The following is a 51,558-nucleotide window of genomic DNA, read 5'->3' on the forward strand; positions in this document are numbered from 1 at the left end:
TGTGTCCACAACGCACAGACGATCACGCGGTGGCCGTGCTCTGTCCAGCCCCGTCAACCAGCAACATCCCGAACGGCGGCTGCCGTACTAGCCGAAAGCCCAATTCCAGACGCCGCTGATGACAGCGCCAAGTCCCCACAAAAAAAGCACAGCGCCCAACACGCGTTCAAGAAGAATCATGCTGGACTGCCGACGAGCCAGTCGGCCCTCAGAAAGACCACGCCTAAGTGGACTGAACGGCGCCACGAATCGCGACGACATTGCGATGTGCTTTGTTACCAGCCCTTTATAGTTTGTTGCCAAAACAAGGCCAACGATTGCCAAGAGCAGTCCCACTAATATAAGCATTACGGGCATCCCTTCGAGTATCTTAGAAGTCGGACGGGGGGGGTATATGTAAAAGTGGCTAGATCAAAGGTGCCAAGCCCGAATGTCATTCCTGCCCAGAGGGTGACCCCAACGCCAACTGTCACACCATGGTACGTGTCCGAGTGCCCGCCCGCACCCTCACCAGTCTTGCCTTTAATACCACCCACATAACAGGCACCAGGCCCGTCACCCATGCACACCGCCCAGCCAGCCGTATTTTGTTCAGCAGGCGTAGCGCTGACAAGGCCAGCGGTCCCAGCGAACCCCATGCCGATTCCCAGTCCAAGAAATGGAGTCACCTTGCCATTCTGATAATTCGCGCCCAAACATACGAAGAAGCAGGCCGAACCTGAAGCGATGGTGTACTTGTCCAGATTAATGGCAGCGTTGCACAGGACCGCTGGCATACCCATGCAGCCGTCAGGGACCGGGCCTGGACCGTAGTAGAGGCAGCCGACAGAGTCACAGCCTGAGGTCGATCCGCCCGAGCCGGCAAGGGCCGCGGTCTTCATGACGTGGGTTTGCTGGTTGCGCGCGCGGAACTCGGCCTCTCTGTCCTCGTACAACTTGCAGCCCGCAGCCGTCATGCCGGCGCAGTTCTGTTCATGGACGGTCTTGCCGGGTGTCGACTTGCGCGGTTTGCCGCGATAGCAACTGCCGTTTCCGCCGCAGACCTTTTTGTTCTTGGCGGAACTCTTCTTGGTCGATCCGTTACCCCAGGCGGAGTTGCCGTGGCTCAAGTCGCTGCCGCAGTCTTCGACGCCGCTATAGGTTCGCAGGCCGGTTGGGTCGCTGTCGGTGACGGGGTTCGCGGCGGCGTATACGTAGCCGTTGATCTGTAGTGGGCACCGCGTAATGGATCAACGCGGTGACGGACAGGATGACCACCTGACGCAGGGTCAGGTTGAACACGATCCGGTCAGCCCGCTCGACGTCGGCGGGGACTCGCGCCCGCAGCGGCTCATCAGGGGGACGACGGGGCATCGGTGCTCACTCCCCTCGGGGACGGCGACGGACGGGACGGGGCGGGACGCTCGGCGCCGCCGGGGACGGGACCGCCGGACGAACCGGCGGGGACGGGCGGGGCGGTGGGGACGGCCGATCCGGCGGGGACGGCCGGGCGGTCGGGGACGGACCGGTCACCGGAACCGACCCGGGGCCGGGACGGGACGGGGCGCCGGGGACGGGACGGCCGGACGATCCGGCGGGGACGGGCGGAGCGCCGGGGTCGGTGCCCGGGTGGCAGCGGTCGGCCGGGGCGCCTGTGGGGGCGTTGTCGGGGCTCGCTTCGCCACTGTCGGACGCGGCCGAGACGGCGGTGCCGTGGCCGTGGAGAACGTCGGCGTGACCGGTCCCGGAGGCCGCTTCGGCGCGGTCTGGGCCTTCGGCGCCGCCGAGAACGCCACCGCCGGCGCCCTGGTGGAGGGCGGTGCGGAGCGGGTCGTCGCGGTGCTCGACGCCGAGGTGCTCGGCGCGTGACTGAACGGCGTCACGCTCGCCGGCGGCGCAGCCGACGATGCCGTGTCCGGTGTCGCGCCGGGTGCCGCCGAGAACGCGGCGGGCGGGACCGCGCCCGCCGGAGAGGAGTTCGGCGTAGCGGGCGGCGTGGCGTTGCTCAACGCCGGGGCGGCCGTGGTCCCGGCGGGCTGCGCCAAGGGCGTATGCGTCACCGGCGCGTTGCTGAACGCGGCCGGTCCGGCGGGAGCCGGGGACGGCCGGGACGGTCCCGGGCGGGACGGCCGGGGCGGGCGAGGCGGTCCGGGACGGGGCGCCCGCCCGGGACCGGGACGGCCGGGACCGCCGGGACGGGGCGCCGCCCCGGCTCCTCGCCGGGCGGCCGTCCCCGCGAGACCGCCTGCCGCCTTCGCCCCGCCCAGGATGCCGGCCGCCGCCCCGAGGGTCTTGATGGTCAGGACGGTGGTGATGAGCTGGCCGAGCAGACCCTTGCCCTTGGACTGGCCGAGCGGCCCGAGGATGAACATCTTCATCCAGCCCGGCAGTTTGATCTGGACCCACAGCATCGTGAGGCAGACCAGGATGCCGAGGAGCCCGTCTTCGCCGACCGGCAGGCCGAGGACCGCGCCGCTGGACGGGGTGAGGAACACCCGGATCGTGGCCAGCATGATCACGGCCTGGGCGAGCTGCATGCCGAGGCACACGCCGAACGCCCGCCACCACGTGTAGGCGAGGCCCTCGGTCTGCGGCGTGCTGTGGCAGATCAGCGCGAGCGGCGCGGAGCCGACCAGCAGGATCAGGCAAGCGACTCGCACGATGAAGGTGAACAGCACAAAGATCGCCATCACCAGTACGGCGAGGACCATCAACAGGAACAGGAAGCCGTGACCCATGATCGCGCCGGTGAGTGCCTGGGTGATCGCGCTCGCCGCCGCGTGGCCGTCGACGCCTTGACCGGCGATCGCGGCGGTCAGGCCATTGACGGCGTTGAGGATCTCGCGGATCAGGACGAGCGACATGTTCGCGCCGACCCCGCCGATGATCAGGCGCGGCAGGATCTCCTTGAGGCCGTGACGGGTCTGCAGAGTCTCCCGTGACGTGACGATGAACCCGCCGAAGACCACGAACAGCACGAAGACGGCGTTGGCGATGACGAGGCACGTCGTCCAGATCGCCTTGACCTGCGGGTTGTTCGTCAGGTCCGGGGTCGACAGGACAGTCGTGCCGAGCGTGTTCATGATCGGGGTAAGGCTGGCCTCGATCATCCAGGCGAAGAAGTCGTTGATCGCCTTGCGGATCTGGCCGGGGATGTCGTACCAGGCTGGATCGTCATCAGACGTGGCGGACAGCGTCGTCGGGTTGCCGCCGGGCGTCGGGTTCGGTTGGGGCGTCTCGGTCGGGTTCGGGTTGCCGGTCGGCGGTGGCCCGATCGGTGACGGCGTCGGGTTCGGGTTGGGGTTGGGGTTGGTTGTTGGGTTGTGGCCGGGCATGAGCACGGTCCCACTCGGGCTCGGACGGCTGCCCGTGTCCGGGATGCCGGGCGGTGGGGAGGTGGTCTGCCCAGGTCCGGGCATCGGTGACGGGTCGGCCATCGCCGGGGCGGTCAACGCCACCGCGATGCCAGCGACCAGACCAGCGCTGAGTAGCAGCGCGAGGGCCAGCCGGGCGAGGCGGCCGAGGCCCCGCCCGGCGTGCGTTGGGGTCGATGCCATGGCTAGGCCACCCACTGCCCGACGATGGTGACGAACAACGGCGCCAGCAGCGCGAGGGCGTACCCGAGGGCTGCGGACTTCATGGCGAGCTTGCCCTTTTCGTTCTCGCCCGGGTCGCCGTTGGCGGCCAGATACCGCAGGCCGCCGATGGTGAGGAACAGCGTGGCGACGGCCACGAGGATCCCGACGAGCCAGACCCGGATGTTGTTGACGACCGCCTGGATCGAGTCGGCCGCCAGCGGCACCGGCGCCCCCGCATCGGCGGCGGCAACGGCCGTGTCGCCGAGCACCGCCGCGAAGGCCAGCACACCGGCCAGGACGATGCCGATCGGGACGAGGCGGGTCGCCTGGTAGAGCACCCAGTTCGAGGGGTGCATCCGTGGCCGGCGCAACCGCCGGGAGGGCTTGCGTCGCGGCGGGCGCACTCGGTTGGGCTTGGCGTTCATGGGATTGGGCACCTCCGGGCGCAGGCCGCGACCGGCCCCGGGCATGGCGGGGCACGTACGCGGCGCGTGGGTGGCAGAGGCGGGAGCAGAGAATCCGCACGTGGTGGCCTGGGATTCCGACCGGCGCGGGGGCCGTCCTCCTCACAGAGGTCAGGTGGGCCGGGCGAACGGAGTGTCAGCGCCGTCAGCGGGGCCGGTCGGGGTCACCTACGCGGGAAGTCCCGCACTAAGGGAATACAAATCCGCGGGTCGTTTTGGAAAATCGCAGCTCAGCGGCGGTGTCTCAGCGGCGGCGGCGGCCGGGCGTCAGCTCGGGGGCGGTGCGCAGGGTGGCCTCGGCGATGACGTCGGTGGTCGGGTCGCTGAGCGCACCGGCCCGGATCGCCGCGACGAGCCGCTCGACGGCGGCGGTGCGCCGCTTGTAGACACCCCAGCGCGGCAGGCCGGTCCGTTCGGCGTAGTCCGCGACGCTGACGTCCTCCAGGTACGTGCCGCCGATCAGGTCGGCCTCCGCGACGGTGAGCACACCCAGGCGCACCGCGCGGGCGAGGACCAGGTCGGGGTGACCGTACGGGGCGGGTGGCAGCGCCGAGCCGGGCGCGAAGTGCGCCTCCCCGGTCGCGGCCGGTTCCTGCTCGCGCAGCCCGGCGCGAGCACCGGAGAACGCGGCGTTGAGCAGGGCGTTCACGACGCCAGGCTGGTCGATGTCGACCTTGTTCAACGCCTTCAGGAACGCCTCCACCAGGGCCGCGTGCAGGTCCCCGGCCGACAGCTTCGACAGCAGGTGCGCGCGGTGCCGCAGCCCCGGCAACGCGACACCGACCGCGCCGACGACCCACCGGTCCGCGCCGGTGCGGGCCTGGGTGACGAGGAACCTCCAGGCGGCGTCCTGGGCCGCGGCACTGCAGGAGGGGTGCATGAGGATCGCGGACAGCTCCGGCAGCGCGATCCGGCGGCGCGGCAGGCCGTGACCGAGCTGGCGGCCGTCGACCGCCTGCGGCTGCGGGCCCTCCGCCGCCAGCCGGAACCGGTACTCGATCGCGTCCAACAGCACGGCACCGGGCCGGGCGCCCGGGTGCTCGGCCAGGTGGCCGGCGACCAGGCGAGTGTTCGTAGACATGGATGTTCTCCCTGATGGTGAGTCGGGATGCCGAACCGGCGGACAAGGGCCGTCCGGCGGTGCAGCCCCCACGCCACCAGGGCGGTTGGACACATCGTGAACACTGATGATCTTGTTTCAGGTTGAACGCAGCATGCCCGGCCGAGGCGACGAGGACAGCCTTGGATGCACACCTCGGCGCAGTGTGGGGCCGGTGCTTGGGGTCTGTGTAACGGCGCGGCCGCCCGTTCAACCCGCCGCCAACGGGCGGCCCACCCACCTCGACGCGCCGGGAACGCGCCCGGGAGGGCAGACGCAAAAAGGCACGCGCCAAGTGGCGCGGGCCAGGTGTGTTCATGGTCGACGGCGGCGGGCATACCGATGGCTGATCTTGTTCAACCCATTACACCCGTAGAAACGATCTTGTTCACGGTGGAGGGTCGATCTTGTTCATGGTGGCGTCGGCCGCCTGCCGTAAGGTGGTGGAACGCCCGCGAGGCGGCACCCGGCTGAAGGTCATCTTCGTCGACGTGTTGCCGGTGGCTCCGCAGCGGTGTTCAACGTCTGACCTGCGTGTTCAACCTCGGTGAGAATCTTGTTCATGGGGTTAAACACGGCCGCGCCCGAGACTTCATGGCCAGATGGTCAGCCGCCCGGATTCCAAATCGAGGCCGGAATTTGTATTCCCTTAGTGTCAGCGCTTATCAGCGGACGTGGCCACACCACCCATGCCGCAGACGCCTCAGCACACTCCCGATCCCGGCCCTGAACGCCCGCGCGTCGGGCTGCTCCTCGTCCCGGCGCACCAGCGCCGCGCGCCGTTGGCAGGCGCCGAATCCTGGTACGGGCTCGACCCGCACCGCCTCGCCTGGCTGATCCGGCACTACACCCGCGCCGGTGACGTCGTGCTCGACCTCGACGCGCACCCGACCGTCGCCCGCGCCGCCCGGTACCTGCACCGCCGCCCGGCCGCCCTCGTCACCGACGGCGACACCAGCCAGGTCCGGCTCACCGGCATCCGTGCCCGGCCCGCCCGCATCCGAAGCCTCACCGACAATGGCGTCTCTCTGCTGCTGGCCGGACTGCCGCGACCCGGCGGCGACCGCCTCAGCCTGCGGACATTGACCGAGGCCATGGACCAGTGGCGGCGGCTGCTGCGCCCCGGCGGGTTCGTGCTCACAGTGCTGCCCGCCCAGACCCCGGAGCCGGGCCGGATCTCCCGGCGCAGCACCGTCATCACCGCCGCCCGCGCCGCCGGACTGCGCTACCACCAGCACCTCCCGACGCTGCTGGTCCCCCTCCCGGACACCGAGCCACGCACCGACCCGGCCACCGCCGCCAGCACCCGGCCCGCGCTGCTCAACGGTCGGCACGCCCCCATGCACCTGGACGTCCTCGCCTTCGGCACGACCAGAACCGATCAGGAGGCTGCAGATGCGTGAACCCATCCCGTCCACCGACGCGTTCGCGGTCGGCATCGACCCGGCAGACGGCACAGGCCCTGACGTCGCCCGACTGTTCGAACTCATCGCCGCCGGCGTCCAAGGCTCGGTCCTGCTCACCGGGCAGACCCTCTCCCGGGACATGCGACGCGACCGGTACACGCCCGCCTCGATGGAACACCCGGGCAAGATGCTGCCCACCATCCCCCGCTACCTCATCGCCACCTACACCGAGCAAGGCGACCAGGTCGCCGACCCGATGGCCGGCATCGGCACCACCATCGTCGAGGCGATGCACCTCGGCCGCCACGGCATCGGCGTCGAATACGAGGCTCGGTGGGCGCAGCACGCCGGCGACAACATCCGCCTCGCCACCAGCCAGGGCGCCACCGGCACCGGCGAGATCTACACCGGCGACGCCCGCCGCCTGCCCGCCCTGCTCCCACCCGAGGTCCACGGACGGATCTCGCTGGTCATCACCTCACCGCCGTACGGGCCATCCACCCACGGTCACGCCCGCACGCCGGGCGCTCGCCGGGGCAAGGTCCGGAAGATCCATCACCGGTACGGCACCGACGCCGGGAACCTCGCCTACACCGACCATGCCGAGCTGGCCGAAGGGTTCGCGCAGATCCTCACCGGCTGCGCGGCTGTGCTGCGGCCCGGCGGCTATGTCGCGGTCACCGCACGGCCGTACCGGCGACGCGGCGAACTCATCGACATCCCCGGTATGGTCGCCGCCGCCGGGCTCGCCGCCGGACTGACCCTGGTCGAGGAACTCGTCGCGCTCATCACCGGAGTCCGCGACGGCATCCTGGTGCCGCGGGCCTCGTTCTTTCAGCAGAAGAACGTGCGGGAGGCCGTCGCCGCCGGAGACCCGCAATGGCTGATCCAGCACGAGGATCTGCTCATCTTTCAGGCGGGCGCGCACACCCGTCCCACGTCGGCGCCCGCCAGGAGCGATGCCCCTCGCAGGCACACCGCCAACGCGGCGCGGTCCCTGAATGACGAGTCCACCCGTGAGCATCACCAGCCCGGCCCAGCTCGTCAGACGCTCACTGCTGCTGCTGATCGCAGCCTTGACGCCTTCGCCCCCGGCGGCATGGATCGATGTTCGCAACCGGAACGGCCCGCAATCGCATCAGCACCGGGCCGCGTCCGCCGTCCCCGGCAGTCACACGGCCGGACACCCGATAGGACACCTGATTCATGCCCACCCCATCCCCAACCGGTCCACGGGGCGCCACGCGCCCACGCGGCCACTGCCCCCGGCCCCAGCGACACCCGGTCGGTTCCGGGCACCGATTCGACCGCAGCGGACCAGCCATGACCACGCCGGATGTCACCGTCTGGCGACCCGACCCGCTACTCAGCATCACCGACGTCGCCACCTGGTTGGGCAAGCCCAAGAACACCCTCTATGCATGGCACAGCAGGGGCAAAGGGCCACGCGCGATCCGCGTCGGCAACACCCTCCGGTACCGCCGCAGCGAGGTCGAGCGCTGGCTCGACGCCAACACAGACTCGGAGCGGTGAGCTGTGGCCAGACCTGAACTACCCGTCGGCACATGGGGAAAGATCCGCACGCAACAGCTCGGCCCGAACCGATTCCGTGCCCGAGCCCGCTTCCGCGACTACGACGGAAAGACTCGGGATGTCGAGGCCAGCGGCGACACCGACCCCGCTGCCATTCGAGCCCTGAAAGTCAAACTCCGCGACCGGACCACACCGAACGACGATGAGATCACCCGGGACACCCACATCGACACCCTCGCCGACTTGTGGCTTGACGAGATCACGGCCGAGGAGCGTGTGACGGAGCAGTCCATTGAGACCTACACCTCGATCCTGCGCACCAGGGTTCGGCCGGCACTCGGCAAGCTGCGGATCCGGGAGGCCACCGTTGGCCGTCTCGACCGGTTCCTACGCGACATCGCGAAAGACTTCCCGTCAGCAGCGAAGGGTGCCAAAGTCGTCCTCGGCCAGATGTTCGCGCTCGCCGTACGGCATGGCGCAATTTCAAACAACCCGGTCCGGGACACCGCACGACTGCGTACCTCCCGCCGCAAGGTGATCGCGCTGACGGACGAGCATCTGCAGGCGGTTCGCGCGGCGATCCGGCAGTGGCAGCAGCCCACGCCAGGCAAGCCGGGTCCGCGGCACACCGGCGACTTGGCGGACATCGTCGACCTCATGCTCGCGACCGGCGCCCGCATCGGCGAGACGCTCGCATTGCGGTGGGAAGACCTAGACCTCGCCGTCGAACGTCCTACCCTGACGATCTGTGGCACCTTGATCTACGTCAAGGGCAAGGGCGTCGTGCGCCAGAACTGGACCAAGACCGACGCGGGCTACAGGATGCTCGTGCTGCCGAACTTCGCGGTCGGCATGCTGCTGGCCCGCAAGTTCGGCGCTTCGGACAACCCCAACGATGCGATCTTCGCGTCCCGACGTAGCACCTGGCTGTCGCCGAACAACGTCCGTCGCCAGTGGCGCCAGGCCCGCGCCGAGGCCAACCTGGAATGGGTCATCCCCCATACCTTCCGCAAAACCGTCGCCACCCTCATCGACAAGGAGGCCAACACCAAGAGCGCGGCAGCCCAGCTCGGGCATGCCAGTGAGGGGACTACAAACCAGCACTACATCGAAAAGCCCGCGCTCGCCCCTGACGTCTCCGACATCCTCGAACGGCTCGGCGCCAGCGGCGGACCCGCCGACGAGTCCGGCTGGCAACGCGACGCTGACCGGGCCGCCTGACAGCGACCAGCGCCAGGCTTGGGGCGGGTGCCGAACCTGATCGCCCGAACTGGTTAACGGGGAGTTTCTGGGGGCAGGTTCAAATCGCAATCGACAACACTAAATGCCCTGACCAGGTTACGCCTGGTCAGGGCATTTACATTGAGCCGACGGCGGGACTTGAACCCGCAACCTTCCGATTACAAGTCGGGTGCGCTACCAATTGCGCCACGTCGGCCAGCAGATCGATCCTACCGGGCCGCCCGGCGGGTCCGCCTCCGACATACGTGTCGGCCATGTCGGCGTAAAGCGGGGCAAAAAGGTGTAGCGACCTTGGCAGTTGGGGGAAGGCCGCCTACTGTTACGGGAACTCCGGGGCTGCACCGCCGCGCCCGGGAGCTTCTACTCGGATCGTCCGGCACGTTCCTGCCGGTGGAAGGTGGCACCCTGTCATGGCTACGGTCACGTACGCGAAAGCGTCCCGGATCTACCCGGGCACCCCGCGCCCCGCGGTCGACCAGCTGAACCTTGAGATCGGGGACGGCGAGTTCCTGGTTCTCGTCGGGCCCTCCGGCTGCGGCAAGTCGACCTCGCTGCGCATGCTTGCCGGGCTCGAGGACGTCGACGCCGGCGACATTCTGATCAACGACCGGAACGTCACGCACCTGCCGCCGAAGGCGCGGGACATTGCGATGGTGTTCCAGAACTACGCGCTGTACCCGCACATGACGGTGTACGAGAACATGGCGTTCGCGCTGAAGCTGCGCAAGACGCCGAAGCACGAGATCGACCGGCGGGTCAAGGAAGCCGCTGCCATGCTGCAGCTGGAGGACTACCTCGGCCGGAAGCCGAAGGCGCTGTCCGGTGGTCAGCGGCAGCGTGTCGCCATGGGTCGCGCCATCGTGCGTGAGCCGCAGGTCTTCCTCATGGATGAGCCGCTGTCGAACCTCGACGCGAAGCTGCGTGTGCAGACGCGTTCGCAGATCGCGACGCTGCAGGCGAAGCTCGGCATCACCACGGTGTACGTCACGCACGACCAGGTCGAGGCCATGACCATGGGTCACCGCGTCGCCGTGCTGCTGGATGGTGTGCTGCAGCAGGTCGACAGCCCGCGCGCGCTGTACGACCGTCCGGCCAACGTGTTCGTCGCGGGCTTCATGGGCTCGCCGGCCATGAACATCAAGACGGTGCCGCTGACGGAGAAGGGCGGCCGGTTCGGTGACGTGACGCTGCCGCTGACCCGTGAGCAGCTCACCGCGGCGCAGGCCGACGGTGGCGGCAACCGCGTCACGGTCGGGTTCCGGCCCGAGGACACGGACCTGGTCGGCCCGAACGACGGTGGCATCCCGATCACCGTCGACCTGGTCGAGGAGCTCGGCTCCGACGCGTACGTGCACGGCACCGTCGCCCTCGAGGGCCAGGACGAGCGCTTCGTCGTGCGCGCCGACCCGCGCCGCACGCCGCGCCTGACGGAGATCGTGTACGTCCGGCCGCACGTGAACACGCACCACGCGTTCAACGCCGCGACCGGCCTGCGTATCTGATCCAAAGGCTCCAAAGCAGTAAGAGAAAGGGCCCGGCGCACACCACGCCGGGCCCTTTCTTATTCAGCTCACGCAGCGGCGAACCGCCACACCTGGAACTTGCCCTCAGAGGCGCACAGGATCACCGACGCCGTCCACGAGCAGCTCTGCCCGATCGTCTTCGTCAGCGGGCCCAGCGCGATCCGCTCCCCCGACGACGCCGTCACGCCGATCAGGGTCACGTTCGAGGCGGACGAGGCGCTCAATGTGCCGGTGAAGAACATCAGGCTGCCGGCCGTGACGCGGACACCGTAGGAGTCCTTGTCCTCGTTCTTCAGCAGTTGTTTGCCTTCGAACGACAGCAGCACGCTGGCCGGGGTGTCCCAGTTGGTGGCGAGGACCTGGCGCCCGACCGGGATGAGGGTGGTGCTGCCGGGGGCGGCCGCTTCCCAGACCTGTTTCTTGTCCGCGACGGAAATGGCACGGACGGTGTTGACCTTGCCGTCGTAGGTGCCGTCGATGAGGCACAGCCGGTCGTCGGCGCACGGCGCCATGGCGATGACCTCGACCTTGTCGTTGGGGAAGCTGTAGATCTGGCTCGGCTGCCCGGCGCTGCTCAGGTCGTAGACGTTGACGGTGTACTTGGTGCTGCCGCCCGCGACGAACAGCTTGTCCTCGTGGGCGAGATAGATGGCCCCGTATTCGCCGACGTTGTTCCAGCTGCGGATGTCTTTGCCGCTGGTGGCGTCGACGAGGCGGATCTGGTCATCGCCGTCGATGCTGATGAGGTCGTCGCGGGCCTTCATGTCGCGGTTGGTCGACTGGCCGGCGAAGTTGGACGGGCCATGGAGCTCGCTGCTTCTGGTCTGGCCGTAGAGGTCCGAGCCTTTCGCATTGTCCGGCCGGGTCCAGGCAGTTTTGCCGGCCCAGGTGACCGCCTCGGTCTTCTTGCCCTCTTCGCGGTGGATGGCCAGCACCGGGCCGAGGGCGAACACCTTGTCGTAGGAGCTGTAGCTGCCCTGCCAGACCGTCTTGCCGTTCTTCCAGTCGAGGATGTAGACGGCGCCGGTGGACGAGCCGGTGCCGGTGACGACGATGCCGCCCGAATACGCGGCGATGGCCCATTTGCTGAAGTCGCCGTCGAGGGCGATCTTCGACCAGGACGTCTTCATGCCGTCGAGGTCGATGGCCTGGACGAAGTACTGCTTCTCGACCCGCCAGCCGATGACGGCGCGGTCGTTGAGCGTGGCGGAGTCGACGAGGTCGATCTTCGTCGGGTCGGCCATGTCGAACGCCTTCTCGGCCTTGAGCGTGGCGAAGTCGACGGTGGTGGACCGGTCGCGGAAGAACCAGAAATAGCCGCCGGCGGCGACGAGCGCGAGCACGACGACCGCGGCGATCCCGGCGAAGAGCAGCCGGCGGCGCGGACGCGGCGCGGGCGGCACAGGGATCGGCCCGGTCGGCGGAGCGCTCGCGCCGTACTGACCAGGCGGAATGACCTGCGACGCGGACATCGGATACCCAGGCGCACCGCCCCCGGACACGGGCCCGCCGCCGAACCCGCCGGACGTAGGCGCCGCCCCGAAACCACCGGACGTAGGCGCGGCCCCGAAGCTGGGTGACACAGACGCGGCGGCCGGACCAGCCGGCACGCCGTTGAAGGCCGTCGTCGGGCTGGCGCCGTAGCCGGTGGCAGAGGTCATCTCGCCGCCCGCAAAACCCGGCGGCGCCGGCGGTGCCAGTTCGGCCAGGGCTCCTTCCGCGACCGGGAGTTCGGGCTGCTCCAGTACCGTCGGCGCGATCCCCAACTCGGCGTGCAGCCGCCGGGCGGCGAGCGGCAGGCGGGAGGACCCACCGACCAGGAACAGGCCGGCGAGCTGGTCGCCCCGCAGCCCTGCGGAAGCGATGACCGAGCCCGTCTCCCAGACCGCGCGGTGGATCAGCGGCCCGACGACCCGGTCCAGCTCCTCGCGGGTGAGGTGGATCGCCTGGTCGGCGCCGGGCACGGTGATCGGCGCGACCGTCGTGCGGGACAGCATCTCCTTCCCGCCGCGGACGTCGTCCCAGAAGAGCCGCCGGTCGCGGCGCTGCGTGGTGGTCGCCGGGTTGCGCAGCGCCTCCCAGGTCGCCGGGGCGAAGCCCGAGATGACCTGGCCGAGGTGCTCGACGAGCGCGGCGTCGATGTCGAGACCGCCGAGGTCCTCGACGCCGCCGGAGCCGATGACGGTGAAGCGCCCGTTGTCGTTGCGTACGACCGCGATGTCGAGCGTGCCGCCACCGAAGTCGAAGACGGCGAGGGCGGAGCCCACGGGGACGGGGCGGCGCAGTACATCAGCGAAATATCGAGCGGCGGCAACCGGCTCGGGGACCAGCATGACCGGCGGCCATCCCGCGCGCCGGGCGGCGTTGGCGAGCGTGTCGCGGCGGACGGTGCCCCACGCGGCCGGGTAGGTCAGGACCGCCGTGGGCAGGAACCCCACCGCCTCGACGGCCGCGCGGGCGACGGCGGCCAGGATCGCGGCGAGCAGGTCGACGGTCGGGATCTCGCGGTCGCCGAGCAGGACGGTCGGCTCGTCGATGCGGCGCTTCGGGTTGGGCTCGAAGCGCGACGGGTCGAGCCCCGCGAGGCGCGCCGCGTCCCGGCCGACGTGCAGCCTGCCGTGCTCGTCGACGAAGACCCCGGACGGCATGATGGGCGCGCCGTCGACGAGCAGCGGTCGGGTGCGCCCGTCGGGCCAGCGCACCACGGCCACCGTGTTGGACGTCCCGAGATCGACACCGATCGCGAAGCCCTGCTGAGGCTCAGTCACCGGCCCATCCTAGGTCGGGCGCGAAACCCCAGCAGTGATCCGCACTCCAGTTGCCGATCGTGCGGCTGAGCTGCGGCGCGGCGGGGCTCGTACGCTGGCCCGGTGGAGCTGATCGAGGATCTGGTCAGGCTGGTGCCGCCGCCGGCGCTCAGGCGTTCGTCACGGCCTTGACCTGGTCGAGGGTCTCCTGAATGCGCGCGGCGAAATCGACCGGTCGACTGTCGGCGATCCACTCCTCGAACGCCACCTTGAACACCGCGACCCCGACCTCCGCGGCCAGGCTCGCGGCCGGCTCCGGCACGCCGCGCTCCCGGAGCACCGCGGCGGCGGCCGTGCTGAGCTTGGCGAGTTTCAGCAGCTCACGCTCCTGAAGGCTCGGATTGGCGGCAATGGCGGCGGCGCGCTGCCGAGCGAAGTCGCGCCGCTCTTGCAGCATTTGCGCCGCTTGTACCATCGCAGCGCCCACAACGTCGATCGGCGTCTCCGACGCGGGAGCGGCCCCGATCGCGGCGACGACCGTGTCCTGCAGGGCGCCCGAGCCCTCGAAGAGCACCTCGCGCTTGTCGGCGAAGTGCCGGAAGAACGTGCGCTCGGTGACGCCGGCGTGCTGGGCGATGTCGGCGACGGTGGTCTGCTCGTAGCCGCGTTCGGTGTACAGCGCCAGCGCCGCGAGCATGAGGCGGCCACGCGCGTCCGGCTCCCAGCGTCCCATGTCCCCGAGTCTAGTGATGGCAGCATCTGACATCACGCGCTATGGTTCGTGATGTCAGAGTCTGACATCGCTTAGGAGAACACCATGCGCGTCTTCGTCACCGGAGCCTCCGGCTGGATCGGCTCCGCCGTCGTCCCGTCCCTGATCGACGCGGGCCACCAGGTCGTCGGCCTGGCCCGCTCCGCCGCGTCGGCCACCGCGTTGCAGGAGGCCGGCGCCGAGGCGCACCACGGCAGCCTCGACGACCTCGACAGCCTCCGCGCCGGTGCCGCCGACGCCGACGCCGTCATCCACCTGGCGTTCAAGCACGACTTCACCGACTACGCGGGCGCCGGCCTGACCGAACGCGCCGCCGTCACCGCACTCTGCGACACGCTGGTCGACTCGGACCGGCCGTTCCTCTTCGCGTCAGGCGTCGGGCTGCTCACGCCCGGCCGCGTGGCGACCGAGGCCGACCCCTCGCTCGGCCACGGCCCCGAAGCGCCCCGCGGCGGCGCCGAACAGCTCGCCTTCGAGTACGCCGCACGCGGCGTCCGCCCCGTCGCCCTCCGCTTCGCGCCGACCGTCCACGGCGACGGCGATCACGGCTTCGTCGCCGCCCTCGTCCGGATCGCGCGGGAGCGGGGCGTCTCGGCGTACATCGGCGACGGCACCAACCGCTGGCCCGCGGTCCACCGTGCCGACGCCGCCACCCTGGTGCGACTGGCGCTCACCGCCCCCGCCGGCACCGTCGTCCACGCCGTCGACGAGGAGGGCGTGCCGACCCGGGACATCGCCACGGCGATCGGCCAGGGCCTGGGACTGCCGGTCGCCGGGGACGCCTCACCGGACGACTTCGCGTGGCTCGGCCGCTTCTTCGCCGCCGACATCCCCGCGTCCAGCACCCTCACCCGCGAGCTGCTGGACTGGAAGCCCACCCACCCCGGCCTCCTCGAAGACCTGGCAGCGGGGCACTATTTCCGCTGACGCTGCAGGCTGTCGGTTTCTCGACTCCCCGCCGACGAACAAACCGCCGGCGGGGTGCATCGAACCTTGCGACACCAGAACCGACCCAGCCTTCAGGAGCCCACCATGCGATTCCCCGCCACCGTCCTCGCCGCCGCGCTGCTGCTGTCCGCCTGCACCACCGCGACCCCTAAGCACCAGGCCGGTGACGCCCTCCCGGCCGGCTCGGCACCCGCTCTTTCCGCTTCGCCCTCCGCTGCCTCGCCGACCGCCTCCCCGCCCTCCGCCTCACCGAGCGGCTCCCGCTCCTCGTCCGGCGGCACGACGGCGCCGGTGCTCGGGCCGCAGGGGTACGGCGCTCTCCGGCTCGGCATGACCAAGGCGCAGGCCACCGCGACCGGGCTGATCACCCCGTTCGACAACTCGGGCTGCGCTCAGGCGTACATCAAGGGACTCCCGGCCGGTAAGGGCAGGGTCTACCTCTCCCCGACCCTCGGCGTGGCGGCCATCGAGGCATGGGATCAGGTCGCCACGCCCGAAGGAATGCGCATGGGCGCCACGACCGCCGCCGGGATGCGCGGCATGTACCCCGCCTGGAGGGCCGTCGACGACAGCGGCGACTACACCCGCGGCTACACGAAGGTCCCCGGCAACGACAAAGCCGTGTACCGGATCATCACGCGGAACGACAAGGTCATCGAGGTGACCCTGCAGCTGGGCAACCAGAACTGCTACGAGTAGGCCGCCCGCAGTTTGGCGGCGACGGCGGTCAGGTGGCCGGCGACGGTCCCGGTAGCGAGCCCGAGGCGGGTGGCGATGGTGGCGTCGGGCAGACCGGCGGTGACCAGGTCCAGAACGTCCCGCTCCCGCGGGCTGAGGTCCCCCGGGGCGAAATGGGCCAGCATCCGGCGGGCGGCGCCCGGGCCGAAGACAGCACCGCCGGATGCGACGGTCCGGACCGCGTCGGAGAGCTCGCCCGGTGACGCGCCCTTGACGACATAGCCACGGGCACCGGCCAGCAGCGCGGCGAAGGTCGCGGCCTCCCCCTCGCGCAGGCTGAGCACCAGTACCGCCACGTCCGGTGCCCGTCCGGTCAGCTCCGCCGTCGCGGCGACGCCGTCGAGGTCGGGCATGCGCAGGTCCATGATGAGGACGTCGGGGCGCTCGGCGACCGCGGTCCGCACCGCCTCGGGTCCGGTGGCGGCCTCGGCGACCACGTCGATGCCGTGCAGTGGTGCGAGCAGCGCACGGAGCGTGTCGCGGACCGCCGGGTTACCGTCGGCGATCACGACACGGATCCCGGCCGGGTTGTCGCGCACGACGCAAGCCTTGCAGCTGACCGGCCGGACTGCTACGAGTACCCGATGAACGATCTTGGATACGAGTGCCGGTCCTGCGGGCAACGCCACCGCGGCCTGCCGTTCTCGTACGGCGCTCCCGCCCCGGCGCCCTGGCACGACGGCCTCACCGGCGACGAGCGCAGCGTCCTGGACGACGAGCTGTGCGTCATCCAGGCCGAGCACTACTTCATCCGGGCCCGCCTCGTCATTCCCGTCCTCGACGCCGGCGACGACACCGAGTTCGACTGGGGCGTGTGGGTGTCGTTGAGCAGGGCCAACTTCCGGCGGGCGGTGGACCTGTGGACATCCCCGGAGCGCGCGCAGGAGCCGCCGTATTTCGGCTGGCTCTGCACCGAGATCCCGGTGTACGAGCCGACGACACTGCACCTCAAAACCCATGTGCACACCCAGCCGGTCGGCAGCCGTCCGGTCGTCGAGCTCGAGGCCACCGACCACCCGCTCGCCGTGGAGCAGCGCGACGGGATCACGCTCGCCCGCGTCCAGGAGATCGCCGAAAGGCTGCTGCACCCCGAGGGCTGACAATGTCACGACGGCTGTCGGTTTCTCGACTCCCCGCCGGCGAACAAACCGCCGGCGGGGTGCATCGAACCATGCGAAACCACAACCGACCCAGCCTTCAGGAGCCCACCATGCGATTCCCCGTCACCGCTCTTACCGCCGCAGTGTTGCTGTCCGCCTGCACCGCGTCGCCTTTCCGGCAGACCGGTGACGCCGTTCCGGCCGGCTCTGCGCCTGCCGCCGCCGCTCCCACTTCCGCCGCTGCCGCGTCGTCCTCGCCTTCGTCTTCGCCGTCGTCGTCGCCGCCGTCCTCGCCGCCGTCGGTCGCCTCGTCTTCGACGCTGGTCCTGGGTCCGCTGGGGTACGGCACGCTCCGGCTCGGCATGACCAAGGCGCAGGCCGCCGCGACCGGGCTGGTCACCCCTTTCGACAACTCGGGCTGCCCTCAAGCGTTCGTCAAGGGCCTCCCGCAGGGCAAGGGCTGGGTCGTCGTCTCACCGACGCTCGGCGTGTCGACCATCTGGGCATGGGGTGACCTGGCCACGCCCGAAGGGGTGCACATCGGCTCGTCCGCCGACGAGATGCGCCGCCAGTACCCGAACTGGAAGGTCGCCGACGGCGACGGTGACTGGGCCCGCGGCTACACGAAGGTCCCCGGCAACGACAAGGCCGTCTTCCGGATCGTGATCAGCAAGAACAAGGTCGTGGACCTGGCCCTGCAGGCGGAGCACCAGGACTGCTACGAGTGACCCCGTCGCCGACATCCTGGTCGGCGGCCGGCCTATGGAGAAGGGGCCGCACCGCTTCGCCAACGGGGGCGGCCAGGGTGTCGGCGACGGTCATCGCTCCGGATCGGGCGGCTTGGCGGCGATGGCCGTCACGGGCGGCGGCGAACAGACTCCCGGCAAGAGGAATCGAACCCGGTGACGTCACCACCGGGCCAAGGAGCTCACGATGCATACCAAGACCTTCGCCGTCCTCGCTGCCGCCCTACTGCTGAGCGCGTGCGAGCCGGCGCCCGAGCACCGCAGCGGCAACGCCGCACCGGCTGGGTCCCCGGCGGCCGGGTCCACACCGGCTCGGTCCGCCACCGCCTCGCCCACCCCGATCACGCCTTCGGTCGCACCCTCGACCGCAGCGAGCACGAAGACCGCGACGCTGGTGCTCGGTCCGCGGGGGTACGGCGCGCTACGGCTCGGCATGACCGAGGAGCAGGCCCTCGCGACCGGGCTGATCACCGAGTTCGACGGCAGCAGCTGCCCTTGGGCGCATCTGAAGGATGCGACCGCCGGTTACGGCGGCGTCTTCATCTCCCCGGAGGTCGGCGTCGCGTCCATTTCGGCGTGGGGCCGGATCGCGACGCCCGAGGGGGTGCGCAATGGCACATCCGGCGCAGAGCTGCGCCGCGTCTACCCGAATCTGAGGGTCGTGCGCAGCGAGGCGACGTATGTCCGCAGCGTCACGAGGGTGCCCGGCAATGACAACGCCGAATACGTCATCTGGACGAAGGACGACAAGGTGCTGGAAGTGATGCTCCAGCTGACGGCGCACGCCTGCTTCATCTAGCGGACGGGTGCCCGCTAGATGAAGCAGCGCGAAGCGCTAGGCCGTGCGGCGGCGGTTGACCTCGGCGAGGGTGACCGCGGCGGCGACCGACGCGTTCAACGACTCCACGTCGGAGACCATCGGGATGCCGACCTTCAGGTCGCACGTCTGCCCGACCAGGCGGGACAGGCCGCGGCCCTCCGAGCCGACCACCACGACCAGGGGGCCGACCGCGGCCTCCAGGTCATAGAGCGACGTCGCCCCGTCGGCGTCGAGGCCGACGACGAAGAAGCCCTCGTCCTGGCACGCCTTCAGCGACCTCGTCAGGTTGGTCACCTGGGAGACCTTGACCCTGGCCGCGGCTCCCGCGCTGGTGCGCCACGCGGTCGCCGTGATGGCGGCAGAGCGGCGCTCGGTGAGGAAGACGCCCTGGGCACCGAACGCGGCGGCCGAGCGGATGATCGCACCGAGGTTGCGGGGGTCGGTGATGCCGTCGAGGGCGATCAGCAGCGGCGCCGTGTGTTCCTTCGCGGCGGCGAGCAGGTCCTCGAACGGCTCGTACGCATACGGCGGCACCTGCAGGCCGAGGCCCTGGTGCAGGACGCCGCCGGTCATCCGGTCCAGCTCGGCGCGGGTGATCTCGAGGATCGCGATGCCCCGCTCGGCGGCGGTGCGGACCGACTCCTTGACCCGCTCGTCCATGTCGATGCCGAGGGCGACATACAGCGCGGTGGCCGGCACGTGGGTGCGCAGCGCCTCGACGACCGGGTTGCGGCCGACGAGCAGCTCGGGGCCGTCCTTCGGCTGCGCGGCCTTGCGTCCCGGCGAGACGCGGGCCTGGCCGGTGGTGGTCTTCTTCACCGCACCGAACGGGCCCTTGCCGGCCGTGCGCTTGGTGCCCGGCTGGCCGATCTTCGGGGCCCGGCCCTGCGCCGCCGCGGCGCGCAGCTCGTTGGCCTGCTTGCGGGCGGTCTTCTGGGGAAGCTCCTCGTCGCCGCTGTACCCCTTGTGCCAGGGACGCTCGTCCGCGGGCAGGGTGCGGCCACGCCCAGCGAGGGACTGCCGGTTCTTGCCACCGGTGCCCTTGCTGGCGCCCTTCTTCGACACGACCCGCTTGCCGCGGCGTTCAGAGTTGCCTGGCATGTCTTCTCAGCTCTCCAACGTCCATCGTGGACCGGCCGGGGTGTCCTCCACCGCGATGCCGGCGTGTTTCAACTGGTCCCTGACCGCGTCCGCGGCGGCCCAGTCCTTGCGGCCGCGGGCCGCGGTGCGCTGCTCCAGTGCGAGCGCCACCAGCGAGTCGACCACCCGCGTGAGATCTCCTGCCTGCGTGGACGCCCACTGCGGGTCCAAGGGGTCGAGCCCGAGGACGTCAAGCATGGCCCGGACGCTCGCCAAGGCACTCGTCACGCCCTCCAGGTCGCCGGCGGCCAAGACGGAGTTGGCGTCTCGCACCACGTCGTGAAGGACGGCAAGAGCACGTGACGTGTTCAGGTCGTCATCCATCGCTTCGACGAATGCGTCGGGCAGGTCGTCCGGAGAACCGGGCCCCACGAGCTCCACCGCGCGGGTCACGAAGTTTTCGATGCGACGGTACGCCGCCGCGGCCTCTTCCAACGCTTCCTGCGAATAGTCGATCACCGACCGGTAGTGCGGCGCGAGCAGGTAATAGCGCACCTCGATCGGCCGCAGCCCGGCCTCGACGAGCGATTCGAGATTGATGACGTTGCCGAGCGACTTGGCCATCTTCGATCCGCCGAGATTCAGCAGCGCGTGATGCACCCAATACCGCGCGAACGGATGCCCGGCAGCGTGCGACTGCGCGATCTCATTCTCGTGGTGCGGGAACTTCAGGTCGAGCCCGCCGCCGTGAATGTCGAACTCGGTGCCGAGATACCGCCAGCACATCGCGGAGCACTCGATGTGCCAGCCCGGCCGGCCGGTCCCCCACGGCGAAGGCCAGTTGGCCTCGGCGGGCTCCTCGGGCTTGGTGCCCTTCCACAGCGCGAAGTCCCGCGGGTCCTTCTTCGCCCTCTCGGGCCCGTCCGTGGCCGGCTCCATGTCGTCGGGCCGCTGCCCGGACAGCGCGCCGTATTCCGCGTGCGACCGCACGTCGAAATACACGTCGCCGCTGCCGTCCGTCGCCGGATACGCATGACCGCGGTCGATCAGCAGCTGGATCAGCGCATGCATTTCGGTGATGTGGCCGGTCGCCCGCGGCTCATAGGTCGGGGGCAGCACGCCGAGCTTGAGATAGGTCGCCGACAGCAGGCGCTCATTCGCATATGCGACGGCCCAGAACGGCTTGCCCTGCTCGGTCGCCTTGACCAGCACCTTGTCGTCGATGTCGGTGATGTTGCGGATGAAATTGACCGTGTACCCCGACCGGAGGAACCACCGGCGCAGCACGTCATAGTTCACCCCGGACCGCAGATGCCCGATGTGCGGCCCGCCCTGCACCGTCAGCCCACACAGGTAGATACCGACCTGCCCGGGCGTCATCGGGACAAAGTCCCGGACCGATCGGGTAGCGGTGTCATACAGGCGTAGGGTCACGGATGCAAGAGTAACGGTCGAACGGCACTAACCTTGCAGGGTGGCTACCGAGACCGCGCAGACCCTCGATCGAGGCTTGCGCCTCCTGCAGGTGGTCGCGGAGACGCCCGGCGGCCTGACCATGACCGAAGCCGCCACCCTCCTCGGCGTCGGCCGCGCCGTGGTGTATCGCTTGGTCGCCACCCTCGCCGACCACGGCATGGTCCGGCGCGACCGCTCGGGCCGCCTCCGCCTGGGCGCGGGCATCCTGCAGCTCGCCCGCCGCGCCCAGCCCCTGGTCGCCGACGCGGCCCTGCCCGCCCTGCGCCGCCTGGCGGAAACGGTCGGCGCCACCGCCCACCTCACCATCGCCGACGGCGGCGAGGCCTATGCCCTGGCCGTCGTCGAGCCGAGCTGGACCCAGTTCCACGTCGCCTACCGCACAGGCTCCCGCCACCCCCTGGACGTCGGCGCCGCCGGCAAAGCCATCCTCGCCGGCCGAGGCGGCGACTACACCGCGATCACCACGGTCGGCGAGCTCCAAGCCGGCGCCCACGGCGTGGCCGCCGCTGTCGCCGGCGTCGAAGGCCTGGAAGCCAGCGTGGGCGTGGTCGCCCTGACCGCCCTCGACCCGGCCGCCGTGCCCACCCACGTGACCACGGCCGCCTCCACAATTGCCACCGCCCTACGCTGACCTGGCTGTCATCCGGATCCTTTCCGAAGGCGCACTCAGCAGCTCCCCGACGACTGCTCGCAGCCGCACTGATCTGGTCACGACAGCAGCCTTCCCGCGAGAACGGCGATTGTCGCAATCGCCTGCTCCACATCTGGCAGGTCCAGTTTCGGCCCACCGCCGGCACCGGCATGGAACGGAATGTCAACGACCAGAATTCCGATCATCGTGTTGGCGGCATCGTTGACGGGCATCGCATAGACCTCCGCGTACTTCGTGGCGATCTGTTCGAACTCCGTCGGCGAAAGACCCGACGCCGCGTCTCCTGCGGACGCGAGCGCCCGCACGCCGTTGCGCCTGGCCTGGACGGCAATACGGCGGAGGTCACGGTGGACCGGCCCTTGCTCGAGCCAGCACAGCCCGACCACACCTTTTCCCCTCGTCCATCGGATGTGGGACGGTCCAGGATGGTCGTCGAACCGGTGTCGCTGGACGCGCTCGAGCGCGCGCTTCCGGTGCATCCCACCCGGAATACGGAACACACTCAGACCCAGCGACTGCACATGCACACCGGACTGGTCGGCGATCCGGAAGGCACCTTGCTCCAAGACACGGGAAAGGTCAGCGTGCCGCCTGCGCCGCCCGGGACGCCGCCACGACTCGACCAAGGCCCTTGTCGGCTCCACCGAAGTGCAGACAGCCTGAGCAACGGCGACCCCGACGATCCAGTTGTCGTCGGCGGCGACGACGCCTCGGGAAATCATCACCAGTAGTGCGGCGAACGCCGATGCACTACAGATCAACACCGCTCTCGCAACGAGCCCACCGACTCGCACCATCGACCGGACACCCCCAGCCACATAGGGCCTCACATCGCGGGCACCAACGGCTCGAGCTCCGACGAACGTGGTCCGTCAGAGCTCGTCCGAGGTCGGTACCTCCGTCGCCGACGAAGGTGTGCCGTCTCACTCGAATGAGTGGCTGCCATCGATTGTCCGAAATTCAGCGGCAGCGCCCACAAGGCCGATTTTGGCTACCCTGTGGGTTGTATTCATGCGACCCGAGGGACTGAATCACGCGAGGAGGCCGGCATTGACGTCCCGCAGCCGTCCACCGAGAGCGGATGACTCCATCGAGCAAGGTCTTCGAGACCTCGCCCACGGCCCGGGACCAAATGTCAGAAAGATCGCGGACGGATGGACGCCCGGTCTTCGGCACCTGCGCGAACTGTCGAACAAGCTTGTCGGCGGCACCGTCGACGAGCGCGCCGAGACGATGCTCAATCTGATCTACCGCGAGGCCGCCGACCTGGGAACCTCCGGCGAGCGGCCACATCCGCGGTGCGCGGCGGCCGTCCAGGCGGCACTCCGCATGCCCTCATTCCGGTTCGGGCCTTCGGACGATTCAATCAACCAGCGGTTTCAGGTCGCGCGGGACGCCGGCGCGTTCGACACAGTGCGGGGACGGCGAGGCGTAAAGGCAGGCGTCGACGCTGGGAAGATCAACTGGAGTCGCGGCGTGCTTCGATTGGCGCAGGCCGTTGAACGCCGCGTGAATGAATTCGAGCGGTCCGGGGGGTGGGAAAGGACCGGACCGCCGAGCGGCTACCAACCGGTGACGTTCGATCGGATGATCGTGACGTACTTCCTATGTGGTCGGGCCGTGTCCGAATCGTTCAGCGAGCGCTGGATCACCGCCGAACAGGACGACCTCAGGTCCTATGTGGTCCGCGCCTATGCGAGGAACAACCCACCCGCCCGCCCTGAGCTGGAGATCCAGCCCTGGCTCAACTGCACGCTTGGCTCCGTCCAGCGCGTGAATCCCGGTGACGGCTCCGAAGCACAGAAGGCCGAGATGCTGTTTCCCCGGGCCCTTCAGCGCGGCGAGAAGCTCTTCTTCGCGACACGAGTGGTCGCCCAGGAGCTCGGCCCGTCCATGTCTCGCGAGGTGCAGGTGACCTCGCACGGCATAGACGATCTGACGCTGCGCATCCAGTTCGACGTCAGCCTGCCACCACCCAAACTGGCTTGGTGGTTCGCCGAGGTGCCCGACGTGGATCGCTTGATCCCACCGGAGTCTGGCGATGATCGTTACGTCACGATCTCCGACTGCGGGTTCATAGAACGCCAGTTCGGACGCGGAATCCCCACCGCAAAATACGGTCTCGCCTGGCAGTGGGAATGACCCGCCGGGTATCGGGGTGGTGGCAACAGGTGGTCACGCCGGCATGTAGCCTCCCATCCGGCAGAATTACTTTGTCCTGAGGGAGCCTCGTGGCTTACATCGATGGAACGGGTGGCGGGAACTAGCTCACCTTCACCCAATGTGCAGCCAGCTGGCGGATGTCACCCCGACATCCGCCGGCTGCTGTTCCGGGCCCATCGATTTCACAGCGGCGGGGTGGGGTCGGTGCGGAGGCGGCTATACAGATAGCCGTCGTGCCAGCGGCCGTTGCGGAACTCGCAGGCGCGGATGATGCCGTCGAGGGTGAAGCCGGCCTTCTCCAGGGATTTCTGCTCGGCGATGTTCTCCGGGTGCGTGCCCGCCTGGATCCGCTGCACCGGAGTGTGGGCGAACAGGTGGTCGCACAGCATCGCCTGGGCGCGCCAGCCCAGGCCGCGGCCCCGCCACTGCGGCAGGAGGGCGATGCCGATCTCCCAATAGCCGATGGGGCCGCTATAGGTGCCGGCGACATAGCTGACGAAACCGGCGGCCACACCGTCCGGCTCGACCTCGACCATCAGGCGCCCGTGGTCGGTGCCGAGATAGCCGTCTTGCGCGAAGCGGCGGCCGGGAGCGTGCGGGTCCCGATAGCCCGCCCAGTCCAGCCCGATGAGGCCCGGCTCGGTGGCGAACCGGCGGAACATCGCCAGGTCGGCCTCCACCACGGGACGCAGACGGATGGCGCTCATCCGACCGGCACCTCCTCGGTCACGGCCGGCCGGGCGAGCGCGTGGCTGATCAGCGCGAACAGCGCGCCCAGCAGCAGCGCCGCCGTCGACAGGGACAGATCGGTGTCGGCGGAGTTGATGGGCGGGTTTCCCGCGAGTGCCGTCATCGCGCCGCCGATGCTGGACCCGAGGAAATACAGCAGCAGGTAAGCAGGGATCAATGCGATGGCGCACGCGGCCGTGATGCCGAGCAGCCGGAGCGCGGACACGTCCCGGGCGGCGGCGACCGCGGCTGCCGCCGCCGCGGGCAGGAGGACCAGGCCGAGCGCGCCGAGCCAGCCATATGTCGCGGTCGCCGGCCACGCGGCCAGTGCGGCGATGCCCGCGAAGGGCGCCATCCAGCGGACCCGGTCCAAGGGCAACAGGGCGACCGCCCCGGCGGCCAGCATGACCACGAGCCCGACTTTCAGTAACGTCAGCGCATTCTCCACGCGCACATCAGCGGCATCCGTCACCGGCTCGTCCCAAGGCGTGGTGATCAGCACCGTCACCGCCGCCGCCACAGCGGCGATCGTCGCCAGGAGATGACCCGCGAATGCGCTGCCTCCCTCCCCCGATCCCATTTTACGAGCGGCACCGACAATTCCCGCGAACGCGGCGGTGCCCCCGACCGCCAGCCAGGCCGCCGCCGGACCGCCGTGCACATCGGCCCGGTCGAGCGCCAGGTCCACCCCGGCCCAGGCCACGGCCCCGGCGGCGGCGACGAGGGTGGCGCGGAGGTCCGCCCGGCAGATGAGGACGACGCCGACGCATGCGAGGAGGATGGCGAGCTGCCGGATGTCTCGCGGCCAGTACGTGTTGTTGCTGCCGAAGTCGGCGGGCTCCATGTACGGCTGGTAGACCGCCAGGCTCACCGCCCAGACCACCGCGGCGACGACACCGCTCGCCGCCCCGACCAGGATCCGCCAGCTCATCCCCATCGCTGCATCCTGATACCTACCCGCCCGCAGCGGAACCCCGGCTGAGGAGGTCGTTGAACTCCTGCCGAAGGTCGAGGAGCCCGATGCCGGACCGGCCGCTCGCCCGCTGGACCAGTTCGGTCAGCGGCCACTGTACGAGGCACCCGAAGCGCGCCGCGTAGATGCCGGCCGAGTGCAGCGCGTAGCGGTCGCTGAAGTCCATCAGCGCGTAGCCGAGCAGCTGGTACGCCTCGGTGCCGGCCAGCGACGGCGACCGGCTGCCGTCCTTGCGCGCCTTCCCGCCGCGGCTCGACTTGACGTCGATGAGCAGCCCCGCGACGACAAGGTCGGTGTCCGCCGCCAGGTACTCGCTCCCGTCGAACGCCGGCCCGCTGTGCACGGGCCCGGCACCGAGGTACGGCAGCAGCCGCGCCCGGGCGAGGTCCCGCATCGCGATCAGGTCGGCCACCTCGTCGTCGTTGGCGAGCGCGAGCAGGTCCTCCGCCCCGCTCCCCGGCCGGAGCGTGAACAGCCGCGACCCGTCGATCATCGGATTGCGGAACCGCTCGACCAGCAACGCGAGCGCGTAACAGGTCCGCGCCCACCACTCGTCGGACCGGTCCGCGTGCAGCGCGGGCTCGAGAATTGTCGGCCGGCGCGGGCAGAGCGCCTCGATCAGCTCCCGCCCGGCGGCGGGAAACCCGCCCCACAGCCCACGGATCGGCACTTCCAGCGACACCCGCTGGTCGACGAGGAAACGAATCCACCAGTCGATCGCGCCGCCCTGGGTACCGAGCGCGACGGCCCCGGAAGGAACGACCACGAGCTCGTCGGCCGCTTCCCGGACCGCCTGCTGGAACGCCCCGAGGTGCGGAAACGTCCCCCGCATCCACTGCCCGACGGGACTGTCGGCCCGCTGCACCGCCGCCGTGAGACTTGGCATCCGTGCACCCTACTCAGCGGTTGCTGACGAGCGTCACCGTCGATTCCGTCGGCTCCAGCAGGGTGGCGATGCGTTGCACCCTGGCCCGGGCGGCGTCGCTCGCGGTGACGATGTTGATGCCCATGTCGAAGGTCGCGAATATCTCGTCGAGCCGGATGTCGTACTTGGAGGATTCCGCCAGCACGACACGGGTCTTGGCGCTTTCGAGCGCGCTGCGTTTGCCGGCCGCTTCCAGGGGCGAGTTCGTCGAGCAGCCGTCGGGCCAGGAGACGCCGTTGGTGCCCACGAACGCGATGTCGAATCCGTGGATGCTGTCGGCGATCGCCGTGACAGGGCTGGGCCCGCCGGACGGAGCGACGATGCAGGACGAGTTCAGGCGCATCCGGCCGCCGACGACATAGACGGTCAATGACTGGTTCGAGTCCATGAGCCCGAGGTTGTTGGCCAGGTTGGACAGTTGCGCCGCCGCCGCCACCGAGGTCGTCACCAGCGTGAGCGATGACCATTGGTTGAAGCGGAACTCGTCGCAGATGACCCGGCAGATCTGCAGCGTCGTCGATCCCGCGTCCAGGAAGACGCGGTCGCCGTCCCGTATCCAGGTCACGACCTCGGCGGCGGCCGCCTGTTTCTCGGCCACCGCCCGGTTGGACCGCCAGCTGAGGTGATGTTCGGCGATGTAGATGTCGCGGGACGTGACGACGATGCCGGAGAGCAGTTTGCGCTGCTGCAGCTGATAGAGCAGGTCGCGCAGTTCCTCCGGCGACCGCACGGCGAACTGCGGGCTCTGCGTCGAGAACTGTTCCAGCAGGCTGGTCAGGCGGAGACGGTTCGACTTGCCGTATGGCAGCACCAGGGTCTGGATCTGGTTCGCCATCATGTTGAGCCGCATTTCCTCCTGGCTCCACGCGCCCGTGCCGAGCACGTCCGGCTGCCGGCCGGCGTAGGGCGCGCCCGCGTTCGAGGAGACGCCGCCGACGTCCGCGACGTTGCGGCACAAGGGGACGGCGCCGGCGTTGCCGAACTCGTAGATCCGCGGCTCCGGTGCGCCTTCCAGGCGCATCCGCCGCTTGCACTCGTCGAAGATCTCTCGAATGCTCAGCGTTGGTCCGGCGTTGACGATGCCGGCCTCGATCGTCGACAGGAACGCGTCGGTGAACGTGGTCCGGCGTGACTTCGCGGGCGCCAGCGCCGGCTCGTTGCTCGGGCTGGCGGTGATGACGACGGTGCCCGCGGTCTCCAGGCGATGCTGGAGGTCGTCGGCCCCCATCGCGTTCGACGCGGCCAGCCCGCTGTAGCAGCAGTCCAGAATCACGATCTTGTGCCGGGCCGGGCTGTTGCGGATGCTTTCCTGGATCTGCTCCCAGTGCAGCGAATTCGACGAGGCGAACCGGAAGTTGCTGTACGGCACGGCGAGCAGCAGCTTGTGGTTGTCGCTGATGATGCCGTGGCCCGCGTAGTACAGCAGCAGCGCGTCGGTCTCGCCGGCGGCGAGTTCCGCGAACCGCTCCGAGATCACGTGCGGCATCTCTTCGTCGAGCAGGCGGTGGACGAGGTCGCTGTCCATTCCCACGAATTGCGGGTCGAGCAGGATCCGCTCGAAGTCGATGACGTTGGCCACCACGCCCCGCAACGGGCGCAGCGCCTCGGGATCGCGGGGGAACCTGCTCGATCCGACGAGGATCGCGGTGGCGTTGAGAATCTCGGCGAGATTCGTGTTACTCATCTTCGATCATTCGGGCGATGGCGGCGATGATCGCGGTGTCGTCGTCGAAGTTGGTCGCCGTGATCCGCACCTCGCCGGACTTGCTCTTCACCGACACCGCGATCTCACGCCGGCGCGAGCGTATCCATTCCCGCAGGCAGCGGACCAGCTCGACGCTGCTCGCGGAGGCGAGGACCAGCATCAGGATCTCGCCGGCGCCGAGGTGCTCGGGATTGGGCTCCGGCACTCGGCTCACCCGCCGGGTCAGCTCGGCGCGTTCCCGCATCCACCGCTGCAGATCGAGCAGATCCACGATCTCGTTGGGCTTTACATCCAGAATGATCGGTCGCATGGCCGTGACTCCAGACCTGGATCCGTCCGAGACAAGCCAAATTACCAAGCGCAATCAAGCGGATACAGAAATGATCGGCTCGACCTTCTGGCGGATCGGTCAGGGGTGGGTCATTGAAAGGAGGTCCAAAGCCTCGTCCAGCTGGGACTGGGTCAAGGTGCCTTTGTCGAGATGACCGCGGGAGATGACGACCTCGCGGATGGTGTGGCCGGTGGAAAGGGCTTCCTTGGCGACGGCGGCGGCCTCGTCGTAGCCGAGGTAGCGGTTCAGCGGGGTGACGATGGACGGGGAGCCGGCGGCGTACGAGTGCAGCACCTCCTCATTGGCTTCCAGGCCGTCGACGCATTTCGCGGCGAACAGGCGGGACACGTTGGCGATGAGGCGGATCGATTCGAGGAGGTTGCGGGCGATCACCGGGAGCATGACGTTGAGCTCGAAGTCGCCCTGGGAGCCGGCGAATGCCACGGTCGCGTCGTTGCCGATCACCTGGGCGACGACCTGGCGGACGGCCTCCGGGACGACCGGGTTCACCTTGCCGGGCATGATGGAGGAGCCGGGCTGGAGGTCGGGCAGGCGCAGCTCACGCAGCCCCGCCCGCGGGCCCGAGCCCATCCACCGGATGTCGTTGGCGATCTTGTACAGGCCGACGGCGATCGTCCGCAGCTGACCCGACGCCTCCACGAGCGCGTCGCGGGCGCCCTGGGCCTCGAAGTGGTTGCGGGCCTCGGTCAGCGGCAGGCCGGTCGACGAGGCCAGCGAGGCGATCACCGCCGAGGAGAACGACGGCGGGGTGTTGATGCCCGTCCCCACGGCCGTGCCGCCGAGGGGCAGCTCGCACACCCGCGGCAGGACGGACTCGACGCGCGCGATGCCGTAGCGGACCTGGGCGGCGTATCCGGAGAACTCCTGGCCGAGCGTCACCGGCGTGGCGTCCATGAGATGGGTCCGCCCGGCCTTCACCACGTCGCCGAACAGGTCCGCCTTGCCGGACAGCGCGGTGGCCAGCGTGTCCAGCGCCGGCAGCAGGTCGAAGGACAGCGCCGAGGCGGCCGCGATGTGGATCGACGTGGGGAAGACGTCGTTCGAGGACTGCGACGCGTTCACGTGGTCGTTCGGGTGTACCGGCGCACCCAGCAGACGGGAGGCCAGCGTCGCGATCACCTCGTTGGCGTTCATGTTCGACGACGTGCCCGAGCCCGTCTGGAACACGTCGATCGGGAAGTGCTCGTCGTGGACGCCGCTCGCGACGTCGGCGGCCGCGGCGACGATGGCCTCGGAAACCCCCGTGGGCAGCACGCCCAGCGAGGCGTTCACCGCGGCCGCCGCGCCCTTGATCTGGGCGAGCGCCTTGATGTGGGAGGACTCCAGCCGGCCGCCGGAGATCGGGAAGTTTTCCACCGCCCGCTGCGTCTGCGCGCGCCACAGCGCGTCGGCAGGAACGCGGACCTCGCCCATGGTGTCGTGCTCCACGCGGAATTCCATACGTTCTACAGTGCCCCGCCGGGGCCGCCGTCAACGATAAAGCGCGCTCAGATCACAGACGCCGAGCTCTTCGAAGAGCGTGACGGCCTGGTCGTGGTGGCCGAGGCCAGCCAGGGCGCGGGCCTGCTCGTAGCGGTCGCCGATGCGGACCGACTTGGCGAGCGCCTCCTCGTTGAGCTGCCGGGCCTCGTCGGCCAGGTCGAGGGCGCGCAGCGTGATGGCGAGGTCGTTGGCGGTGAGGCACTGCCCGGACACGTCGGCGACCTGCTCCATCAGCGAGCGCGCGGCGCGCTGGCAGGAGAGCGCGTCGCCGAGGCGGCCGAGCAGCCGGTGCGCGGTGCCGAGCTTGCTGAGCGTCTCGGCGGCGCCGAACTGGTTGACCGACCGCCGCTTGAGCTCCAGCGCGCGGCGCAGCAGGGCCGGCGCGACGGTGAGGTGGTGCAGGTGCAGGTGGTTGAGGCCGAGCTCGCCCATCATGATGCCGACGGCGCGCATCCCGCCGAGCCTGCGGGCCGCGGCCAGGCCCCGCCGGTTGGCCAGGAGCGCCTGGTCGTAGTTGCCGGCCTGGGTGTGGGCGATCCCGATCGTGCTATTGATCTTGAACTGGAGGTGCGCGGGGGCCTCGTCCAGGTGCAGGGTCGCGGCGGCCTCGGCGGCGGCGATGGCGTCGGCGTACTGGCCGAGCCGGCTGTGCAGCATCGCCATGTTCGTCAGCGCGGTGCCCTTGAGCCTGGGGATGCCTTCACGTTCCGCGATGGCGGTGACCAGCCGCAGCGTCGACAGGGCGTCGGCCATGCGGCCCATGCGGAAGTACACGCCGGCCAGGTAGTTGCGGGCCTCCGCCTCCAGCTCCGGGCTCGGCAGCGTTCTCGCGGCGGCGATGGCCCGCTCGTACAGCTCGAGCTGCGCCTCTCCGTAGCCGAACCCGAACAGGAACGGCGACACCGCACGGGTCATCAGGCAGATGTGCCAGTGCCTGCCGAGGTCGGAGGCGAGGCGCGCGGCGCTGAGCACGTTGGGCAGCTCGCGCTCCATCCAGCGCCTGGCCTCGGCGACGCCGCTGAACGCCCGCGCGGCCTGCGGCGGGGTGTCGTCGGCGAGCTCCAGGAAGGTGTTGGCGCCGGTGACGCTGTGCAGGTAGTGGTCCAGCAGCCGGTCGACCACCGCGTCGCCGTCGGCGGCGAGCTGCGCGGCGTAGTCCCGCAGCAGGTCGTGCAGGCGGTAGCGGCCCGCCGCGGGCGCCTCGACGAGGTGCACGTCGACGAGCTCCTCCAGCAGTTCCTCGGCCTCGTCCACCGGCAGCCGCGCCATGGCGGCCGCGACCTCGGGCTCGAAGTCACCCGCGGGGTGCAGCCCGAGCAGCGCGAAGAACTGCTGCAGGTGCACCGGCAGCTGCTGGAACGACAGCGCGAACGCCGCCGCCACGGTGCGCCCGTCGACGGCGAGCTCGGGCAGCCGCCGATCCGCGCCGCGCAGCCGGCGGGCCAGGTCCGCGATCGTCCAGCTCGGCCGGTGCTGCAGCCGCGCGCCGGCGAGCCGCACCGCGAGCGGCAGCCGCCCGCAGAGTTCGACCACCTCGACCGTGCAGGCGGGATCCGCGGCGGCGCGGGCTCCGACGGTACGGTGCAGCAGCTCCACCGCCTCGTCGAGGGGCAGCACGTCGAGCGAGACGGGTTGGACACCGTCGAGCCCGCCGAGCCGCCGGCGGCTGGTGATGAGCACGCCGGTGTGTGCGGTGCCCGGGAGCAGGGGCAGCACCTGGGCGGAGTCCAGCGCGTTGTCGAGGAGCACGAGGACGCGGCGGTCGGCCAGTTCCGTCCGCCACAGCACCGCGCGTTCGTCGGAGACCGCCGGGACGCGCTCCGGTGGTACACCCAGCTGCCGCAACAACGCGCCCAGCGCTTCCCCGGGATCGAGCGGCGCCCGGTCGCTGTGCCCGCGCAGGTCGAGGTAGAGCTGCCCGTCGGGGAAGCGGGGCGACACGGCGTGCGCGGCGCGGACGGCGAGGGTGGTCTTGCCGGTGCCGGCCATCCCGTCGATGGCGAGCACGGCGTGCCGCTCGTCGCTGAGCGCGGCGACGATCCCGGCGAAGGCGTCGGCCCGCCCGGCGAAGTCGGCGATGTCCCGCGGCAGGCAGCGCGCGGCGCGGCGCGGCCCGTCCAGCGGCTCGACCGGCGCGAGCAGCAGCGTGACGTCGCCGTTGAGGATCCGGCGGTGCAGCTCGACGAGCTCGGCGCCGGGCTCGATGCCGAGCTCCTCGGCGAGCATGGCCCGGCCGCGGCGGAACACGGCGAGCGCGTCGGCGCGCCGGCCGGTGCGGGCGAGGGCGGTCATCAGGTGGCCGCGGAACTGCTCGTGGTGCGGGTACCGCTCGACCAGGTCGGCGACCTCGGCGAGGATCTCCTCGGCGGCGCCGAGCCGCAGCTCCAGGTCGAGGCAGAGCGACAGGGCGGCGGTCCACTGCTCCTCGAGGTGCGCCGCCGACGCGCGGACCGCGTCGGAGTCGACGTCCGCGAGGGGTCTCCCCCGCCACAGCGCGAGCGCGGCCCGCATCTCGTCACGCGCGGTGGCCAGCTCGCCCTCGGCGGCGGCGGCCCGGCCGCGCTCGATCCTGGTGGCGAAGAGGACGGAGTCGAGCTCGTCGGCGCCGACCTTGATGCGATACCCGGAAGGCTCGGTGATGACGAGCTCCTCGGGCAGTCCCGCGCGGCGCAGCAGCTGACGGAGCCGGGAGACGCAGCTGTGCACCTGCGCCCGCGCGGTCGTCGGCGGGCTGGTGTCCCACAGCGCGGAGATGACCTGCTGGACCGGCACCAGCTGCCCTTCGCGCAGCAGTAGCAGCGCCAGGAGGATGCGCTCGCGGGGCGCGGCAACCGTGATTTCGGTAACCGGAGTGCGGATCTGCACCGGCCCCAAGATCGAAAACCTGGTCGAATTGCGCATAACCACCCTCTGTGCGGCGCTTGCCTCCCCTCGAAGCTGCACGCGGTATTGCCCGATGGTAGTCAAATGAGAGCGACGAAAGAGCAGCGCCGTGGAGTCTTTTTGACGGAACGACATGCGCGTGCCGGAATGCGTCCAGGTCTTGCAGCGGATTTGCTCACAATCCACGCAAGGGCTACTCAAGCCCTACTGTTGCATTGCTCTGGACGAACGGGGACATTTCGGCGCAATCATCGTGTGTAGGGGTCGCACCCAACGTCGTGTGCGGCCCCAAAATGCTGTCCCGGCCCGCTCGTCATGGACGGACCGTCGCTTTCCGAGCCGCCGAAGATCCCCGTGGTATTCAGCGTAACTAATTGATTACCCTCCGCCAAATCAGGCACCCGGGCCGGGCACCCCCTCCGGTGGGTGAAATATCCGCGACACGGGCTAATCGGGCGATCCACCGCGTTATCATCCGGCGCCGCTACGGTGGGCGGGTGGCTAGAGGAGCGGTCCGGAACTTCGAGACGGCACTCGGTGCGATCGGAGTGCTGGCGCTCATCATCACGGCGATCCTCGTCACCGGTTGGAACCCGCTGCCCAACGTGCAGGGCGACCTCACCGACTGGTGGGAGAAGGTGTCGTCCAGCAGCGGGAAGCTGTCCGAGCCCGAAACGCTGTGGACGGACAGGGTCGGCGGGCAGCCTTCGGCGGCGGTCATCGCCGGGGACGCGGTCGTCGTGCAGATGCGGGGCACGATCGAGGCGCGCGGGCTGCGCAGCGGGACCGAGCTGTGGACCAAGGAAGCCGACTGGGCGGCCGTCGCCGGGGACGCGCCGAGCCCCGTCGTCATCGTCGGGCGGCGCGGCAAAGGCCTCGAGGCCGTCGACCCCGCGGCCGGGACGGTGAAGTGGAAGGACGGCGACGCGATCGGGGCGTGGACATACCGCGACTCCGTCCTGGCGCTGAGCTGCGGCGGACTGTCGGACTGCACCCTCACGGCGCGGGCGCCGAAGGACGGGGCGCAGATCTGGAAGCTGACGCTGCCAGGGATCGGCCGGGTGCTGGCCGGGGTCAACAGCGACCTGCTCGGCACACGCCTGCTGTCGGACACCTACGACAACGCGGTGAAGGCCAACCCGACAGCGATCCCGGCGATGCTGGGCTTCCCGATCGACCAGCGGGTCCAGGTCGTCGACACGCTCACCGGGAAGCGGCTCCGCACCGAGGAACCCACGAACAGCAGCCGGATCGTCGTCGTCGGCGGGCGGGTCCTCGTCTCGACCGCGGCGCCGAAGGACGGGAACTGCCGCTACAGCCTGGAGGCGCGGGACGCGAGCACCGGCAAGGTCGTCTGGAAGCGGGACGGGTACGACCTGCGGACATCGTCCGGGGCGGGATGCGAGCAGCGCAGGGACCCCGCCGGCGCGGACACGGTGATCGCGGCGACCCGCGGCGACAATCGGGAGGTGTTCCTGTCCCCGCGCGACGGCCGGGAGCTGTTCGTGGGCGCGCCCGGGGACTCGCTCGTCGCGGCCGACAGTCAGTACGGGCTGATCCGCGGCGCTGACAAGAAGTCGCTGCAGGTGATCAACCTGACGACGGGGAAGACCGCATGGAAGCAGGAGATCGGCGAGAAGGCGGACGTGGCGATCAGCCGCCATGCGGTGCTCATCCGCGACAACGGCACGATCAAGGCGTACAAGCCGGACAGCGGCACGCTGCGGCTCGACGCGAAGTCCACGTCGGACGTGCTCGGCGTCGGCCCGGACGGGCTGCTGATCTCCCGCGGGCGCAACCTGGGGTTCCTTCCCTACGCCTAGCGGTGCTCCATCACCAGCGTGAACGACGTGCCCGGAACCAGCGCCTCATAGACGTGCGGCACGTCGCCGGGGAACGAGCAGTAGTCGTGCGGTGCCAGGTCGACGGTCGCGTCCGTGGGACCGACCCGCAGCCGGCCGCTCATCAGCACCACGTGCTCGACCGTCCCGAGCAGGTGCGCGTCGGCCTTGCGCGGCCCGCCCATCCCGACATTCATCACGTACAGGTCCCGCTTCGCCCCCGGCGGGCAGGTGGCCAGCAGCGTGCCGCCGAAGTCCGCCTGCTCGGCCTGGATCGAGGGCCCCTCGCCGGCGCGGATCACCCGCGGCGCGGTCGGCGCGGGCGGCTCGACCAGCCGGCTGAACGGCACGTTGAGCGCCACGGCGAGCGCCCACAGCGTCTCGATGTTGGGGTTGCCGGCGCCGGCCTCCAGCTGGTGGAGCGTCGACTTGGCGATGCCCGCCCGCTTCGCGACCTCGCTCAGCGACAGCTTCTCCCGCTCCCGCTCGCGACGCAGTGCGGCGGCGATGAACTCCAGCGGCGCGCCCATGGCCACGCTCCCGTTCGGTGTAGCGAACGAATGATTCGACTTGACGAACACCCACGCAGGCATCCAGCATATCGAACTATGCGTTCGATGCTCCGAACAAGCGACCCGATCGTCCGCGACGTGGGCGCCCTGTGCGCGGCGGCGGTCGTCGTCGGGCTGTCGTTCGGCGCGATCGCCACCGCCGCCGGCCTGCCGCTCAGCCAGATCGTCGTCATGTCCGCGTTCATCTACGCCGGGGGCGCGCAGTTCCTCGCCGTCGGGCTCGTCTCCGCCGGCGGCACCGCGCTCGCGATCATCCTGGCCGGTCTGCTGCTCAACGCCAGGCACCTGCCGTTCGGCCTGGCGATCGGCAACGAGACGCTGGGCAACGAGCCGTGGCGGCGCATCGTCGGCAGTCACATCCTCACCGACGAGTCGGTCGCGTTCGCCCTGGCGCAGGAGGACCCGGCCCGGCGCCGCCGCGCGTACTGGATGACCGGCGTCGCGCTGTTCCTGACCTGGAACGTCGCCTCCACCCTCGGCGCGATCATCGGCAGCGCCCTCGGCGACCCCGACCGCTACGGCATCGACGCGGCGTTCCCGGCAGCGCTGCTCGCCTTGACACTGCCGTCGCTGAAGGACAAGACCGCCGTGCGGGTGGCAATCACCGGCGCCGCGATCGCGCTGGGCACCACCCCGTTCCTGCCGGCGGGACTGCCCGTGCTGCTCGCGCTGCTCGGACTGGTTTTCGCCCTGCCCGTCCGTACCGCCGCCGCGAAGGAATCATCGTGAGCTGGATCGCGATCGTGGTGCTCGCACTCGGCACCTATGCGCTGCGCTTCGCCGGACCGGCCCTGCGCAGCAGGATCACCGTCTCCCCAACGGTGGCCCGCTACCTGACCCTGGCCGCGATCGCGCTGCTCGCCGCCCTCATCGGCACCGCCGCGCTGCTGGACGGCACGGCATTCGTCGGCGTCGCACGCCCGGCGGGCGTCCTGGTCGGCGCCGTCCTCGCCTGGCGGAAGCTGCCGTTCGTCGTGGTCGTCGTCGCCGCGGCACTCACCGCCGCCCTGCTCAGGCTGGCCGGAATCCAGTAACTACAGTCGAGGGCATGCCTGAGTTCGCGTTCTCCCCGCTGCTGCCGCTCGGATCCGACACCACCGAATACCGGCTGATCACCAGCGACGGGATCGGGCGCGACGGGCGGTTCCTCACCGTCGCCCCCGAGGCGCTGACCCTCCTCACCGACGAGGCGATGCACGACATCGCGCACTTCCTGCGCCCCGCGCACCTCGCTCAGCTCCGCGCCATCATCGACGACCCCCTGGCCTCCCCGAACGACCGCTTCGTGGCGCTGGACCTGCTCCGCAACGCCAACATCGCGGCCGGCGGCGTCCTGCCCATGTGCCAGGACACCGGCACCGCGATCGTCATGGGCAAACGCGGCCGCTTCGTCCTCACCGACGGCAACGACGAGGAGTCGATCGCCCGCGGGGTCTTCGACGCCTACACCCGCCTCAACCTGCGCTATTCGCAGCTCGCCCCGCTGACCATGTGGGACGAGAAGAACACCGGCTCCAACCTGCCCGCGCAGATCGAGCTGTACGCCGAGGGCGACGACGCCTACAAGTTCCTCTTCATGGCCAAGGGTGGCGGCTCGGCGAACAAGAGCTACCTCTACCAGGAGACGAAAGCCCTGCTCAACCCCACCCGGATGATGCAGTTCCTGGAGGAGAAGCTCCGCCTGATCGGCACCGCGGCCTGCCCGCCGTATCACCTGGCGGTCGTCATCGGCGGCACCTCCGGCGAGCACGCCCTCAAGACCGCCAAGCTCGCGTCCGCGAAGTACCTCGACACCCTGCCGACCTCGGGCTCGGCGGTCGGCCATGGCTTCCGCGACGTCGAGCTGGAGGCCGAGGTCCTGCAGCTGACCCGCGAGTTCGGCATCGGGGCGCAGTTCGGCGGGCGGTATTTCTGCCACGACGTCCGCGTGGTCCGCCTCCCCCGCCACGGCGCCTCCTGCCCGGTCGCGATCGCCGTCTCGTGCTCCGCCGACCGCCAGGCCGTCGGGAAGATCAACGCCGAGGGCGTCTGGCTGGAGCAGCTGGAGCGCGACCCGGCCCGCTTCCTGCCCGACGTCACCGACGAGCACCTCGACGACGACGTGGTCTCCGTCGACCTCAACCGCCCGATGGCCGAGATCCGCGCCCAGCTCTCCGCCCTGCCCGTGAAGACCCGCCTCTCCCTGACCGGCCCGCTGGTCGTGGCCCGCGACATCGCCCACGCGAAGATCGCCGAACGCCTCGACGCCGGCGAGCCCATGCCCGCGTATCTCCGCGACCACGCCGTCTACTACGCCGGCCCCGCGAAGACCCCGTCCGGCTACGCATCGGGCTCGTTCGGGCCCACGACCGCCGGCCGCATGGACGCCTACGTCCAGAAGTTCCAGGCCGCGGGCGGCTCCCTGGTCATGCTCGCCAAGGGCAACCGCTCCAAGCAGGTCACCGAGGCCTGCAACAGCTACGGCGGCTTCTACCTCGGCTCCATCGGCGGCCCGGCCGCCCGCCTCGCCCAGGACTGCATCAAGCACGTCGAGGTCATCGAATACCCCGAGCTCGGCATGGAAGCGGTCTGGAAGATCGACGTCGTCGACTTCCCCGCCTTCATCGTCGTGGACGACAAGGGCAACGACTTCTTCGCCGAGGTGACCAAGCCGGTCCTCACCGTCGGCCGCCGCTGACGAACGCGCCACCGACGCCCCCGCCCGGCCCGGAGCGGGGGCGTCGTCCTGTCTAGGGCGTCCGGGCCGCGGCGGCGACCAGGGGCAAGGTGCGGTGGGGGATCTGCTCGGCGAGGGCGATGATCGTCGAGGAGCGCTCGATGCCGGCGAAGCTCATGACCAGGTCGATGACGCGCTGCAGGTCGCTGTTGGTGCGGGCGACGATCCGGCACATCAGGTCGCCCGAGCCGGTGATGGTGTGGGCCTCCAGGACTTCGGGGATGCCGGCCAGGTGGGCGGCCACCGGGTCGTGGCCGGAGCGCTGGCGGATCTCCAGGGTGACGAAGGCCGTGACGCCGTAGCCGAGGGCGGCCGGGTCGATGTCGGGGCCGTAGCCGCGGATGACGCCGCGGTCGGTGAGGCGGTCGAGGCGGGCCTGGATCGTGCCGCGGGCCACGTGCAGGCGGCGGGAGCACTCCAGGACGCCGATCCGCGGTTCGGCGGCGAGGAGCGCGATCAGCCGGGCGTCGAGTGCGTCGATCGGACTGGGCAACTTGTCCACCAGTACCCCCGAATCCACCAGCAAAATGAGCAACCTGACCATGCAGAATAGCGTTGGTTGCCCAGCCGCCGAATCTGCGGCGACGCTGGGACCATGACCCGCGCTGTCGAAGACGTCAACGAGCTCATCGGTGCTGTCGATCTTGACGTGTCGCATGACCCGTTCCCGCTGACCGGGCTCGATCACGTCCGGTTCTACGTCGGTAACGCCAAGCAGGCCGCTCATTACTACTCGACGGCGTTCGGGATGACGCTGGTCGCGTATCGGGGGCCTGAGCAGGGCTATCGGGACCACGCCGAATACGTGCTGAAGTCCGGCTCGGCCATGTTCGTGCTGGCGGGTGGGGTACACCGGGAGGCCGAGGCGACCCGGCACTACGAGCGGCACGGTGACGGGATCACCGACATCGCGCTCGAGGTGCCCGACGTCGACACGGCCTATGCGCACGCGCTGCGGCAGGGCGCGACGGGCCTCGAGGCCCCGCATGACGAGCAGGATGAGCACGGGGTCATCAGGGTGGCGGCGATCGCGGCGTACGGGGAGACCCGGCACACGCTGATCGACCGGTCGCGGTACAGCGGCCCGTGGCGCCCCGGGTTCGTCGCCCGGCAGCCGATCGTGGCGCCGCCGGCGAAGCGGTACTTCCAGGCGGTCGACCACGTGGTCGGCAACGTGGAGCTGGGCCGGATGGACGAGTGGGTCGAGTTCTACAACCGGGTCATGGGCTTCACGAACATGGCGGAGTTCGTCGGTGACGACATCGCGACGGAGTACTCCGCGCTGATGAGCAAGGTCGTCGCCAGCGGCACCCGCAAGGTGAAGTTCCCGCTCAACGAGCCCGCCGTGTCGCGCAAGAAGTCGCAGATCGACGAGTATCTGGAGTTCTACGGCGGGCCGGGCGCGCAGCACATCGCCCTGGCGACCGGGGACATCCTGCGCACCGTCGACCTGATGCGGGCGGCCGGGGTGGAGTTCCTGGTCACGCCCGACTCGTATTACGACGACCCCGAGCTGCGGGCGCGGATCGGGCGGGTACGGGTGCCGATCGAGGACCTGAAGTCGCGCGGCATCCTGGTCGACCGGGACGAGGACGGCTACCTGTTGCAGATCTTCACGAAGCCCGTGCAGGACCGCCCGACGGTCTTTTTCGAGCTGATCGAACGGCACGGCTCGCTCGGCTTCGGCAAGGGCAACTTCAAGGCGCTCTTCGAGGCGATCGAGCGAGAGCAGGAACGTCGCGGGAACCTGTAACACTGTCGGGGTGACGTACCCCCAGCAGCAGCAGCCTCAGCAGAACCCCTATAACCAGGGATACCCGCAGGGCGCTTACGGCGTGCCGGCGCAGAGCTACTACGGTCCCGCGCCGGTGCCGGTGGCGCCGACCGGTCAGCCGCTCGCCGGGTTCGGCGCACGGCTCGGCGCGTACCTCATCGACGCATGCGTCTTCCTAGTGCTGTCGATGCTGGTGCTCATCCCGGCCATGTTCGCGATCATCGCGTGGATCGGGACCCAGGCGTCGCAGTTCGAGACCGATCCGGTGACCGGCCAGCTGGTCGAGGAGCCCGACGCCGCGCTGCTCGTCGGGCCGATCATCCTGATCTACATCGCGATCTTCGTCGTGATGATCGGGATGAGCTACGTGTACTACGTCGAGCTGTTCCCGTCCCGGCGCGGTGTCACACTGGGGAAGCGGGCGCTGGGTCTGACGCTCATCCGGCTCGACGACCCGTCGGCGCCGATCACCCGGGGCGTGGCCGGCAAGCGCTGGCTGATGCAATACGTGGTGGCGATCTTCGTGCCGTTCTTCTCCTGGATCGACGGCTTGTGGCAGCTCTGGGACAAGCCGTTCCAGCAGTGCCTGCACGACAAGGTGGCGCAGACGGTTGTGGTTAAGGTCAACAGGTGACAGCTCCAGGTTGGTACAAGGACCCCGTCGACCCGGCCGTTCAGCGGTACTGGGACGGTGAAGGCTGGATCGGTGAGCCGCTCCCGGCCGACGCGGTCCCGCCGGCGGGGCCGCCAGCCGTCGCGCCGCCACCGCCGCCCCCGCCGCCTGCCGCGCCCGCGCCGCAGCTGGGGGCCGTGATCCTGCCGCCGGGCACGCCGGTGCCACCCGGTGGGTTCCCGCCCGGCCAGCTGCCACCCGGCGCGATCGTCCTGCCGCCGGGGGCGCCGCTGCCACCCGGCGTGCAGCCGCAGGGCACGCTGCCACCCGGCGCTTATCCGACCGGCGCGGTGCAGGTGCTGCTCCCGCCGCACGGGCTCGCCGCGGGTGGGCCGATGGCGGCGACGGCGCACGGCCGGCAGGTCGCCAACCTCGGCGCCCGGCTGGTGGCGCGGCTCGTCGACATCGCCGCGCTGCTGCTCATCAACGCGGCGGTGACCGGCTGGTTCGTCTACCAGTACGTGCACCTGATGATGCCGGTCTTCCGGGAGTCGTACGAGCGCTTCAAGGCCAACGAGTCGACCAGCGACATCGTGCAGCCGGAGCGGGCCGGCACCCTGCAGGTCGTGATCCTGATCCTGATCGCGGCGCTCTGGTTCGCCTACGAGGTGCCGGCGATCGCCAACACAGGCCAGACGTTCGGCAAGCGCCTGCTGAAGATCAAGGTCATGCGGATGGAGAGCGAGGACCGCATCGGCTACGGCCGGGCCATCCGCCGCTGGAATCCGCTCGGCCTGTCGGTGCTGCTGTGGACCTGCGGCGTCGGGTTCGTGCTGCAGTTCCTCGACAGCCTCTCCCCGGTGATCGACTGGCCGCTGCACCGCGCCTTCCACGACCGCTCGGCCGGCACCGTCGTGGTGCGGGACGTCGCGGTCCCGTCCTCGCCATCGAAGCCGACCGGAGACCCGTCATGACCCGCCTCACCCGCCCTGACCTCGACGCCCTGCCCGCCTACGTCGCCGGCCGCACCGTGCCCGGCGCGATCAAGCTGGCCAGCAACGAGGTCCCGTATGGTCCGCTGCCCGGCGTCGTCGACGCGGTCGCCGCGGCGATCGCCGGCGCGCACCGCTACCCGGACCCGGGCGCCACCGCGCTGCGCGCGACGCTCAGCGACCGGCTCGGCGTCGACGCGGACCGCATCGCCACCGGCTGCGGCTCGGTCGCCCTGTTCGAGCACCTCTTCCGCGCGACCTGCCTGCCCGGCGACGAGGCCGTCTACGCGTGGCGCTCCTTCGAGGCGTATCCGATCATCGCCGCCGCCTCCGCGGCGACCAGCGTCCGCGTGCCGAACACCGCGGAGCACGCCCACGACCTGCCGGCGATGGCGGCCGCGATCACCGACAAGACCAAGCTCGTGATCGTCTGCAACCCGAACAACCCGACCGGCACGGCGAGCCGCAAGGCCGAGCTCGACGCGTTCCTCGACGCCGTGCCGCCGACGGTCCTGGTCGCCCTCGACGAGGCGTACCGCGAGTTCGTCACCGACCCCGACGTGCCCGACGGCCTGGCCACGTATGGCGACCGCCCGAACGTCGTGGTGCTGCGCACCCTGTCGAAGGCGTGGGGCCTGGCGGGCCTGCGGGTCGGCTACCTGATCGGCTCGCCGGAGGTCGCCGCCGCGGTGCGCAAGGTCGTCACGCCGTTCTCCACGTCCGCGACGGCCCAGGCCGCGGCCCTCGCGGCGCTGCAGGCGTCCGACGAGATGCAGCGCCGGGTCGACCTGATCACCGCCGAACGGGAGCGGGTCGTCGCCGCGGTGCGCAAGGTGTACCCGGACGTCCCCGACACCGAGGCCAACTTCTTCTGGCTGCCGCTCGGCGACGCCGCCCTCGATTTCGCCCAGAAGTGTGAGGAGTCGGGTGTGATCGTCCGCGCCTTCGCCGGCGACGGGGTCCGCGTGACGATCAGCTCCCCCGGCGAGAACGACGCCTTCCTCGACTGCCTCTAGGGAAGTTTGTCGAGCAGGGCTTTCATTTCGGTGATCTCGGCGGTCTGGCTCGCGGCGATGGCGCCCGCGAGCTGCTTGACCGCCGAGCCCTGAGCCTGGGCGGTCTGCGCGGTTTCGACGGCGCCCTCGTGGTGCTTGATCATCAGGGTCAGGAACATCGTGTCGAAGGCGGGGCCGGACGCCGCGGCCAGCTTGCTGAGCTCGGTGTCGGTGAGCATGCCCGGCATGCCACCCAGGTCACCCATTTCGTGATGCGCGGCGTCGGGGACCGGCTCACCCCAGGCTTTGAGCCAGTCCGACATGGTGGCGATCTCGGGCTCCTGGGCCTGGCGGATCTTCGCCGCGATGGCCTTCACCGACGCGTCGGACGCGCGCGAGGACGCCAGCGAAGCCATTTCCAGGGCCTGCCGGTGGTGCGGGATCATGTCGGTCGCGAACTGCACGTCCGTGGCGTTGAACACCCCGGGTGACGAGGCCACGGAGGCCGGCGCGGCGGCGGAACCGCCGGAGCCGGCGGCCGGCGCGTGATGATCGGCGCCGCCACCGCCGCACCCCGCCAGGAGCGCGGCGGACACCAGCACCAGAGCGGCGGCCCGCATCAGCCGATGCCGACCAGCACGACGGTGTTCATGCTGAAGTAGTACTTGTCGTCGATCTCCGACGCGTTGGTGGTGTGCAGGCGCTCGACCACGAGGTAGCCGCCGTGCAGGTACAGCTCGCTGAACACGAACCGGTCCTCGGGACGGATCCGGAGCTCGGTGCTCGACGTGACGGCACCCGTGACCAGGTTGAGGACCAGGAGCTGGTAGTCGCGGTTGATCAGGTAGACGTTGCGCTGGTCGGCGCCGATCAGCGTGCCGGACACCTCCGACATCCACAGCCGCTGCCCGGTGCTGCGGGAGAAGGCCCAGATGTAGCCGCCGACGACCTGCTCGGCGAGGACGTCGCCGACCACGACGACCTTGTCCTTGTCGGGCACGGTCTCGGGCTTGACGATGTGGTCGGCGCCGAGCGACCAGTACGTCGGGGTGATGCTGCCGACGCCCGACGCCGCGTCGGCGTAGCTGACCACGTCGCCGGTCGGGGCGGCCTTGAACATGGCGCAGCCGGAGCGGCCGAGCTGGCAGGACGTCGGCTCCAGGAACCAGTTCGTGACGTTGTCGGGGCCGATCGACGCGCCCGGCGGGCGCCACGTGGTGAGCAGGGTGCCGGTGCCTGCGTCGTACACCTCGAGGGTGGCGGGCTTCGCGCAGGTGTCCTTCACGAAGTACGCGTCGAGGCTGGTCCAGTCGACGGAGTGGCAGTTGGGGGTGGCGGCGAAGGAGTGCGTCCAGCGGATCTTGCCGTCGACCGGGTCGATCGCCTGCACGACGTCCTTGCCGGTGGCGATGACGATCGGCTGGTGATCGAGCGCTGAGGTGGTGACGAAGAGGTCCTCCGGGCTGTACACCGTCTTCGCGCCGGTGCGGCGGCCCTTGAACGTCTCGCCGTCGGCGGGGTCGATGCGCACCTGCCAGACGATGTCGCCCTTCTCGGCGTCGAGGGCGACGATCTCACCGTCGGACCACTTGGTGACGACCACGGACATGCCGACGCCGCTGGCGGGCTTCTCGACGGCGACGATCGAGACGACCTCCGCGGGCCAGCGCCGATACGCCCAGTGCGGCGTCATCAACCGCTGCGCGGTCACGGGCGTGTCGGCGAAGACGCGCCGCTGCTCGGTGTAGACGCGCAGCCGGCCCTCGACGATCAGCGGGGCGGAGGGCAGCTCCGCATACTGGATCGACTTGATCGGCTCGGGCGACGGCACCGGCTTCTTGGCGCTGCTGACCGTCTCGGCAGGCTTGAGGGTCCGATACGCGGTGACACCCATCGCCGCGATGACCACGATCGCGAAGAGCGCGGTGAGGACCCGGCGCAAGGACCGGGGCCAGTTCCGTGGACGCACGCTGAATCGCCGCCCCGCACCACCGGTCCCCATAACCACCTCCGCCGGGCACCATACCCGGCGATAGTCGCATTCTGCTCACGGCGACCTTCGATCGCCGGGCTTCTCACACCCGCGTCACCACCGTGCCGGTCACCTCACCAAAGCCAACCATGGCGCCGCCGGAGCACCACCCGGAGGCCGAAATCGTGACCGTGTCGCCATCGAGCAGAAAGCTACGGGTCGTGCCGTCGTCCAGGCGGACGGGATGTGCGCCGTTCCATGTCCGCTCGATGAACGATCCGGTCTGCTCGGGCGTGGCGCCGGAGATCGTGCCGGACGCGTACAGGTCGCCGGTGCGCGCCCAGGCGCCGTTGGCGGTGAGGTGGGCGAGCTGCTGCGCCGGCGTCCAGTAGATCCCCGCGTATGGCGGCTGCGACACGAGGGTGCCGTTCCACCGGATCTCGCAGCGGATGTCGTACGAGTAGCGCTCCGACTCCCGCAGGTAGGGCAGCACCGGTGGGTCCTGCGTGACGGCCGCGGCCCTGGCGGGCTCGAGCGCGTCCAGGGGCACCACCCAGGGGGACACGGAGGTGGCGAAGGACTTGCCGAGGAAGGGGCCGAGCGGCTGATATTCCCACGCCTGGATGTCCCGGGCGGACCAGTCGTTGACCAGGACGGCGCCGTAGACGTGCTCGCGGAAGTCGTCGACGTCGATCACCCCTTCGGAGGGTGCGCCGACGACGAACCCGAGCTCGGCCTCCACGTCGAGCCGCCGGGACGGGCCGTGGCTGGGCCGGTCCTCGTCGGGCGCTTTGCGCTGGCCGTGCGGGCGCGGGATGTCGGTGCCCGAGACGACGACGGTGCCGGCGCGTCCGTGATACCCGATGGGCAGGCTCTTCCAGTTGGGCAGCAGGTTGGGCGCGTCGGGCCGGAAGATCCTGCTGAGGTTGTTCGCGTGCTCCTCGGAGGAGTAGAAGTCGACGTAGTCGGCGACCTCGAACGGCAGCGCGAGCGCCGTCCCCTCGACCGGGTGCAGCATTCCCCCGATCGTGGCCGTCCGCGCGCCGGTGAACAGCTCCGTGAGCTGCTCCCGGACCCGGGTCCAGGTGGGCCGGCCGGTGGCGAGGAAGCGGTTGAGGGTCTTCGCGCCGGTGAACGTGCCGCCGGCGTCGACCAGCCCGGCCTCCTCGGCGGCGGCGAGGTTGAGGATGAGATCGCCGGCGCGGACGCCGACCCAGCCGTCGCGGGTCGCGCACAGCGGCAGGTTGTGCAGCCCGAACGGGTCGTCGTCGGTCGGCGTTTGCCAGGTGGTCACGCGGGCACCTCTCGGGGGAGTAGGCCGAGGTTGGTCAGGTCGGTGACCGGCTCGTCGACGCTGCAGCTGCCGAAGCCGACCCACAGGGGCCGGGGCTCGTCGAGGGCGTCGCGGACGATCGCGGCCAGGGGGTGACTGTCGGTCGCCGCGAGGAGGCCGGCGAGGTCGGCGGGCTCGGCGCCGCCGGCCGCGGCGAGGGTCGCGGCGAGGACGTTGAGGAAGCCGTGGTGGACCAGGCCCGTGTCGGGGTCGGTGTGCCGGACCGCGTGGTGCAGGCCGGCGGTCAGCTTGAACGGCAGCTCCCGGTCCCGGCAGGCGCAGATCACCGCGGCCAGCTCGACCGGCGACGGGAACAGCTCGGCGGCCAGTCCGCCGGTGCGGAACTTCGCGGCGGCCGGCAGCCCCTCGGCGCGCAGTTCGGCGAGCCGGTCGAGGGCCTGCATCAGCCCCCAGGCGAGCGGCACCTCGAAATACCAGCTCCACGGCTGGTCGCCGTGCTTGCGGGCCAGCTCGGCGAGCCGGTCGATGCCGGGCGCGGGGTCCTCGCCGCGCTTGGCGACCGGGGACTCGACCTGCCGGACGGTGAGGTGCGCCGGGATCGACTCGAGGGCCGGGCCGACGGCACCGGGCTCGCCGACCACGCCGACGGCGACGGTCGCGGCGATCTGGGGCAGGGCGGCGGCGGGGACCAGCAGCGGGCCGATCATCGCCGCCCATGGGCCGTCGCGGTGGCCGAGGTGGGCCGGGACGGCGTCGGGCAGCGGGAGGCTCCCCGGCGGGAAGACGGCGGCGTCGTCGACCAGGGCGGTCAGCAGAGGCGGTACTGCGTTTGACACAGCTTCCGAATCTAATGGACGCTATACAGGGCGGACAACTTCGTCCGATATCCGGACGGTTTCTTTCTTCCGGGAGGCATCTGATGCCGTACTACCGTCGCGTGGGCGAAGTCCCACCGAAGCGACACACCCAGTTTCGCCAGCCGGACGGCTCGCTGTTCGCGGAAGAGCTGATGGGGCAGGAGGGTTTTTCGAGCGACTCCTCCCTGCTGTACCACAAGCATCGACCGACAGCGATCCTATCCGCCACCACGGTCACGCCGTTCGCGACGACGCGCGCGCCGAACCTGCCGCTGCAGCCGCGGCACCTCCAGACGCACAAGCTGTCGTTCCCGTCCGCTTCGGACGCGGTCCTCGGCCGGCAGCACCTGCTGGCCAACGACGACGTCCGGATGTCGTACGTGCTCGCCACGACGCCGTCGCCGCTGTACCGCAACGCGATCGGCGACGAATGCCTGTACGTCGAGTCCGGGACGCTGCGCGTCGAGTCGGTGTTCGGCGCGCTCACCCTCGACGCCGGCGACTACGCGATCATCCCGACCTCGGTCATCCACCGCCTCGTCCCCACCTCGGACCAGGTCCGGCTGCTGGTGATCGAGGCGTCGGGGCACATCGGGCCGCCCAAGCGGTACCTGTCCAAGCGCGGCCAGTTCCTGGAGCACTCGCCGTACTGCGAACGTGACCTCCGGGGCCCCTCAGAGCCGCTGCTCGCGGAAGGGTCGGAGGTGCCGGTGCTCGTGCAGCACCGGCGCGGCTGGACCGAGCACGTCTACGTCAACCACCCGTTCGACGTCGCCGGCTGGGACGGCTGCCTCTACCCGTGGGCGTTCTCGATCCACGACTTCGAGCCGATCACCGGCCGCCTCCATCAGCCGCCGCCGGTCCACCAGACCTTCGAGGGCCCGAACTTCGTCATCTGCTCGTTCGTCCCGCGCAAGGTCGACTACCACCCGCTGGCCATCCCCGTGCCGTACAACCACCACAACGTCGACAGCGACGAGGTCCTCTTCTACACGGGCGGCAACTACGAGGCCCGGCGCGGGTCCGGCATCGTCCAGGGCTCGATCTCGCTGCACCCCAGCGGCTTCACCCACGGCCCCCAGCCCGGCGCCGTCGAACGCGCCATCGGTGCCGAGGCCTTCGACGAACTGGCGGTCATGCTCGACACCTTCCGCCCGCTAGACCTGTGCGAGCCCGGCCTGTCGGTCGAGGACACCGCCTACGCCTGGACCTGGGCCCGCAACGGTTAGTGCTCGATCACCCTGGTCGCGGTGAGGCGGCAGACGACGCGGGTGACGCCCGGGACCTTCTCGGTCCAGGGCCTGCCGTCGTACGCGCGGCTGAGCTCGTCGATAAGCTCCGGCCCGCCGTCCTCGACCATGGCGACGGTGCCGCGGACCTCCACGTGGCGGTAGGGGTTCGCGGGGTCGTACACGCAGATGGATACCCTCGGGTCGCGCTCCATGTTGCGGGTCTTGCGGCGACCACGGATGGTCGAGAACACGACGTCACCGGCGTCGTGCTTGGCCCAGATCACGCTGGACTGCGGGGCGCCGTCGGGGTTGATCGTGCTGAGCACCAGGAACGCCCGGCGGTCCAGCAGCTCGCGCAGCATGTCGTTCACGGTCTACTCCTTCGGAACCGGATAGATCAGGGCAACGGCGGTGGCGGCGAGGCCCTCACCCCGGCCGGTGAAGCCGAGCCCGTCGGTCGTGGTGCCGGACAGCCGGACGATCGCGCCGATCGCCGCCTTCAGCGTGTCCTCGGCCTCGGCGCGGCGCTTGCCGACCTTGGGGGCGACGCCGATCACCTGCACGGAGACGTTGCCGATCTCATAACCCGCCTCACGGACCAGCCTGGCGGCCTCGGCCAGCAGGGTCACCCCTTTGGCGCCGGCCCACTCCGGGCGGCCGGTGCCGAAGATCGCCCCGACGTCACCCAGGCCCGCCGCGGACAGCAGCGCGTCGCAGATCGCGTGGGCGGCGACGTCGCCGTCGGAGTGCCCGGCGAGCCCGTCGACACCCTCCCATTTGAGGCCGGCGACCCAGCACTCGCGCCCTTTCTCGAACGCGTGTACATCCGTCCCGTTGCCGATCAACATCATTTCTGGATCACTTTGGGAGGGTACGACGATCGGTGCACGATCGTGAACTTCTGGTTGCTGGGTCGTCATCGGACTCGGCATCCTGGCATTCCGGGCCTAGGCTAGGTCGGGTGCGCAGCGACCAGACGACCCCGAAAGCCCCACAGCAGTGGTGGCGCACCGGAGCCGCCTTGCGCTTCGGGCTGCTCGCCCTGCTGGTCGCGACGTTGTCCGTGGTGATGCTGATCATCCACCCAGACAAATCGTCGCTGACCCATGCCATGGGGCCTGACCACCCGTTCGCCCCGGCGATCGCCGTGATCGGCGCCGCCCTCCTGACCACCGCCCTGGTCCCCCGGACCCTGCTCGCCGGCGTCGGCGGCGTCCTGTTCGGCTTCGCCGGCGGCGTCCTGTACATCATGGCGGGCGTCATCCTGGGCGCCTTCATCGCCTACATGATCGGCCGCTTCCTCGGCCGCGACTTCATGGCCCGCCACCTCTCCGGCCGTTTCCTGGCCGTGGAGCAGGCAGTGGCCAACCGCGGCATCGTCGCAGTGATCATTTCGCGGATGATCCCGTTCGTACCGTTCTGCGTCGCCAACTACGTCTTCGGCACTACCCGCGTCCGGCCGGCCACCTTCATCGCCGGCACCACCCTCGGCGCGCTACCCGCCACGATCGCCTACGCGGCACTCGGCTCGGCCACGGCCCGCGGCGACACACTCGGCATGTCCATCGCCGGCGCGATGATCGCAACCCTGGGCATCGGCGGCTCGATCGGCACCTACTTCGTGTGGCGCCGCCGGCCTCGTAAGCAGCAGGCGGCGGTCGCGGTGGCCCCGATCTCGCCCGCTCCCGCCTGACCCGCACTTTTCCGCCTTCACCGGCCCCGTGGCGCTCACCGCCTCGGGGCCGGTTCTTGTTTCGCCCCCGCCGCCTTGAAGGCCAGCCCTGCCGCCACTCAGCCCCGCCCGCCGCGGATGCCACCACGGAACCGCCGCCCGAAGATCACCCCCGCCACCGCGGAGCCGACACGGAACCGCCATCTGAAGACCGGCCCCCGTCGCCACGCAGCCCCGCCACCGCCACCGCCACCGCCGAGCCGCCTGCCGAAGACCCGCCCCGCCACCGCGGAGCCGCGCCCGAAGACCACCCTCGCCACCACCCGCCCGCCGCTGATGCCGTCGTGGAACCCGCCGCCCGAAGACCACCCGCGCCACCACCCGCCCGTCGCCGCGGAGCCGCCACCCAAAGACCAGCCCCGCCACCACGGAACCCCCGCCACCACGGAGCCGCCACCCGCGGAGCAGCCCCGCCACCACCCGCCCGTCGCCGCGGATCCGACGCGGAGCCGCCACCCAAAAGACCACCCCCGCCACCACCCGCCCGCCACCGCGGATCCGACGCGAAGCCGCCACCCAAAGACCACCCCCGCCCGTCCCCGCCGATCCACCCAAAGACCAGCCCCGCCACCACGAAGCCGCCGCCCGAAGACCACCCCCGCCACCGCGGAGCCGACACGGAACCGCCACCTGAAGACCGGCCCCGTCGCCACGCGGCCCGCCACGGCAGAGCCGACACGGAACCGTCGCTCAAAAGACCAGCCCCGCCATCACGCGGCCCCGGCCACCGCAGACACCGCTGCGGAGCCGCCGCCCGAAAACCAGCCCGCCACCACCCAGCACCGCCACCGCGGAGCCACCACCCGCGGAGCCGACACGGAGTCGCCACCTGAAGATCAGCTCCGTCGTCACTCAGCCCCGTCACCGCGGAACCGAGCGCCGCCACCGCGGAGCCGCCACCCGAAGACCCGCCTCGCCACCACCGAACCCCGCCACCGCGGAGCCACACCCGAAGACCCACCCCGCCGCCCCGCCACGGCAGAGCCGAACACGGAATCGTCGCTCAAAAGACCAGCCCCGCCATCACGCAGCCCCTGCCACCGCAGACGCCGCTGCGGAGCCGCCGCCCGAAAAACCAGCCCGCCACCACGGAGCCGCCGCAGAGCCGTCACTTGACGACCATCCCCGCCACCACGGAGCCGACACGGAACCGCCGCTCAAAGACCAGCCCGCCATCACGCAGTCCCTGCCACCACCGAGCCGACGCCCGAAGACCAGCCCCGCCACCACCGAGCCCTGCCACCGCGGAGCCACCACCCGCGGAGCCGACACGGAGTCGCCACCTCAAGACCAGCTCCGTCGCCACCCAGCCCCGCCACCGCGGCGCCACCACCTGCGACCCCGCCCCGCCCCGCCACCACCCGCCCCTCATCGCGGAGCCGACACGGAGCCACCGCCCCAAGATCAGTCCCGCCACCACCGAGCGCCGCCACCGCCGAGCCGCCACCCGAAGACCAGCCCTGCCATCACGAAGCCGCCGCCCGAAGACCACCCCCGCCACTGCGGAGCCGACACGGAGCCGTCATCTGAAGACCGGCCCCGTCGCCACGTAACCGCAGCTCAAAGACCATCCCCGCCATCACACGGCCCCTGCCACCACGGAGCCGACGCCGGAGACCGGCCCCGCGACCGCTCAGCCCCGCCACCGCGGAACCGAGCGCCGCCACCGGGGAGCCACCGCCCGCCACCACGGAGCCGACGCCCGGAGACCAGCCCCGCCACCACCGAGCGCCGCCACCGCGAAGCCGCCGCCCGAAGACCGGCCCCGCGACCGCTCAGCCCCGCCACCGCGGAACCGAGCGCCGCCACCGGGGAGCCACCGCCCGCCACCACGGAGCCGACGCCCGGAGAAC

49 protein-coding genes and 1 tRNA gene are annotated in these 51,558 nt (G+C 70.3%); 22 read left to right on the forward strand and 28 right to left on the reverse strand.

Going from position 1 to position 51,558, the window contains the following annotated elements:
• Positions 1–347: 347 nt before the first annotated feature.
• The 5 genes from ACZ6TV_RS50480 to ACZ6TV_RS50500 all read right to left on the reverse strand — a co-directional run bounded on the left by ACZ6TV_RS50480 (position 348) and on the right by ACZ6TV_RS50500 (position 5,102).
• Positions 348–1,109, reverse strand: coding sequence for a hypothetical protein (locus ACZ6TV_RS50480; RefSeq protein WP_465308025.1), 762 nt, complete (start codon positions 1,107–1,109; stop codon positions 348–350).
• A 25-nt stretch (positions 1,110–1,134) separates the two neighbouring features.
• Positions 1,135–1,353, reverse strand: coding sequence for a PrgI family protein (locus ACZ6TV_RS50485; RefSeq protein WP_465308027.1), 219 nt, complete (start codon positions 1,351–1,353; stop codon positions 1,135–1,137).
• Positions 1,354–1,508: 155 nt separating this feature from the next.
• Positions 1,509–3,536, reverse strand: a complete 2,028-nt coding sequence (locus tag ACZ6TV_RS50490; protein ID WP_465308029.1) for a hypothetical protein — start codon at positions 3,534–3,536, stop codon at positions 1,509–1,511.
• 2 nt (positions 3,537–3,538) lie between these two features.
• Positions 3,539–3,982 (reverse strand): pilin, encoded by a 444-nt coding sequence (locus ACZ6TV_RS50495; protein ID WP_465308031.1) that lies wholly within the window; start codon positions 3,980–3,982, stop codon positions 3,539–3,541.
• A gap of 283 nt (positions 3,983–4,265) precedes the next feature.
• Complete coding sequence (locus ACZ6TV_RS50500; protein WP_465308033.1) at positions 4,266–5,102, reverse strand: hypothetical protein; 837 nt, start codon at positions 5,100–5,102, stop codon at positions 4,266–4,268.
• A gap of 707 nt (positions 5,103–5,809) precedes the next feature.
• On the opposite strand from ACZ6TV_RS50500, the gene ACZ6TV_RS50505 reads away from it, so the two are divergent.
• The 4 genes from ACZ6TV_RS50505 to ACZ6TV_RS50520 are packed head-to-tail and all read left to right on the forward strand — an operon-like array spanning position 5,810 to position 9,280.
• Complete coding sequence (locus tag ACZ6TV_RS50505; protein ID WP_465308035.1) at positions 5,810–6,523, forward strand: hypothetical protein; 714 nt, start codon at positions 5,810–5,812, stop codon at positions 6,521–6,523.
• Entirely contained in the window at positions 6,516–7,853 is a 1,338-nt protein-coding gene (locus ACZ6TV_RS50510; protein WP_465308037.1) for a TRM11 family SAM-dependent methyltransferase, read from the forward strand. Before ACZ6TV_RS50505 ends, ACZ6TV_RS50510 begins: the two co-directional genes overlap by 8 nt.
• Positions 7,850–8,059 carry a helix-turn-helix transcriptional regulator gene (locus ACZ6TV_RS50515; protein ID WP_465308039.1) on the forward strand — a complete coding sequence of 70 codons (210 nt, stop codon included), beginning with the start codon at positions 7,850–7,852 and terminating at the stop codon, positions 8,057–8,059. Before ACZ6TV_RS50510 ends, ACZ6TV_RS50515 begins: the two co-directional genes overlap by 4 nt.
• A gap of 3 nt (positions 8,060–8,062) precedes the next feature.
• Entirely contained in the window at positions 8,063–9,280 is a 1,218-nt protein-coding gene (locus tag ACZ6TV_RS50520; protein WP_465308041.1) for a tyrosine-type recombinase/integrase, read from the forward strand.
• Between the two features lie 144 nt (positions 9,281–9,424).
• On the opposite strand, the gene ACZ6TV_RS50525 is transcribed toward ACZ6TV_RS50520, so the two are convergent.
• Positions 9,425–9,497 (reverse strand) — tRNA-Thr (locus ACZ6TV_RS50525).
• A gap of 214 nt (positions 9,498–9,711) precedes the next feature.
• On the opposite strand from ACZ6TV_RS50525, the gene ACZ6TV_RS50530 reads away from it, so the two are divergent.
• Positions 9,712–10,803 (forward strand): ABC transporter ATP-binding protein, encoded by a 1,092-nt coding sequence (locus ACZ6TV_RS50530; RefSeq protein WP_465308043.1) that lies wholly within the window; start codon positions 9,712–9,714, stop codon positions 10,801–10,803.
• 68 nt (positions 10,804–10,871) lie between these two features.
• Here the strand turns inward: ACZ6TV_RS50530 and ACZ6TV_RS50535 are convergent, their stop codons facing one another.
• Both ACZ6TV_RS50535 and ACZ6TV_RS50540 read right to left on the reverse strand, forming a co-directional pair.
• The gene (locus ACZ6TV_RS50535) at positions 10,872–13,592 is read right to left on the reverse strand and encodes an Hsp70 family protein (protein WP_465308045.1); all 2,721 of its coding nucleotides are present in this window, start codon (positions 13,590–13,592) and stop codon (positions 10,872–10,874) included.
• A 148-nt stretch (positions 13,593–13,740) separates the two neighbouring features.
• On the reverse strand, positions 13,741–14,304 hold the full coding sequence (locus ACZ6TV_RS50540; protein ID WP_465308047.1) for a TetR/AcrR family transcriptional regulator: 564 nt from the start codon (positions 14,302–14,304) through the stop codon (positions 13,741–13,743).
• An 84-nt stretch (positions 14,305–14,388) separates the two neighbouring features.
• Here ACZ6TV_RS50540 and ACZ6TV_RS50545 point away from each other — a divergent pair, with 84 nt between their 5' ends.
• Together ACZ6TV_RS50545 and ACZ6TV_RS50550 are read left to right on the forward strand one after the other, a co-directional pair.
• The gene (locus ACZ6TV_RS50545; protein WP_465308049.1) at positions 14,389–15,270 is read left to right on the forward strand and encodes an SDR family oxidoreductase; all 882 of its coding nucleotides are present in this window, start codon (positions 14,389–14,391) and stop codon (positions 15,268–15,270) included.
• Between the two features lie 105 nt (positions 15,271–15,375).
• Positions 15,376–15,990, forward strand: coding sequence for a hypothetical protein (locus tag ACZ6TV_RS50550; protein ID WP_465308051.1), 615 nt, complete (start codon positions 15,376–15,378; stop codon positions 15,988–15,990).
• Here the strand turns inward: ACZ6TV_RS50550 and ACZ6TV_RS50555 are convergent.
• Positions 15,981–16,568 carry a response regulator transcription factor gene (locus ACZ6TV_RS50555; protein ID WP_465308053.1) on the reverse strand — a complete coding sequence of 196 codons (588 nt, stop codon included), beginning with the start codon at positions 16,566–16,568 and terminating at the stop codon, positions 15,981–15,983. The two genes, ACZ6TV_RS50550 and ACZ6TV_RS50555, sit on opposite strands and share 10 nt — an antisense overlap.
• Positions 16,569–16,613: 45 nt before the next feature.
• On the opposite strand from ACZ6TV_RS50555, the gene ACZ6TV_RS50560 reads away from it, so the two are divergent.
• Positions 16,614–17,129: a DUF2199 domain-containing protein gene (locus ACZ6TV_RS50560; RefSeq protein WP_465308055.1), complete on the forward strand. Its 516-nt coding sequence runs from the start codon at positions 16,614–16,616 to the stop codon at positions 17,127–17,129.
• 97 nt (positions 17,130–17,226) lie between these two features.
• Here ACZ6TV_RS50560 and ACZ6TV_RS50565 read toward each other — a convergent pair whose 3' ends face one another.
• Positions 17,227–17,478 carry a hypothetical protein gene (locus tag ACZ6TV_RS50565; protein WP_465308057.1) on the reverse strand — a complete coding sequence of 84 codons (252 nt, stop codon included), beginning with the start codon at positions 17,476–17,478 and terminating at the stop codon, positions 17,227–17,229.
• Between the two features lie 13 nt (positions 17,479–17,491).
• Here ACZ6TV_RS50565 and ACZ6TV_RS50570 point away from each other — a divergent pair, with 13 nt between their 5' ends.
• Both ACZ6TV_RS50570 and ACZ6TV_RS50575 read left to right on the forward strand, forming a co-directional pair.
• Positions 17,492–17,857, forward strand: a complete 366-nt coding sequence (locus tag ACZ6TV_RS50570) for a hypothetical protein (RefSeq protein WP_465308059.1) — start codon at positions 17,492–17,494, stop codon at positions 17,855–17,857.
• 205 nt (positions 17,858–18,062) lie between these two features.
• Positions 18,063–18,674: a hypothetical protein gene (locus tag ACZ6TV_RS50575; protein ID WP_465308061.1), complete on the forward strand. Its 612-nt coding sequence runs from the start codon at positions 18,063–18,065 to the stop codon at positions 18,672–18,674.
• 36 nt (positions 18,675–18,710) lie between these two features.
• Here ACZ6TV_RS50575 and rlmB read toward each other — a convergent pair whose 3' ends face one another.
• Together rlmB and cysS are read right to left on the reverse strand one after the other, a co-directional pair.
• Entirely contained in the window at positions 18,711–19,796 is a 1,086-nt protein-coding gene (rlmB, locus tag ACZ6TV_RS50580) for a 23S rRNA (guanosine(2251)-2'-O)-methyltransferase RlmB (protein WP_465308063.1), read from the reverse strand.
• Between the two features lie 6 nt (positions 19,797–19,802).
• Positions 19,803–21,209 carry a cysteine--tRNA ligase gene (gene cysS / locus ACZ6TV_RS50585; RefSeq protein WP_465308065.1) on the reverse strand — a complete coding sequence of 469 codons (1,407 nt, stop codon included), beginning with the start codon at positions 21,207–21,209 and terminating at the stop codon, positions 19,803–19,805.
• A 40-nt stretch (positions 21,210–21,249) separates the two neighbouring features.
• Between cysS and ACZ6TV_RS50590 the strand changes: the two genes are divergently transcribed.
• The gene (locus ACZ6TV_RS50590; RefSeq protein WP_465308067.1) at positions 21,250–21,882 is read left to right on the forward strand and encodes an IclR family transcriptional regulator; all 633 of its coding nucleotides are present in this window, start codon (positions 21,250–21,252) and stop codon (positions 21,880–21,882) included.
• Positions 21,883–21,959: 77 nt separating this feature from the next.
• Here ACZ6TV_RS50590 and ACZ6TV_RS50595 read toward each other — a convergent pair whose 3' ends face one another.
• On the reverse strand, positions 21,960–22,700 hold the full coding sequence (locus ACZ6TV_RS50595; protein WP_465308069.1) for a hypothetical protein: 741 nt from the start codon (positions 22,698–22,700) through the stop codon (positions 21,960–21,962).
• Between the two features lie 253 nt (positions 22,701–22,953).
• Here ACZ6TV_RS50595 and ACZ6TV_RS50600 point away from each other — a divergent pair, with 253 nt between their 5' ends.
• On the forward strand, positions 22,954–24,045 hold the full coding sequence (locus ACZ6TV_RS50600) for a hypothetical protein (protein ID WP_465308071.1): 1,092 nt from the start codon (positions 22,954–22,956) through the stop codon (positions 24,043–24,045).
• A 203-nt stretch (positions 24,046–24,248) separates the two neighbouring features.
• Here ACZ6TV_RS50600 and ACZ6TV_RS50605 read toward each other — a convergent pair whose 3' ends face one another.
• The 7 genes from ACZ6TV_RS50605 to ACZ6TV_RS50635 all read right to left on the reverse strand — a co-directional run bounded on the left by ACZ6TV_RS50605 (position 24,249) and on the right by ACZ6TV_RS50635 (position 33,097).
• The gene (locus ACZ6TV_RS50605) at positions 24,249–24,773 is read right to left on the reverse strand and encodes a GNAT family N-acetyltransferase (RefSeq protein WP_465308073.1); all 525 of its coding nucleotides are present in this window, start codon (positions 24,771–24,773) and stop codon (positions 24,249–24,251) included.
• Positions 24,770–25,732: a hypothetical protein gene (locus ACZ6TV_RS50610; RefSeq protein ID WP_465308075.1), complete on the reverse strand. Its 963-nt coding sequence runs from the start codon at positions 25,730–25,732 to the stop codon at positions 24,770–24,772. Before ACZ6TV_RS50610 ends, ACZ6TV_RS50605 begins: the two co-directional genes overlap by 4 nt.
• 16 nt (positions 25,733–25,748) lie before the next feature.
• Positions 25,749–26,654, reverse strand: a complete 906-nt coding sequence (locus tag ACZ6TV_RS50615; RefSeq protein WP_465308077.1) for a hypothetical protein — start codon at positions 26,652–26,654, stop codon at positions 25,749–25,751.
• Between the two features lie 13 nt (positions 26,655–26,667).
• Complete coding sequence (locus tag ACZ6TV_RS50620; protein WP_465308079.1) at positions 26,668–28,377, reverse strand: caspase, EACC1-associated type; 1,710 nt, start codon at positions 28,375–28,377, stop codon at positions 26,668–26,670.
• The gene (locus ACZ6TV_RS50625; RefSeq protein WP_465308081.1) at positions 28,370–28,708 is read right to left on the reverse strand and encodes an effector-associated constant component EACC1; all 339 of its coding nucleotides are present in this window, start codon (positions 28,706–28,708) and stop codon (positions 28,370–28,372) included. The genes ACZ6TV_RS50620 and ACZ6TV_RS50625 overlap by 8 nt, the downstream gene beginning before the upstream one ends.
• A 99-nt stretch (positions 28,709–28,807) precedes the next feature.
• The gene (locus tag ACZ6TV_RS50630) at positions 28,808–30,190 is read right to left on the reverse strand and encodes a class II fumarate hydratase (RefSeq protein WP_465308083.1); all 1,383 of its coding nucleotides are present in this window, start codon (positions 30,188–30,190) and stop codon (positions 28,808–28,810) included.
• 30 nt (positions 30,191–30,220) lie between these two features.
• A complete protein-coding gene (locus tag ACZ6TV_RS50635) occupies positions 30,221–33,097 on the reverse strand; it encodes an AfsR/SARP family transcriptional regulator (RefSeq protein ID WP_465308085.1) in 2,877 nt (958 codons plus the stop codon).
• A 515-nt stretch (positions 33,098–33,612) separates the two neighbouring features.
• On the opposite strand from ACZ6TV_RS50635, the gene ACZ6TV_RS50640 reads away from it, so the two are divergent.
• A complete protein-coding gene (locus ACZ6TV_RS50640; protein ID WP_465308087.1) occupies positions 33,613–34,938 on the forward strand; it encodes an outer membrane protein assembly factor BamB family protein in 1,326 nt (441 codons plus the stop codon).
• Here the strand turns inward: ACZ6TV_RS50640 and ACZ6TV_RS50645 are convergent.
• On the reverse strand, positions 34,935–35,486 hold the full coding sequence (locus ACZ6TV_RS50645) for a helix-turn-helix domain-containing protein (RefSeq protein ID WP_465308088.1): 552 nt from the start codon (positions 35,484–35,486) through the stop codon (positions 34,935–34,937). The two genes, ACZ6TV_RS50640 and ACZ6TV_RS50645, sit on opposite strands and share 4 nt — an antisense overlap.
• 87 nt (positions 35,487–35,573) lie before the next feature.
• On the opposite strand from ACZ6TV_RS50645, the gene ACZ6TV_RS50650 reads away from it, so the two are divergent.
• From ACZ6TV_RS50650 to ACZ6TV_RS50660, 3 genes are read left to right on the forward strand one after another with little or no spacing between them, the layout of a single operon-like run.
• A complete protein-coding gene (locus tag ACZ6TV_RS50650) occupies positions 35,574–36,257 on the forward strand; it encodes an AzlC family ABC transporter permease (protein WP_465308090.1) in 684 nt (227 codons plus the stop codon).
• Positions 36,254–36,562: an AzlD domain-containing protein gene (locus tag ACZ6TV_RS50655; protein WP_465308092.1), complete on the forward strand. Its 309-nt coding sequence runs from the start codon at positions 36,254–36,256 to the stop codon at positions 36,560–36,562. Before ACZ6TV_RS50650 ends, ACZ6TV_RS50655 begins: the two co-directional genes overlap by 4 nt.
• A gap of 14 nt (positions 36,563–36,576) precedes the next feature.
• The gene (locus tag ACZ6TV_RS50660) at positions 36,577–38,205 is read left to right on the forward strand and encodes a fumarate hydratase (RefSeq protein ID WP_465308094.1); all 1,629 of its coding nucleotides are present in this window, start codon (positions 36,577–36,579) and stop codon (positions 38,203–38,205) included.
• A gap of 52 nt (positions 38,206–38,257) precedes the next feature.
• Here ACZ6TV_RS50660 and ACZ6TV_RS50665 read toward each other — a convergent pair whose 3' ends face one another.
• Positions 38,258–38,737, reverse strand: coding sequence for an Lrp/AsnC family transcriptional regulator (locus ACZ6TV_RS50665; RefSeq protein ID WP_465308096.1), 480 nt, complete (start codon positions 38,735–38,737; stop codon positions 38,258–38,260).
• 102 nt (positions 38,738–38,839) lie between these two features.
• On the opposite strand from ACZ6TV_RS50665, the gene hppD reads away from it, so the two are divergent.
• From hppD to hisC, 4 genes are read left to right on the forward strand one after another with little or no spacing between them, the layout of a single operon-like run.
• Positions 38,840–39,997, forward strand: a complete 1,158-nt coding sequence (hppD, locus tag ACZ6TV_RS50670; protein WP_465308098.1) for a 4-hydroxyphenylpyruvate dioxygenase — start codon at positions 38,840–38,842, stop codon at positions 39,995–39,997.
• Positions 39,998–40,007: 10 nt separating this feature from the next.
• Positions 40,008–40,652 (forward strand): RDD family protein, encoded by a 645-nt coding sequence (locus ACZ6TV_RS50675; RefSeq protein ID WP_465308100.1) that lies wholly within the window; start codon positions 40,008–40,010, stop codon positions 40,650–40,652.
• Complete coding sequence (locus ACZ6TV_RS50680) at positions 40,649–41,605, forward strand: RDD family protein (protein WP_465308102.1); 957 nt, start codon at positions 40,649–40,651, stop codon at positions 41,603–41,605. Before ACZ6TV_RS50675 ends, ACZ6TV_RS50680 begins: the two co-directional genes overlap by 4 nt.
• Entirely contained in the window at positions 41,602–42,639 is a 1,038-nt protein-coding gene (hisC, locus tag ACZ6TV_RS50685; RefSeq protein ID WP_465308104.1) for a histidinol-phosphate transaminase, read from the forward strand. The genes ACZ6TV_RS50680 and hisC overlap by 4 nt, the downstream gene beginning before the upstream one ends.
• On the opposite strand, the gene ACZ6TV_RS50690 is transcribed toward hisC, so the two are convergent.
• From ACZ6TV_RS50690 to ACZ6TV_RS50705, 4 genes are all read right to left on the reverse strand, one after another.
• Positions 42,636–43,238, reverse strand: a complete 603-nt coding sequence (locus tag ACZ6TV_RS50690) for a DUF305 domain-containing protein (protein ID WP_465308106.1) — start codon at positions 43,236–43,238, stop codon at positions 42,636–42,638. The genes hisC and ACZ6TV_RS50690 overlap by 4 nt on opposite strands.
• Positions 43,238–44,587 carry an outer membrane protein assembly factor BamB family protein gene (locus tag ACZ6TV_RS50695; protein WP_465308108.1) on the reverse strand — a complete coding sequence of 450 codons (1,350 nt, stop codon included), beginning with the start codon at positions 44,585–44,587 and terminating at the stop codon, positions 43,238–43,240. The genes ACZ6TV_RS50690 and ACZ6TV_RS50695 overlap by 1 nt, the downstream gene beginning before the upstream one ends.
• A 106-nt stretch (positions 44,588–44,693) precedes the next feature.
• Positions 44,694–45,884, reverse strand: coding sequence for a fumarylacetoacetase (gene fahA / locus ACZ6TV_RS50700; protein WP_465308110.1), 1,191 nt, complete (start codon positions 45,882–45,884; stop codon positions 44,694–44,696).
• Positions 45,881–46,720, reverse strand: coding sequence for a hypothetical protein (locus ACZ6TV_RS50705; protein ID WP_465308112.1), 840 nt, complete (start codon positions 46,718–46,720; stop codon positions 45,881–45,883). The genes fahA and ACZ6TV_RS50705 overlap by 4 nt, the downstream gene beginning before the upstream one ends.
• An 83-nt stretch (positions 46,721–46,803) precedes the next feature.
• On the opposite strand from ACZ6TV_RS50705, the gene ACZ6TV_RS50710 reads away from it, so the two are divergent.
• Positions 46,804–47,970, forward strand: a complete 1,167-nt coding sequence (locus tag ACZ6TV_RS50710) for a homogentisate 1,2-dioxygenase domain-containing protein (protein WP_465308114.1) — start codon at positions 46,804–46,806, stop codon at positions 47,968–47,970.
• Here the strand turns inward: ACZ6TV_RS50710 and ACZ6TV_RS50715 are convergent.
• Entirely contained in the window at positions 47,967–48,335 is a 369-nt protein-coding gene (locus ACZ6TV_RS50715; protein WP_465308151.1) for a PPOX class F420-dependent oxidoreductase, read from the reverse strand. The genes ACZ6TV_RS50710 and ACZ6TV_RS50715 overlap by 4 nt on opposite strands.
• A 12-nt stretch (positions 48,336–48,347) precedes the next feature.
• Positions 48,348–48,824 carry a 2-C-methyl-D-erythritol 2,4-cyclodiphosphate synthase gene (ispF, locus tag ACZ6TV_RS50720; RefSeq protein ID WP_465308116.1) on the reverse strand — a complete coding sequence of 159 codons (477 nt, stop codon included), beginning with the start codon at positions 48,822–48,824 and terminating at the stop codon, positions 48,348–48,350.
• Between the two features lie 110 nt (positions 48,825–48,934).
• Here ispF and ACZ6TV_RS50725 point away from each other — a divergent pair, with 110 nt between their 5' ends.
• Positions 48,935–49,666, forward strand: a complete 732-nt coding sequence (locus ACZ6TV_RS50725; protein WP_465308118.1) for a TVP38/TMEM64 family protein — start codon at positions 48,935–48,937, stop codon at positions 49,664–49,666.
• Positions 49,667–51,558: the final 1,892 nt, after the last annotated feature.

The sequence above is a fragment of the Dactylosporangium sp. NPDC051087 genome, from assembly GCF_055586325.1.

What these genes read in the sequence shown, in the direction of transcription:
- ACZ6TV_RS50485 (WP_465308027.1), bottom strand. Translation starts at nt 1,353, where the DNA reads ATGCCCCGTCGTCCCCCTGATGAGCCGCTGCGGGCGCGAGTCCCCGCC.
- ACZ6TV_RS50490 (WP_465308029.1), bottom strand. Translation starts at nt 3,536, where the DNA reads ATGGCATCGACCCCAACGCACGCCGGGCGGGGCCTCGGCCGCCTCGCC.
- ACZ6TV_RS50495 (WP_465308031.1), bottom strand. Translation starts at nt 3,982, where the DNA reads ATGAACGCCAAGCCCAACCGAGTGCGCCCGCCGCGACGCAAGCCCTCC.
- ACZ6TV_RS50500 (WP_465308033.1), bottom strand. Translation starts at nt 5,102, where the DNA reads ATGTCTACGAACACTCGCCTGGTCGCCGGCCACCTGGCCGAGCACCCG.
- ACZ6TV_RS50505 (WP_465308035.1), top strand. Translation starts at nt 5,810, where the DNA reads ATGCCGCAGACGCCTCAGCACACTCCCGATCCCGGCCCTGAACGCCCG.
- ACZ6TV_RS50510 (WP_465308037.1), top strand. Translation starts at nt 6,516, where the DNA reads ATGCGTGAACCCATCCCGTCCACCGACGCGTTCGCGGTCGGCATCGAC.
- ACZ6TV_RS50515 (WP_465308039.1), top strand. Translation starts at nt 7,850, where the DNA reads ATGACCACGCCGGATGTCACCGTCTGGCGACCCGACCCGCTACTCAGC.
- ACZ6TV_RS50530 (WP_465308043.1), top strand. Translation starts at nt 9,712, where the DNA reads ATGGCTACGGTCACGTACGCGAAAGCGTCCCGGATCTACCCGGGCACC.
- ACZ6TV_RS50540 (WP_465308047.1), bottom strand. Translation starts at nt 14,304, where the DNA reads ATGGGACGCTGGGAGCCGGACGCGCGTGGCCGCCTCATGCTCGCGGCG.
- ACZ6TV_RS50545 (WP_465308049.1), top strand. Translation starts at nt 14,389, where the DNA reads ATGCGCGTCTTCGTCACCGGAGCCTCCGGCTGGATCGGCTCCGCCGTC.
- ACZ6TV_RS50550 (WP_465308051.1), top strand. Translation starts at nt 15,376, where the DNA reads ATGCGATTCCCCGCCACCGTCCTCGCCGCCGCGCTGCTGCTGTCCGCC.
- ACZ6TV_RS50560 (WP_465308055.1), top strand. Translation starts at nt 16,614, where the DNA reads ATGAACGATCTTGGATACGAGTGCCGGTCCTGCGGGCAACGCCACCGC.
- ACZ6TV_RS50570 (WP_465308059.1), top strand. Translation starts at nt 17,492, where the DNA reads ATGACCAAGGCGCAGGCCGCCGCGACCGGGCTGGTCACCCCTTTCGAC.
- ACZ6TV_RS50575 (WP_465308061.1), top strand. Translation starts at nt 18,063, where the DNA reads ATGCATACCAAGACCTTCGCCGTCCTCGCTGCCGCCCTACTGCTGAGC.
- rlmB (WP_465308063.1), bottom strand. Translation starts at nt 19,796, where the DNA reads ATGCCAGGCAACTCTGAACGCCGCGGCAAGCGGGTCGTGTCGAAGAAG.
- ACZ6TV_RS50595 (WP_465308069.1), bottom strand. Translation starts at nt 22,700, where the DNA reads ATGGTGCGAGTCGGTGGGCTCGTTGCGAGAGCGGTGTTGATCTGTAGT.
- ACZ6TV_RS50605 (WP_465308073.1), bottom strand. Translation starts at nt 24,773, where the DNA reads ATGAGCGCCATCCGTCTGCGTCCCGTGGTGGAGGCCGACCTGGCGATG.
- ACZ6TV_RS50610 (WP_465308075.1), bottom strand. Translation starts at nt 25,732, where the DNA reads ATGGGGATGAGCTGGCGGATCCTGGTCGGGGCGGCGAGCGGTGTCGTC.
- ACZ6TV_RS50615 (WP_465308077.1), bottom strand. Translation starts at nt 26,654, where the DNA reads ATGCCAAGTCTCACGGCGGCGGTGCAGCGGGCCGACAGTCCCGTCGGG.
- ACZ6TV_RS50620 (WP_465308079.1), bottom strand. Translation starts at nt 28,377, where the DNA reads ATGAGTAACACGAATCTCGCCGAGATTCTCAACGCCACCGCGATCCTC.
- ACZ6TV_RS50625 (WP_465308081.1), bottom strand. Translation starts at nt 28,708, where the DNA reads ATGCGACCGATCATTCTGGATGTAAAGCCCAACGAGATCGTGGATCTG.
- ACZ6TV_RS50630 (WP_465308083.1), bottom strand. Translation starts at nt 30,190, where the DNA reads ATGGAATTCCGCGTGGAGCACGACACCATGGGCGAGGTCCGCGTTCCT.
- ACZ6TV_RS50645 (WP_465308088.1), bottom strand. Translation starts at nt 35,486, where the DNA reads ATGGGCGCGCCGCTGGAGTTCATCGCCGCCGCACTGCGTCGCGAGCGG.
- ACZ6TV_RS50650 (WP_465308090.1), top strand. Translation starts at nt 35,574, where the DNA reads ATGCTCCGAACAAGCGACCCGATCGTCCGCGACGTGGGCGCCCTGTGC.
- ACZ6TV_RS50660 (WP_465308094.1), top strand. Translation starts at nt 36,577, where the DNA reads ATGCCTGAGTTCGCGTTCTCCCCGCTGCTGCCGCTCGGATCCGACACC.
- hppD (WP_465308098.1), top strand. Translation starts at nt 38,840, where the DNA reads ATGACCCGCGCTGTCGAAGACGTCAACGAGCTCATCGGTGCTGTCGAT.
- hisC (WP_465308104.1), top strand. Translation starts at nt 41,602, where the DNA reads ATGACCCGCCTCACCCGCCCTGACCTCGACGCCCTGCCCGCCTACGTC.
- ACZ6TV_RS50690 (WP_465308106.1), bottom strand. Translation starts at nt 43,238, where the DNA reads ATGCGGGCCGCCGCTCTGGTGCTGGTGTCCGCCGCGCTCCTGGCGGGG.
- ACZ6TV_RS50710 (WP_465308114.1), top strand. Translation starts at nt 46,804, where the DNA reads ATGCCGTACTACCGTCGCGTGGGCGAAGTCCCACCGAAGCGACACACC.
- ACZ6TV_RS50715 (WP_465308151.1), bottom strand. Translation starts at nt 48,335, where the DNA reads ATGCTGCGCGAGCTGCTGGACCGCCGGGCGTTCCTGGTGCTCAGCACG.
- ispF (WP_465308116.1), bottom strand. Translation starts at nt 48,824, where the DNA reads ATGATGTTGATCGGCAACGGGACGGATGTACACGCGTTCGAGAAAGGG.